The organism is Chryseobacterium arachidis (genome assembly GCF_900129245.1).
Taxonomy (GTDB): Bacteria; Bacteroidota; Bacteroidia; order Flavobacteriales; family Weeksellaceae; genus Chryseobacterium; species Chryseobacterium arachidis.
This window is the reverse complement of record NZ_FQUT01000003.1, coordinates 403,136-460,806: the sequence shown is the minus strand read 5'-3', so window position 1 is coordinate 460,806 and position 57,671 is coordinate 403,136. Positions and strand designations below refer to the sequence as shown.

Genomic DNA, 57,671 nt, shown 5'->3' with positions numbered 1-57,671 from the left:
ATTCCAGCAGAAGACCTTTGTAGCTTACAATTTTATTTTCAAGCTTATTGATCTCGGTTGGCGTCAGCAATCTTTCCAGAATGATCCTTTTGCAGGTATCATATTGGAAGTCTAAGTAAACGGCACCGATTAAAGCTTCAAATAAATTTCCGGAGATATTTTCACCTAAAGCCACAGAACTCTGCTTTTGCAAAAGATCAGTAAGTTTTAAGTCTTCTCCTAATTTATTAAGATTCTTCCTATTAACAATCTTAGATTTCATTTGTGTCAGATATCCTTCATTAGCCTGAGGATAGGTCTGGAACAAATGACAAGAAATAATTGTACCCAAAACAGAATCTCCTAAAAACTCCAGCCTTTCGTAATTGCTGTCTTTATTTTTAGAAGAATTTTTTAAAGAGAAAGCTTCACGGTAAAGGGCAACATTTTGTACCTCAGCACCAAGCATTTTGTTGAGTTCGGTACTGAGAAAATAATCTCTCTCCGTTAATTGTCTTTTTCTTTTTTTGAGAAGGAATTTAGAAAAGTATTTCTTTAACTCCATTCAGTAAATTTAGATTTTCTTAAATAGAACGCAAGCGTTATGCCCACCAAATCCAAAAGTATTACTCATGGCTACTTTTACATCTTTCTTCGCAGCTTCGTTGAACGTGAAGTTCAGTCTGCTGTCGATATTTTCATCATCAGTAAAATGGTTGATGGTAGGGGGAACGATACCATGAATAATAGTTCCCAACGCAGCAATAGCCTCAATAACTCCGGCAGCACCTAAAAGGTGACCTGTCATTGATTTTGTAGAATTAATCTGAATGTCGAAAGCGTGCTCTCCCAATAATTTTGAAATTGCGTTGGATTCTGCAATATCTCCTAATGGAGTAGACGTACCATGCATATTGATGTGATCTACTTCATCAGTAGTTAAGCCTGCATCTTCCAGACAGCTTTTCATTACCAGATAAGCTCCTAAACCTTCAGGATGAGGGGCAGTCATATGATGTGCATCTGCACTAAGACCTCCGCCTTTTAATTCTGCGTAAATTGTTGCACCACGTTTTACCGCATGCTCATATTCTTCAAGAATGATACATCCTGCGCCTTCACCTAATACAAAACCATCTCTGTCTTTGTCGAAAGGTCTTGAAGCTGTTTTCGGATCATCGTTTCTTGTAGAAAGTGCCATCATTGCATTGAATCCACCGACACCACTTGCTGTAACGGCTGCTTCAGAGCCACCGCACACAATGACGTCTGCTTTTCCTAGCTGGATCAGCATTTTGGAATCAATTATAGCATTTGCAGAAGACGCACATGCAGAAACTGTCGTATAATTTGGTCCGTGGAAGCCGTACTCGATAGAGATGTGCCCAGGAGTAATGTCCGCAATCATTTTAGGAATAAAGAAAGGGTTAAATCTCGGAATATCCGTATTTGCCCATCCTAAAACTTCAGTTTCGAAGGTCTCTAAACCTCCGATTCCCGAACCCCAAATTACGCCGACTCTGTTTTTGTCTACATTGTCTTCCATAATTCTTGAGTGTGCTACTGCTTCTCTGGCAGCAACCAACCCAAGCTGGGTATTTCTATCCATTTTTTTAGCCTCTTTCTTGTCGAAATGGTCTAAAGGATTGAAATTTTTAACTTCGCAAGCGAACTTAGTCTTGAAGTTTGTGGCATCAAAAAGAGTAATAGGAGCGGCACCGCTCTCACCTTTCACAAGATTTTCCCAGTATTCTTTTGCATTATTTCCAATCGGTGTTATTGCTCCAAAACCGGTTACAACTACTCTTTTTAATTCCATAAACTTTGTTTAATTTCTTTTTTTGTTGAAGAATATTATTTATTTACTACTTCTTCGATGTAAGCGATAGCGTGTCCTACAGTAGTAATTTTTTCAGCTTGATCATCAGGGATCTGAATATTGAATTCTTTTTCAAATTCCATGATAAGTTCAACTGTATCCAATGAATCTGCTCCTAAATCGTTAGTGAAGCTAGCCTCTGGAGTTACTTCTGTTTCTTCAACGTCAAGCTTATCAGCGATGATAGCTTTTACTCTTGATGCAATGTCTGACATAGTAAATTTTTTTTTAATTGTTAGATGGTGCAAATATATAAAATTCTTTACGATAAAACATTTTTTTAGTCTTTTTTGTGGCCTGTAGGTACGTATTTTGTTATACGGCTGTTTAGTGTTTTAGTTTTCAGGTGTTTAGATTTTAACATTTTACAGTCTTGTTTAAGTTTAGGTTAAAACAAAATTTTACTGCATTGTCATAAGGTAAATCTTATCATTCTGATGGCATATTTTTCAATAGTGTTCTTAATTCAAACGGCATTATCATTAGCTTTGCAAACTATTTTTTAAAACATCGTAAACTTCTAAATATTCTCATTAACTTTAATGAAAAAAATTATTTATATTCAGCTTCTTTTATTTTCAATAGTAGCTTTTTCACAAACAAGAGGAAAGGTTATTAAAGTGAAAGATGGCGACACAGTGGTTGTATTGTTATCAGACAAAACGCATGAAACCTTAAGGCTGGCGGAAGTTGACTGTCCGGAAAACGGCCAGGCTTTCGGTAAAAATGCAAAACAGTTTACAAGTTCGGCGGTATTTGGTAAAAAGGTAACATTTTACAGAACGGGAAAAGACCGGTACAGAAGAACAATTGCGAAGATCTTCTACGGGAAACAAAAATATTTGTCTGAAGAAATTATAAAAGCCGGCTTGGGATGGTGGTATTTTAAAGCTTCTAAAAATAAAGAACTGCAGAATGTCCAAGATAAAGCAAAAGAAAAAAAACTTGGTTTATGGTCGGACAAAAATGCCGTTTCTCCATGGGATTTCAGAGCTAATAAGAAGAAAAAGATATCGTAATAAGAAAGAGAATCGTTATCAGATTCTCTTTTTTACTAAAATTTATTTCCGCTGAACATTCCTGTGTCGGTATATTGTGCGTCTTTTTTTATCTGAAATAAAACCAAATCGACGTCTGTAATGGCTTCAAGAGATACATTTTCTTCTAAAATTACACTATCTCCTTTTGTAATGACCTCTTTACCGAGTCTACAATCTCCGTTAAAGCAATAAAGAAAATTAACAAGGTTTTCAGCCGTATTCGGAAGCTTAATGGATTTGTCTTGAAGTAACTTAATATCAAAAATATTCGTTTCAACTCTCAATTTTAACGGTGCTTTTTCCTGATACCCAGCAACTAAACGCCACTCATTTTCACTGTAAATATTTTCGAACTGATAGAATTGCACCTTTGGTGGCAGCTCATTTTCGGACGGACGCATGAAGATCTGAAGCATTTCCATATTTTCTTCTGCGCTTTCTTCATGCGAAATTCCGCTTCCTGCATTCATCAGCATCATATAGGAATTGTTAAGGTGTTCCTGATGCCCGGTACTGTCTTTATGGATCATTTTCCCTGAGCGGATATATGAAAGGATCTCGTCGTCGCGATGTGGATGCATGGGAACGATTCCCGGAGGTTTGAATAAGGCATGATCTATTCTTCCGATCGTAAAAAATCCGGTATCTGTTTTTCCGAGATTGGCCCCCGGATATAATATATTTACCCGAAATGTCTGATTGCCGTGGGTATGTTTTTCAGAAGCTCTTATAACTTTCATACTGTATTTTTTTTAGGGTAAAAACAAAAGAGACATCATATATAAAAATAACAATATCTCTTTTTTGTAAATAAACTTTTTAATGGTAATTTAAAATTCCGACCAATTTTTGCCCGTTCGGACTTGTCCAGTCAATGGCCAGCTCAGAAATAATCTGGTCAACTGTTGTAATGATGGCTCCTGCCTGTCTCATTCTTTCCAAAGCCAAATTGTCACCATATTGAGTGTAAGAAGCGGATGCATCGGCAGAAACCTGTACTTCATATCCTTCATCCAGCATTTGTAATACAGGGAAGGTTACACAAATTTCCGTTGTCACGCCCGCTACGAAAAGTTTTTTTCTGCCTAAAGCTTTTACTGCCTCATTAAAGCCTTCGTGGTGCATTGCATTAACGATTCCCGGACGTTTGATTCTGGCTTCATACGCTTCCGGTAATATTTCCTGTAATTCTGGGATGAGTGGACCTTGAACATGATCTTCCATACTTGATGTTAAAATAACAGGCAGGTTAAGTGCCTTTGCAATTTTTGCCAGTTTAATGGCGTTTTGTTTTACCAGATTGATGTCATGAGAATGAGTCCATGCCATAGTTCCTACTTGGTGATCGATAAGCAGCATCGCTGCGTTTTCTGGGTTGAATGCTTTTGTGTGCATAATAAAATGTTTTTGAGTTAATATTATTGTATTCTGATTTTAGCAGTATGACTGCTTATTGTCATGACAAAATTATGCTGATACGCATCCCGGAAACGATGATATTTGCTACAAAAAAACTGTGATAAATGTCAATGAAATTGTTTAATCCATTGATTTTTAAAGTAAAATTAATCTTGCGGAAAATTTTATTAAAGAGATAATAAATGAAGAAATCAACTGTGATTTGAATTCATTATTATCAAATATCAACAATTTCAGAAAGTCAGCGAACATACATTTGTATTGAACAATATTTAATTATTATCGCTATGAGAAAATCAGTTTCACAAGATGTTTTTAATCAGCTTTTTACCGATGCAAGATCATACCACCACTGGACAGATGAGCCTGTAAATGATGAGGATCTGAAAACACTGTATGATATTATAAAATATGGCCCTACGAGCGGCAATCTCCAGCCTGCCCGAATTGTCTTTGTACGCAGTGAGGAAGGTAAAGAGAAGCTTTATCCTGCTTTGGAAGGAATGGGAAGTAATCTGAACCAGGTAAAATCTGCCCCTGTTACGGCAATTATCGCGCAGGATGAGCTTTTTTGGAAACAGGCTCCCAAACTTTTTCCGCGGATGGATGTAAGGGAAATGTTTGAGAAGGATGAAGCCTTTGCGGAGTCTATAGCCTACAGAAGCAGTTCTTTAACGGGAGCGTATTTGATGATTGCAGCGCGCGGATTAGGGCTTGATGTCTGCCCAATGTCGGGTTTTCATAATGCAATTTTAGATGAAGCCTTTTTTAAAGGTACAACCTGGAAAACAAATTTTATTTGTACCATAGGGTATGGTGATGATTCCAAACTTTATCCGCGCGATCCTCGTCTTACCTTTGAGGAAGCATGTCGGTTTGAATAATTGATAGATGTTTTAAGATGCTTTTATAAGATTGAAAATGATATTACTTGGTGATGTCATTTTTTTTGCTAATTCCGGTAAGCATCTTTTTTTAATTTAAAATAAAGTTCCTGTTAAATTTTATTTTTGCTTTCGGATACGACTTAGGGTTTCTTTGGTAATGCCTAAATAAGATGCCAGCAGATGTTGAGGAAATCTTTGCAGAAATGCGGGGTAGGTCTTTAAAAGATTATTATAACGGTCAATAGCAGGAAGGCTGATCGCGTTGTTGACACGATTCTGCATCGCAATACCATGATTCATATCTAGTGTTTTCGTGAGCTCATTCAGAGCCGGAACGTTCCCCATTTTTTGAATATCATCTTTTGAGATCATTAGCACTTCAGTTTCTTCACAGGCCTCAATATTGTAAATCGTAGGTTTTGAAGTTAAAAGACTTTCTCTGTCTGCAACCCACCAGTTTTCCAGATAAAGATTAATGACATTTTCTTTTCCCATAGCATCAACATAGTATTGTTTCATGGAGCCCTTGATGATAAATGCGCAGTATTTACAAACTTCTCCCTGTTTTAGAAAGAGCTTTTTTCGACCGATTTTTTTATAGACGAACAGTTCTTTTATGAAAATTTTATCTTCATCAGTTAATGGAGAGGAACTGTGGGCTGATATATAATCGAAAAGTATTAAAAAACTGTTTTGGTTTATATTCATGTTGATCTTTGTAAATAAACGAATTTATAAAAATAATTCGGGAATAGATAAACTGTGGCTTTTGAAAAAACGATGAGTTATTTTAGAATTATTTATTATCAAATGTCAACAATTTCCTTTCTGTGTTGCCTATACATTTGCAATATAAATAACATTTAAACAAGATTACAATGGCAACACAATGGAACCTAGACCCGACACACAGTGAAATTACTTTCAAAGTAAGACACATGATGATTTCTAATGTTAAAGGCAACTTTACAGATTTTGATGTACAGCTTGAGGCAGAGGATGACAGCTTTGCAAATACCAGAACAAAGGCAATCATCCAGACAAATTCTATCTCTACTTATAATACGGATAGAGACAATCATCTTAAATCGGCAGATTTTTTTAATGTAGAGATTCATCCTGTGATTACTTTCGATTCCTCTGCATTAAGCAATGAAGTAACAGGAAACCTTACCATTAATGGTATTACGAAACCTATTACGCTTGATGTTGATTTCAATGGAATTAAAGCTGATCCTTACGGAAATACAAGAGCAGGTTTTTCTTTCGAAGGAAAAATCAATAGAAAAGAATTCGGCCTTACCTGGAATGCAGCTCTTGAAGCAGGCGGAGTAATGGTAAGCGATGATGTAAAGCTGGCCGGCGAATTACAATTCGTAAAGCAAATGTAAAGTACGGATAATTTATTTAAGATGATAAAGCCTTTGATGTTTCAAGGGCTTTTTTATTGGAATCTGTTTTTTTTAGAAGATTTAAAGGAAGAGTATTTAGAAATAAAGAAAAATTGCCAACTCTTCGGGAAATGATGCCTAACTGTTGCCTATCTCAAACCCGCAATTTTGTACTGTCAATAATGACAAACATTTTAACAATTTAAAAACAACAATATTATGGCACGCATTAAAGCATTAAATCCGGAAGAAGCTACCGGAAAAACAAAAGAACTTTTCGATACTGTACAATCTAAAATGGGAATGGTTCCCAATATGATGAGAACCCTAGGGAATTCACCGGCTGTACTGAATGCTTATCTGGGATTCAACGCTGGATTAAATTATTCTTCGCTCGGAGGAAAATTGGGAGAACTGATTGCGCTTACCGTAGCCAATGAAAACGGATGTAACTACTGTAATGCGGCTCACAGCTTTGTCGGCGGCAAAATGGGAATTGGGGAGCAAGATATCAATGATGCAAGAAATGCTCTTTCTTCAGATCCGAAAATAAACGCAGCACTGGTTTTTGCAAAAGAGATTCTGAATACAAAAGGATCGGTTTCTGATGAAGCATTGGAGAAAGTAAGAACAGCGGGATACAATGATGCTCAGATTCTTGAAATATTGGCACAGGTTTCTTTAAGCATCTTTACCAATTATGCGAATATATTATCAGATACGGATATCGATTTTCCGAAACTGGCACCTATCGTTAAAAACTAATCACTATTTAAACTTAAAATAAAAGAACAATGAAAACAACATTCAATACCATAGATATTAACGGAGTAGAAATTTTTTACAGAGAAGCGGGCGACAAAAACAAACCGACTTTAGTGCTCCTTCACGGTTATCCTACTTCATCACACATGTACAGAAATCTTATCAGGGATTTGTCGGATAAATACCATTTAATTGCTCCGGATTATCCGGGGTATGGGAGAAGCGAACAGCCAGCGATGAGCAGTTTTGAGTATACTTTCGACAATTTTGCAAAAATCGTTACAGAATTGTTGGCTAAACTTGATATTCAGAAATACAGTCTGTATTTAATGGACTACGGTGCGCCGATTGGCTTCCGTATTGCAACTGCAAGTCCTGAAAAGATCGATACGCTGATTGTACAGAACGGCTGTGCTTACGAAGAAGGATTGGAGGCATTCTGGGATCCTATTAAAGCATACTGGAAAGACAGAAATGATAAAGAAGCGGAAAATACGTTAAGAGGTTTCCATGATCTTAACGGTCTCAAATGGCAGTACACGCATAATGTTCCGGATCCAAGTGTCATTTCTCCTGATAACTGGGAAATTGATCTGAGACATTTGGAAAGACCTGAAAACGGAGCGATACAATTGGCCTTATTTTATGACTATCAGAATAATGTGACCTTATATCCTCAATGGCAGCAGTATTTCAGAGATCATCAGCCCGAAATGTTAATTGTGTACGGAAAAGACGATTATATTTTCCCGGGTTCCGGTGCTGAGGCCTTTAAAAAAGATGTTAAAAATCTTGAGTTTCATTTATTTGAAGCCGGACATTTTACTTTAGAAAGTCATGGTGATGAAATTGCAGCCATTATCAGTGATTTCCTGGAAAGAAAAGTAAAGTAGTTTATTTTTTTAAGATCGTCTTGAATAAATTTTCAGGGCGATTTTTTATGATTGTTATTTTAAAATTTTCAGATAATAAAAAAGAAGCGGAAATTTTTTAAATTTGATAGGTAGCGATTGTATGATTGCTTATAAATAATATTATCATGTACGAACCGCTTTTCGATTATATAGAACGTTACAGCAATTCGGTCCTTTCTTCAGAAGAAAAAGAAAAGATACAGTCGCTGCTGTTGCCGAAAAAATTAAGAAAAAAACAATATTTTCTTGAAGAGGGAAGTCATTGTTTATATACAGGTTTTATTCTGAAAGGAGCGACCCGGCAGTTCAGCGTGGACAGCCATGGGATTGAATATATTCTGCAGCTGGCGGTAGAAAACTGGTGGATTGTCGACCGGCAGAGTTTTATCAATCAAACCCCGTCGAAATATTATATTGAAGCATGGGAAAACACCGAGCTGCTTATTTTGCCCAGGCCTCATCTCGATCCTTTTCTGGAAATTCCGGCTATAAAAGAAATGTTCTGGAAAATGAGCGAAAACAATCATATTGCTTCCCAAAAACGTGTGGATGATGCAATAAGCCTCAGTGCTCTTCAGCGCTACGAAAGTTTTGTGGAACTTTATCCTGAAATGATTCAAAGGTTTCCTTTGCATCAGATTGCCTCGTATTTAGGAATTTCACGAGAAACATTAAGCCGAATCAGGAAGCAGAGTTTCCGATAATTGATTTTCTGACGATTGTGACAAATGTCAACGTTTTTAGCTTTTCCCGTAAGTAAATTTGTTTTCAATAAAACATAATAAAGAATGGATTCAGATATAAAAATAATAGGCAGAGAAGATGGGAAGAGGCTGGGAGTGGCCGGGGGCAATTACCGCATCCTTATTTCCGGTAAAGAAACAAATAACAGCTATTCCGTGATTGAAATGACTGTTCCTCCCGGTGGAGGTCCGCCGCCACATTCGCACCCGAAGATTCAGGAAACATTTTATGTTTTGGAAGGAGAAGTGGAATTCAAGACGGAACACGGGAAAGCAATGGTGTCCAAAGGTGGGTTCGTGACAATTCCTTTTGGGGGTGCTGTTCATTGTTTTAAGAATATTTCAAGTTCCGTTGCCAAGCTTCTGTGTACGGTGATGCCGGCAGGTTTAGAAGAAATTTTTGAAGCCGTCGGCGAGCCCGTGGCCGAAAATGAGTTTTTACCTATTCCTGAAATGACGAATGAACGCAGAAAGCTTTTACAATATTTGGATGAACTTTATGAACAGAAAACTTATCCTTCAACCTATTTGGATTGAATCTAACTGTTGTTGAACTATAATTTCCGCTTAGAAAAAGAAATACGATGATTTTTACCAACAATTCCCACGAAATTTTACAGCTTTATAATCTGGATTCATCAAATTTGAAGGTTGTTTTTGATGTTAAAAAAACAGATCTTACTTTTATTTGGAATACAGGAGAAAGTATGGAAATTACTATTGATAGAACTAAATTTCACCTCCTGAAAAATCAGATGATATTTTTAACCGAATTTCATAAGATCGATGAAATCAGGCTTGAGACTGCAAGGATGGTACGATTTAATCAGCCTTTTTACTGTATTATTAATCATGATAATGAAGTAGGAAGCAAGGGCTTGCTTTTCTTTGGGGCCTCGGACATCCCGATAGTGACGGTTGATGAAAATATGGTGAGAGAATTTGATATTTCATGGGAAATTTTCTGCTCCGAAATGCAGAAAGCAGACATTTTACAACAAGACATGCTTCAGTCTTTATTAAAAAGAATGCTGATTTTATCGGTAAGGATTTTAAGACAATCCAATAATTTTCACAAGCTTGAAAAAAATCAAAGCGATGTTATCCGTGAATTTAATTATCTGGTGGAAAGCCACTTTGCGGAACACCACGATGTCGCCTTCTATGCCTCAAAACTGAATAAATCACCCAAAACCTTATCTAATTTATTTTCTCTTGTTTCTGAACGAGCACCACTGAATATCATTCACGACAGAATCATGATGCATGCGAGAAGACAGATTAATTATTCAAATCTTTCTATAAAGGAAATCGCGTACGAGCTTGGCTACGATAATATCCAGACCTTTAGCAGGTTTTTTAAAAGTAAGGAAGGCGTTTCTCCGGTTCATTATCGTAAGAAGGTGGCGGAATTGGTATGAAATAATAAAAACCACTGATTTTTTTCAGTGGTTTTTTGTGGAGTTGGAGGTTTTTGAACCTGCTATATTTTAACATATCTCAAAATATGTAATATGTCTATTTGTCAGTATTTTAGCTATATTTGTATAAACTAATATACTTAGTCTTTATGTCTAAATATAGAAGAAGTAGCACCTAAACTGGCACCTGATGAACTACACTTTTAAACTTAAGCAACCCAATGGTACAAAGGAATCTTTGATTTATTTCCGTTCTTTTTTCAACAATGAAAATAAGAATTTCATCTATTCTACGGGCGAGAAAATAAAACCAAGCGAATGGGATTTTGAAGGTAGACAACCAAATGACCTAAACGGAAGAACAAAAAAGGCAGAAATTCATCGAAGCGTTAAGATGCAGTTAGATCGATACAGCAGTTTCTTTACAGAGATTGTTAATCGATATAAGAACATAAATGAAGAACTTACAGTCGATATTCTTAAACAAAGATTTGATGAAAAGTTCAAAAAAATTACTGTTAAAAGTGATTTCTTTAGAATTTATCAGGAGTTTTTAGATGAGAAGGAAAATGACTATACTGGGAATTCGATTTCAAACTCTACTTTAAAGCGTTACAAATGCAATAAGAATCTACTCGAAGATTTTGAAAGCAATTGTAAAGTTAAGATCACTCTGGGAAAATTTGATGATAAACTTTATAATAAGTTTTTAAAATATTGTATCGAAGAAAAAAAGCATTCTGCAAATACATTACACAGAAATGTCGGTCTGCTCAAAACTTTTCTTCTCTGGGCTCTCAATAAAAAATATACATATAATAACAATTTTATTACGTTCAAAAAACCTGCGAAATTCACAACTGATGAAATAGCTTTAAATTTTGAACAAGTTGAGCTCATTTACAATTATGACTTCAGTGATAACAAAAGATTGGAAAGGGTACGTGACCTTTTTGTTTTTGGATGCACTACAGGAATGAGATTTGGCAATTACAGCACGATTTCAAGAAGTGATGTTGATGGTAATTTCATACGAGTTATCGATTTAAAAAGTAAATCTAAAAACTTAGCAATTCCTTTAAACAGTATTTCTAAATCAATACTCGAAAAGTATGATTATAAATTGCCTAGTATTACAAATCAGAAGATGAATGACTATATTAAGGAGGTTTTTAAAAAGCTAGAATTTACTGATGAAATAAAGAAGACTATGAAGTATGGTGATGAGTTGGTAGACCAAAAAGCTGAGTTTTGGACAAGAATTTCCTCACATACTGCAAGGAGAAGTTTCATCACCATAATGAAAAACAAAAGAGTTCCGGATAAAGTTATTATGAGTTACACTGGTCATACTAGCTTGGAAGTCTTTAATGCTTATTACAGACCAAGTGAAGATGATAAGATCAACTATATGAATGAAGTTTTTAAATAAGTAGTAATTTAGATTGTGGTCTACTGAGCATTTATAAAACACTCCATATAGAAAGAATTAGTTTTATCGGTAAAGGTTAAAGATATTCTCTTGAAATTAATAATATAACTAAGTAGAGATAATATTATTAGCGAAATTTAACTTTGTGAAACAGTTTTTCTACCTACAAAAACTAACTAAGAAATAAAAAAAATTCTATTTTTATATAAAAAACAATGACCAAAAATTCAAAAATTAAACTTGACGAAACCTTATTTAAAGCCATTTTACAGATAGAAGATCATTCTAAATTACAACTATTCCTTAAAGAGAAAAAATTACCTGTTACGGTTAATTTTAATGTTATGAGTAATCTTGTTGAAGGAATATCTTTTGATGATAGATTTCTTTTTGATTTTAACGAGCTAGAGATTGAAAATTTAAAAGCTAACCTAGATATTCATAATGATGCATATTTTTACAACATAAAAATAATTGGGAATGATAGTAATATCTTAATTAGGTTAAAGGATGTAAAAGCGGAAAAAATTCTACTAGAGAATAATGAGAATTTAGACATAGAATTGATAGGGGGTAGATTTACGGAAATCACATATACAAAAAATTTTAATTCTCGAAGATTATGTTTACTTAATTCAGAAGTGGAAGAAGATCTAGAAATTAATGAATCAGACTTAGAATATTTGTATATAGAGAATTCTATCTGTGATGAATTAAAAATAAAAAACACCAAAATCTTACTCGAAGGAATTGTTTTAAAGAGTACAAAATTGGATAAGTTTTTGATATGGCAGCTATCTAGTATTTACAAAATAAATACCTCAGATAATACCACTATACATTCACTAGATATCAATAATTGTATTGTTAGGTACATAAATATTGATGAAACAGATATCAAATTTATTCAGTTTAGCTCTATAAAGAGATTAGATGAACTAACTTTCTATAAAAACTCAGAAATAGGAAGTTTAAATATTTATCTTAGTTCAATTAACAGACTCCTAATAAATGAAGATACTAAAATAAGTGAAATTGTTATACAAAAAGATTCATTCATAAATCTTTGTAGAGCAACTGATAATTGTAATATTAGTTGGATTACAATTAAAAAATCTAATATTTTATTCTTCGTATTCCATAGGGGTATTTCAATTAAATATTTTGAATCAGATGGGGAGTCTAATATTGGTGATTTTGATATTTTAGAATGTACAATTAAATCTCTTACTCTTACCAACCAAACTAATTCATATAATTTTCAAAACACAGACATAGGGCTATTAAAACTTGATGACTGTAAGATAAGCTATTTGAATATTTTAAATGGTTGCAAAATAGAAGCATATATATCTAATTGTGACATTGATAAAGTTGATTTTAAACAAATCATTATTTTAAAAGATACATTAATCTCCTTTTCTTCTTGTAGAATTTATTCTCTAATTATGGAAAATTTCTCTGTGATAGGGGGGTTATATTTTAGAGAGCTTATTCCACTTAAAACACCATTAAATGAAGAATGGTCGAATATTAATAAATATGCTTTCAATAATGTTTTTTTTGAGGATCAAATAAAACAAAAATATGAAAATATAAAATCAGTGGTACTTAAGTCTTTAAATGGTAAGGATAAGGGTTGGATAAATGAAAATACTAATAACAATTCTAATAATCTAATGGAATTGTTAATTAAACAAGACTATATATCTTCTAAAATAAGCAATGATAAAATAGAGTCTCTGATAAATAATTTAAAAAATGCTTATCTATCTTACAAGCAATGGTATGAAGAAAGACTTCTACGAATGATTGATGAACATACCTACCTTAATATTAAAGCATTAAGAAAATTAACTAATATAGATAGAGAAAATTTGGAGTTTAATAAAAACATATTGCAATTTATTTGGGAGGCAATAAGTAAAATGCACAGTTATAACCTTCTCTTTCAAAATATAAATAAACCTTTATTTAGAGTCTATCAATCATCATTAGGGAAAACTGAATTTTCAAATTGTAGCTTAAAAGATTTTGAATTTCAATACAATTCAACAAATTTCTACGATTGTTTATTCCTAGGAACTGACATTCCAGAAGACAATTTGAAAATATTAGATAGTAAAATAACAGTTTTTCCTATTGAAAATACTGAGATAAAGAGTAAAATTGAATTTCATAAGCAAAAGTCAGAATTCTTTAGCCAGTTTAAAAAGATTTTTGAAAAACAAGGGAATGTATTTCAAGCGGGACTTTTTAATTCCAAATGGGCAGAAAATCAAGAAAAGTTATTACTGCTTAATATTGGAAAAAATGAAAATTATCTGGATTCAAGTACAAGTCTCGGTAGTTTTTTGAAAAGCGTAATACTATTTTTTGAAGAATCAAATATTTCTAGCAAACAAGATGTATTTACATTTAATCTTAATAGAATTTCTAATAATCACGGGGAAAGTTGGCTGAGAAGTATTGGATTTATACTAGTACCACTGTCTATTCTATACTTTTTCTTTATTCTTTCTTTGTATTATGATTTTATTACTCCGTATGATGTTTGTGATAAAAAGGTAAAATTTGTATATGATAATAATTTATTCACTTTACTAAGATATCACTCAAAAGACTTTTTTTCGTTTTTAAATCCTGCAAGAAGATTAGAGCAGATAAAGCCGCTAAAAAATATAGGTCATCTTAACTTTGTTAGTAGTTTAATTGATTTTACAGCGAGAATAATTCTTGCTTTCGGAATTTATCAATTAATTGTTGCTTTTAGAAAAAATGCAAAAAAACAATAGTTTAGCAAATATAATGTAGGGTAAGTTAGAGTACGTTAAAATTTTTACTACAATTATAACAGACCAGGTGAGGATGATGAGATAACTATATGAATGAAGTTTTCAAATAATCATTACTTTGTATTATGGATCAAAAAAAACTTTATGGACGTTGGAATTTTTGGGAAGAATTTGTAGGCTATCCAATGATGATATATTTATGGATTAGAAGGCCAAAAATTCACGAACGTTTGCGAAGTAGAATTGAAAAAGCGCAACAAAAATCCTCTAAAATTATTCTCGATGAAAAGTTGAGAAATGAATTTTTGATTAGATATGAAAAGTTAGACAATTTCTTCAGTTTTCATTTCAAAGATATTGATGAATCAAGAAATCACAATTTTGAAGAAAAAATCCAATACTGTTTGGATCAATATAAAAAAGAATCAAACAGCCTGTTAAGTTCAAGTAACCTGATGAAATTGCAGGGCAATTTTTTAAACGGTGCCGAAACTACACTTTTTCTATATTTCGCCTTAAAACATAAAATAAATAGAGAAATTAGTTTATCTGATATTATGATTGGTGATAACAGTTCAAAAATTTTCCTCGCTTTTTTAAAAGACAAAAAATTCATCGATGAAAATCATAACCTGCTGGTAGATCAGAAATCTTCATTCATAAGAATACATCGATTCTTGAAGGACAATCATATCATCAACCCCGATTTTCAGGATACCACAATTATTGAGGCTATGGAAAATGAATATAATACTACTTTTGACAAAGGAACATTTTCAAGAGCAATTACTGTAAAACCAAATGAGTTTGAAGAAAATATCTACAAAGAATTATCGAAGTTACTTAATATAGAGTATTGACTGTATAGCTGTTAGAGTTAAATTAATTTTTAAATAAATAGCAGAAATTTTAAACCCGATATAAAAAATTGAATCCGTAACAATGAATCAAGTTGATTTTAATTTAGCAATGCAAAGTGTGATTAAAGATCATTTAAATGCTCCAACAGAAGAATTAATTATGAACGTAACTGCCTCTCGTTGGGAATATCACAACTGGGCAATTTCTGGATTTGAAAAAATTTTAGAAGGAAGAAAATTGTCTTTTGATATATATACTGAGAAATTCTTCAAAGAAAAAATTGTTGAGAAATTCTCTAGATCATATCCTGGCTGGGCAGATGATATTCGAAAAATGATGAATGAATTAATAGAAAACGGGTGGAATCTATCAATCCCTTTAACTGCTAAAAATTATCACGGAAGTTTTGAATGTTACATTGATACTAATGACATAATTTTACAGAAAATAATTGAATCGAATTGTGATTTGATAAATTTAAAATGCTCAAGATGTGGATTATCTGGTGACGAATATATTTCTGACGGAGTATGTGAAAAATGCAGATGAGAAATAAATAAAAATCCAGTATACAATATCCCTTCGTTTTAATTACAGAGACATTACTTCACGATATCAATTCTACAAAGGTTGGAAAATTTTTTTTGATCTTCAAATTACCGAGGAGCAATATGCCTACTCCAATAATTTATATATAACTAAATTTCAATTATCAAACTTTACGCAATTGAGTAGAATTGTATCATTAGTTATTCCAATCATACAATTTTGTCTGCAAATAAATATCAAAGATTATGCAGACAACAAATCCATTCCAAACCATTCTCGACGAACTAGGGGAAGTAAAAGACTTACTCTATTCTCTCAAAAAAGAACCTGAAATTGAGTTAAAAAAGAAACTATACTCTATCAAAGAGTGTTCAGAAATTCTTAAACTTGATTACCAGACCGTACGCTCACACATTTTAAAAGGTAACATCAAAGCGGAACAAATAGGAAGATTCTACAGGGTCAAACATTTTGATCTGATGGATGCTTTAAGCGAAGTCAAATCGCTTAAGTACAGAAGATAGATAAGACTTTATTTATCAAGCATTCTAATTCACCTTTCTGTACTTCTGTACAGAATCAAACCTTAAAAATATGACCGAAAAAATCCCATATCTCAGAGTAGGCACAACCTATTATAAAATTATCGAGAAACCATTGATCTCCGGAGACAAAATCTCAATTTTAGTGCGTTGGAACCGCGAAACTATCATTACTGACCACGGAAAAATCTACGTTTCAAAAGTTTCAAAGTATGATGGCTTCTGCTGTATTCCTTCTCATCTGGACTATAAGCAGATCATCGACGGATTCTACAATATGTACAATGAGATTCCCTATAAACCAATCAGTGAAAATATAAGCGCTGAAGCTTTAGAAAACAAAATTCCATTCTCACTAAAATTTATGGAACATATTTTCGGAGAGCAATTAGAGCTAGGTTTAGATTACATAAAGATATTGCTTGAACATCCAACACAGATACTTCCGATTCTCTGTTTGGTAAGTAAAGAAAGATCTACTGGAAAATCTACTTTTATTAAATGGCTGAAATCCATTTTTGGATTAAATATGACCTACATCAAAGGAGATTCATTCAGCAGTCAATTTAATTCAGATTGGACTTCGATGCTGATAGTGGCTATCGACGAAGTATTCTTTGACAAAAAAGAGATCACGGAACGCTTAAAATATCTTTCTACGACCGACAAAGATAAAAAGGAGGCAAAGGGAAAAGACCGCGAAGAAGTCGAATTCTTTGGCAAATTTATTCTCTGTTCAAATAATGAAGATAATTTTATTCAGATCGATGAAAATGAGATCAGATTTTGGATCATCAAAGTAAAATCGATCAAAAGCGAAAACACCGAATTTCTAAAAAATCTCAACAAAGAGATCCCGTATTTTCTTCGATACTTAATTCAAAGACCATTCCACAGTCGTAAGGAGACAAGGATGTGGTTCACAGAATCACAGATCAGAACAAAAGCTCTTCAGAAACTGGTTTGGAAAAATAATAACAAACTTGAATCGAAAATCATCGAGCTTTTATATGAGTTTTTTGAAAGTACAGAAGACAGCAAGCTCCATTGTATTCCTCAGGATATTTTCAATATGCTTGGTAAGATGTTCAGCAAGCAATATTGGACAGTTAATGATGTCCGGAAAATACTGAAAGAAAACTGGAAACTTGAACCTCAAAGTAATTCTTTGTCCTATATCAAATACGACCTCGATTATGGTTTAAGCTTTTTTCAACAGAACAAAACAGGACGATATTTTACAATAGAAAGGAATTTTATTCTTAAAAAATTTGATGAAATGATGAATTAATTGATAATAAAAATAAAATCAATTTGTTACGTGTCATCAAAATCCTCATCAAATTTTTAAACCCTGATTTTTGATGAGAGGATGATGAGAAGAATATTTCCACTTTGATGAGGTGATGAGAATTTGATGAGATTTTAAGGTGTTGTTATTCAGTTTTTTTATATGACTTTCTCATCAATTCATCAAAAATTAGTCAAAACTAAACTTGTCCGCCTGAACTGACAGGACACCTACTATTTACTGCTAAGAAACTTTAAAAATTACAAAAATGAACTGCAAACAATTCAACAGCATATCGTTGGAAGAAGTCCTCCTTTCTCTCGGACACCTTCCAACGAAACAAAATGAAAAAGAAGCTTGGTATCTCAACCCCTTTGCCAGCGAATCCCAAGCCTCTTTCAAATGGGATAAGAGAATTAATGCCTGGTATCTTCACTCAGAAGGTGTCGGCGGTAACAATACCGACTTTATGAAAAAATTTTTGAACGCTTCTGTTAATGAAGTTCTGAACTGGGCGCAAAAACAAAATTTTTCTTCTTTTCATCAGCAACCACAGATCAAAAAGTATGAACCAAATTACAGAATAGATGAAATAATGGATCTCCAAAATCCAAACCTGAAACAATATTTGTACGGACGAGGATTGACCTCAAAAATATACAACTACATAAAGGAAATACGATTTACAGTCGGAGAAAAGAAACTCTACGCAATTGGCTTTGAAAATTTATCCAGAGGCTTTGAGCTTCGTAATTCATTTTACAAAGGTTCATTGTTGAAAAAGGATATTTCAATAATTAATCTCAATAGTGGTTTACAGGACATATCAAATGTTGAAGTTAAAAATATCAAAGGTGTAGCAGTTTTTGAAGGCTTTATGGATGCCTTGTCTTTTATCGAAATGCAGAAATCTTTCGTAGGAGATATTCTCGTAATGAATTCCATTGCTCTTTTAAACAAATCCATAGAACATTTGAAAAACTATTCTAATATCAATCTTTTTCTGGATAACGATAATGCAGGAATTAAAAGTAAGTCTGTGATCATAAAACATTTTCCGGAAGCAAAAGATCATTCAGCAATATATTTCGATCACAAAGATCTCAACGAATTTTTGATACATCGAACAAAAAATGATGTCGCTCTTAAGGCAGGAAAGCAATCTGAAAAATTTCCTGAAGCAGATAAACAACAAATAAGAAATCAGGAGCCGGAAGTCAAAAATTTAAATGGTTTTAAAATGAAACGTTGATAAAGCTTGCTGTATGTTTTTACCAACTACCCGCAGAAGTTAGGAGCGCATTCGCAACTTTGAAGGTCGTTCCTCCCAACAAAGTTTCAAATACGCTCTGCGAGGCTTTCACTTGAGTAAGATAACATAAGATTGTCGGGAAACAACCTGTACAAAAATACGCAGGGCTATTAACAAAGGTGCGTAAAAAATGCACAGGTAAAATTAATTGCTGTATAATTTTTACACAACAGTTTTGATTGGCAACATATAGCACAAACTTTAAAGATGAAAACTAATGAAGACTTCAATTAATTTCAAAGCAGTTAAATTGGATTCTGAAACTCATAATTTCAGAAAAAAAACTTTTGATTATATCCGTAAAGATTTGACGCCAAAGAATGAATATTGGATGGAGCAGAAAATAGCTCAACGAATCCAAAATATCGAAGCATATTGCAAAGAAAAGTCCGGAAGGAAATTGCAGAAGAATGCAATGCCGGTTCGGGAAGCTGTTGTTGTTATCAAAGAAAACACAACGATGTTGGAACTTCAAAACTTAGCCAAGAGACTGGAAGAAGAATTGAAAATTCGTGTTTTTCAGATCGCCATTCATAAAGACGAAGGTCATACTGATAAAGATACGAAAGAATGGAAACCGAATTATCACGCTCATTTAGTAGCTGACTGGCAAGATTTGGATACCGGTAAAACACTCAAACACCAATCCTTCCATTATTCAAAGATGCAGGATCTCACAGCTGAATGCCTGAATATGGAACGAGGGATTTCTGGATCTAGAGGAAGATTGGATGCTATTGAGTTTAAGATTCAACAGAAAGAAGAAGATCTCAAAGTTTTGGAAGAAAGGTTTGACATAATGAAATCTGAGATAAGTTCAGAAAAATCCCAACAACTGATTGTAAAGGAAAATGATTTTCTAGGTTTTAAAAGGCTCAATACTGATAAAACAGTTGCGAATTATGAAAAAGCATTCCGAAGTTACAGAAGTATTATTGAAAGAAATAAAACAGAATTGGAATGTAAGTCCAAGCAAATTATAGAACTCAGAACAAAAGTTGAGAGCTTAAATAAAGAAGTTCAATCATTCAAAAATAAATATTCTGTGCTATTGACTGAGCCAAATGTTTTTGCTTCAGAAAGGAAAAAATATTTAGATTCTGTCACCAATATTCTTGAAAGAGATATCAAATTTGAAAGATATAGATATCCTAATATTGATAGGACAGAAAATCAAATACTAATATCAGAAATGGGGAAGATTGCACAAAAGGTATGTCAGGAAAATAATATTCCTTTTACTGCTGTCAATGAAATCTTTACAGATTCTGATAGAGGTGTAAGGCTATTCTCACTATTGAAGTTTGGAAGTAATAATAGCTATCAGGATATCGTTCCAGAAGAAAATCAAAAAAAGAGAAAGAGAAAAAAAAATCGTTGATAGTTTTATCTACAAATTTATGTCTAACAATTAGTTAAGCTAAAAATTTTTATTCAAATGTTTCTTAATGGCGTGGTTTAAAATATTTTTTCTTTTTCTAACCTGCTTCAAGAATGAGTTACTTTTATTTCTATTAAAAATTCGATCACATCTTTTCAAATAGGAAATATAATTTGACTGTTTTTTAATTGGCATTTTTACAGGTTCCAAATCGTATTCACCCAATTCGTTTTTAACAAACCGATATCTCATTCTGAATTTTTGCTTTAATTCTTTAGAGTCGCTATCAATGTTTTTTAGTGGAGCATTATATAACTTCTTTATTTGATGTTTATAAATCGCTTTTTTGCTTTCAGGAGTTATATTTTTGGACGCCCTTTTAGCTCTCCTCTTAACTATATATATAAGTCTTCTATAATATTTTGAAAGGTTTGTTGATTTTATACTTGTACTAAATCCTCTGTATTCAAATCCTAAATAAATAAGAGGTTTTGCAATTCTTCTTTGATTATTTTCAATTTTAACTGATGTAAGTCTTTTGTCAAAATTCTTATTATAAACTAGATTTTCAAACAAAAACTCCTCAGTTTTATGAGAGCTTATCTTCAAGCCATATTTTAGAATCTCAGTTAATACAAACTGTTTTATGTTATCAACATCGTCGGAAGAACAAATTATTAATAAATCATCAGAATATCTTCTATAATATCCTCTATATTTTCGAACAATCTCTTTAATAATATTCCTATCAAAATCTAGTAGATAAATATTGGCTAGTACAGCGCTCAATGGAAGACCTTGAGGTATGCCGATTTTAACAACTTTCCCATTATCAAGCTTCTTAGTAAATGGATTTTTATAAACTTTAAGATTACCGTTCTTTATTTCTTCCCTCAATTCTTTTACATCTTTAAAAAAACATTTGTATCCCTTTGCTTTTCTTATCAAATGAAGTTTTTTCTCATCAAATCCGGATCTCCTAGATCCAGGATAATATTCTTTTCGAAGGTTATCCCTTAGTATGTAACTGAAATTTGTACAAGCTCTAAATATCTTATAATGGTCGTCCGGAAGATTTTGCTCTTTGATTATTTCACACCATTTACTATATAGTATTTTGTGATCTAATCCAGAAAAAAAATTTTCAATATCAAATGTTAATGCAGCTACATTTTTTTGATGTGAACGACTTTCAATTTCATCAAATGCTTCCTTGGCAAAATGAATTGTACTTTTGCCCTTATTTTGATTTTCTAAATTAATTTTCCGATAAGCGATTATACTTTTATCAAGTTCAGGATCTTCTTTTATTACGTCTAAATATTTTGAATTTAAAATATTTCCATAATAACTATAAATGAGGGAATCAAAATGGCTAGCATAATGAATAGGCCGTGATTTAATCGTTTGTTTGCTTTTCCCTTTTCTTATCTTAAAACAATGTGTTCGACCTGATTTATTGGTGTTTAAATGTTTGCTATTATCATATTTTTTATATTTTCTCTCGCTAATAGAATCGTGCATCAAAGGAAAAAAGGCATATTTTTCAATATACTTTTTATTAGTAATTTTCTGTTCATAGACTCTCCAATCTTTTTCTACAGATAACGAGGGGGTAATATGGATATATCCTTTACTTTTTAGCCAGTCGGGCTTATTTTTGATCATAAAAAAACTTACTTCTGAAATTTACAATAGAGGATATGGCATTTACATACATAAATTTTCGGATAAGTACCCAATCCTGAGTCATTGTTTATTTTTCCTAAATACTTGTTTAACCTTTATAGTAAAATAACATCTAAATCAATAGATATGACAGAAATTAATCTGAAATCACTACCTTTATGGTTTGAAACAATTCTTCTATCGGCAGAACTGACAGGCTTGTTGCCTTGCCCCCTAACAGGGTTGATGCTGCTGATTAGTAAATTACAGTCCTGTACCGTCTTCTTACGGTAAGTAAAATTTTAATGATTAATTAAAATTCTTCTATCCTAGCTAGTTGTAAAAATCCTCCTTCGGAAGTAAGCATTACAAATATAATTATATATTTGTAATAAAATTAATAACTTGGAACAAAAATCAGCAAAATTAAATCAGCCCCTTTATCAATTGGGGGACTTAGTTACATATATAACAAACCCTTTTCTTAATTCTATTTCTGAATTGATTGTTAAAGCTAAATCTGAATATACGCCCCCAATCCTTGTCGTTTTCGAAATTAGTAATGCAAAGAATTTTAATGAACAAACTGGCAAAAAAGATGTTCAATATAACTGTATTTTTTTCAACACAAAAACGTGCTTATTTGAAAGAAAATGGTTTAAAGAGATTGAACTAAGACTTATTGAAGAAAACAGGCATAACGATTCTGAGGCTGATACAAAAGGTCTAACTGACGTTCAAAAATATATTAATAAGAAATATATTCTAACATCGGTAGATTTCGAACTTAAAAAATTAAAATCCAATTACGAAAAAACCGAGAATATTAAAACAAAAATCACGGCAAATCTAGATTTTGTACCACCTATTTTAACAGTCTTAGAAGTTTTGCCAAATGAAAACAAAAAGGTTTTTGACACTGTTACTGGCACAAAATTACGCTCACAAATCCTGTTGAAATGTAAGTGGTATAATTCTGCTAAGCAAGTGTTTTCAGAAGAGATTTTACCATTGAATGTACTAAAGAGTGTTGAAGAATATGATATTTCAAACAGCGAGTTTTCTTTTGATAAAGAAAATTTATATCTGTTTCCCGAAAGTACTATAAAAGACAAAGTTTATGAAGTACAAGATGTTGTTGAGCTATTATATATTTCTTTTAATACGTATTATTACGAGTTTGTGTATAGGAATGTTTTCACTCAAAAAATCAACAATTTGATATTAACAAAGGATAATATTTCAGCGATAAAAGAAGTACAGAACGAAGATGTGTTTTCAGGTGAACTTATTGGTATAAATCAACAAAGAGTTTTTAAACAGTTGATGCCATCTACATTTAAAAAGAATAATTTTTATAAGATTGTCTATAAAGACAAAATGAACAAAATAACTGATAGAATAATTTACGTTATTGATGTTATTGCTTTTAATAAATCTTTTACAAAAGTAACATTGACGACGGCTCAAAAATCTAAATCAGAAACCCTTAGTGATTTACACTGTTATATAGAAGCTTATTGTCTCTTAAGAAATGGTGAAAAACGTCATTTTGTTTTAAATCACGAAAATATTTTGTCAGTTAAAAAGTTTTTGATGTAGATGTCTAATAAATTTAAAGCATCTTGTTTTTTTGCTGATGGATTCTTCAGTTGCATATTATAATAAGAGCCCACGCCGTTGTATATACAGTAAGTATTTAGTGAGTGTTTCAAGACCTCACCCTGCGGGTGTACAAGCACCCTCTTATTTTTTCCTATCCAATGATTAATTCAATACCTGCTTTTTCAGCTTTGTATCTTATTTTGGTCTGCAACTCATAATAATTCCAGTTGCGAAGAACAAATTCATTTTCTTTTGCAATTCCTATCTTGTCTTCCTGATTTTTAAGGATAAGTGTGCCTGCCTTTTGCTGGATGCAGAAATCGATAAGCTTACGGCTGTACAAATGAAGACGATTGCTTACGTATCCGCTTTCCAAATTCTCTGTTTTATACAATGCCTTTTGTTTGCGTTTAGCTCCTTTTCCAGAACGGGCGTAGGCAATACTTTCTTGAGTCCTTTTTTGACTTGCCTGAATTGAAAGCCTGCGATACAAAAACTCTTCTTTTGAACCAATATTGATTCGCACATTGTTAGCTTTTGCCACTATGGGATGTTCCAGAGATAGTGAAGCTTCCGCAATAATTTCAGGTTTTAAAAAATGTTCTTCCTTTTCAAATTCAAAAACTGCAAGCCAGAATATTTTCCTGTCTTTCAGTTGGATTTGTGAGGTGCATAGCTTGATCTCTTTTTTTAGCAGGCGTTCCATAATCACTCGCTTATCGGTGTAGTCTTTTCCTAAGTATGTTTTGACAGGTATCGCAAACATATTGAAGCAAAAAGCTTTAATTTCTTCATCGTATCTCATTTTGCTGATGCACTTAACAGGAAGTGGGAGTGGAATGTCTTTTTTATAATTTCTCAATGATTTTGTTCCCTGCCAATAATCGGTTTTATTTTTTGAGAACGTTGATTGAATAGTATTGTTCAGGCTTCCCAAAATGTCTGTAGGGATTTCTCCTTTGAAACGGTCAAATACCATTCGTGCCGTAGTGCCAGTTTTCGAACGGTTAAACATTCCCATCTCATCTTTTTTTTCATCAGCTAACTTATACTGTATTTCTTCCGTAAGGTAAAAAAAATCCTTAATCATTTCCTGAACATACAAATGGGAAGCGATTAAGTTTGCCGCTCGGAAACAACGGTTTTGATAACGATAAAGTTTTTCCCACATTTCATTTTTTTGATCAGATGGAACATCGACCAACAACTGAATTTTTCGGGTAAGTGTCATCGTAGATTTTTCCATATCAAACAGGTATTTCAGAGTTGTTTCGATTCTGTAAATATTGATAGGCACAAAGAAACTCTTGATGCACTTCTTTTTCAGAAAGTTTGAGTTCTCTTGCAATTACAGCAAATGAAGATTTCTGTTCAAATCTTCTGTTTAAAATTTCAATTTGTTGACTGCTGAGTTCATCTTGATGAGCCTCATTTCTCTGCGATTTAATAGGTGGCTTGTCATTACCTTTTTCCTTTAGGATGTTTCTTAAATCATCTATTGCCCTACTTACCTCATTGCTGATATCTTTGACACTGCTTCCCATTGCTTCTGAAATAGGTTTGTATCTAAAGCCATACTGAAGGCATAGCTCAATCAGATGCTTTCTTTTGGGATTTATTACCTTTAAGACCTTATTGACTTCATCAAAATTTTTTTGATCGGATTCCTGCTGAAGTAGCTGTTCTTTGTCTTGTAGAGGATCATATCCGATAAGATAATCCTGATAATTTTCAAAACTTTCAAGTGAAGCTGTTAAGCGTGCGAATTTATTTTTTGGAGTATTGAAATAAGTTATGCAGTCTCTTTTCAGAACAAACCGTAAAAAGCCAAGAATATGATTTGGAGTTTCGATGGAATCACGGTGTAACCAGAGTTTAAGAAATGTATCCTGCACAAGTGTTTCCACGACAAAATCATCGTCAAGCATTTGTTTACCAATCCAGAAAAGGAGTCTTTTGTACCGGAAATGAATATATTCTAATGATTCAGGATTGCCTTTTTTCAGCAGTTCATATAGCTGATGCTCGTTAAGCATTCGGGGTAAGGAGTTTGTTCTTTTCATAAGCAGTGTATTTGAGCTGATTATCGCTTGAAGAACTGCTTCGATTAATAACATGAATTCGCTATAGCATTGAAAATTACTCACTCACTATATTTTCACCAAAAGAAAGGCGTGGAACTCATCTTACCGACCGGTGGTACTGGCATACCAAGCAACGATAAGTGAGCCCACGCCGAAGTCGTGGGCACATTTACTTATCCTCTCGTTGCTTTTTGAAAAGTGCCAGTTTTCCAGTCGAGAATCTAAGCAATAGCTTCTATATTTCTTTGAACTATCGCAAAATTACTTTTATAAATAATTTATTCCAAATATAATAAAAATAATTTAATTACGGTCGAACGACCGTAATATTTCAATGTCAAAATATTTCTTTTGTTATATGATTGACATAAACGAGAAAATCTGTTCGTATATAACTAAAAATTGGTTGATTCCTTGGCTTAAAGAAAATAAGTCACAGAACTCGTTTGCTAAAAGTCACGATATAGAAGAAAGTACCGTAAGAAAAATAAAGAGTGATAATACATATAGAATTCCTGTTGAAACACTGTATAGAATTTGCAAAGCAAGAAAAATTACCCTTGAACAATTTTTTAATCTCATAAATGAATAAAATAAGGCTGTCTCAAAAGGCAGTCTCTTTTTTTTGTGTTCGTTAGAAAATCAACTTTCATATGCAATCGTCTTAAGAGCGGATTAAAAAAAATCAAAAAAGCTGGCTGTTTCAGGCTGCTTTTTTGATTTTTTTCATGTTATGGGCAATAGCGAGTATGCCTATATCTACTTCGACTTTGTTTTTTCCCAGAAGCATGAAGCGTTTAAAATTTTTGTTGTGTTTCAGCTCTGCAAAAACAAGTTCCACATATTGACACTTCAGCCAAGGCTTACCTTTTTCATAAAAAAAAGCTGCCTCACTTTTGAGACAGCCCCGTTTTTGTTTTGTTAAAAATGAAAATTTTTTGGAATATAAATAATTTGGGACACTATAAAACCTATTTAGTAATACGATAATTAGCTCTTTTAAGTGTCCAAGAGTTTATTAGGAAAACAAATTACAGACTTTCGGTACTGCAAGGCCATTAGCGGATAAAAAAGCAAAAATAGCCATCGTTTTCTAATGGCTTTTCAGCTTTTTATTATTTTATTTGTAATGCTTTTAATTACTCAATATTTCCCCAAAATGCCCAACTGGTTCCGTTATAAAAACAAACCAGTTTTGCAACCGGGTCATAGCACATCATTCCTGCGCTTGGTGATTTTACGTTTGTTGCGGGGTCGATCACTTTCGGTAATATCATTGCCTTATCTTGAGATTCCAGAATCAAAACTCCTTTTTCTGCAGGAGAATCGGAAGCGCCGATAATTATTCCTTTAGATTGGCTATTTTCCCCCCCTGCAAGCAGTGTTCTTGAAGAACCCGCCTCTCCCGTAAGCTCTATCCATTCAGTACCGTTATAATATTTTACTTTTGAAGTCGCACCGTCAAAAACAAATGTTCCTTCAGCTACAGTTGTCATATTTGTATTGTTGCTTACTTGCGGAAGAATAATTCCTTTTGTAGTTCCGGAAGGAAAATCTACGAGACCGCTTCCGTCGACAGATGTTTTTTCAAATCCAACTTGGGCACTTGCAAAAGCCGATATGAAAAGAGATATAGCGAGTATTTTTATATTTAAGTTCATAATTAATTGCATGTTTGGTTAATACAGCTCCATTTTGTTCCATCATAGATTTTCAGGCAGACATCGTCTGTGTCGAAAACCATCATTCCGTCAACAGGATTGGTAATTGAAATTTCCGGATCCGATACTCTTGTGATTACTAATCCTTTATCATTAGATTCCAAGGCGATAAATCCGTTGTTAACATCTGCAGGGAAATTAATCGTGCTTTTGGAAGCTCTTGTTGAAATTCCGACTTTCGTAATTTCCGGAGTTCCTACAACCCCTGGTTTGTAACATGGGCAGGCATAAGATTTAACGACATTGGAATAAATAACACAACCTCCCGGTGGAGTTACCACTACATTGTATTCCGCTGCAGAATTATCAGTTATTGGGATAGAATAGTTACTGGTATTTGCTCCGGAAATGGCAACACCATCCTTATACCATTGGTAAGTACCTAAGCCGGGAGTTACGGATAATGACAAGGTTGAGCTTCCTGTTGTCCCCGTACAAGGTCTTGTAGTAGGGCTATTGGCTACATTAATGGTAACAATCGGTGCGGTTCCAAAACCTGAATAATATCCCCCAAACCCTGCGACTCCACTGGCTCCGATAAGTTCAGCCTGTATGGTTCCTGCTGAGCTTACCCTGATGTTCTTTACAGTTGCGGTTCCACCGGTAGCATTTGCAATATCATATCTATAGCTTCTCCAGTTGGGATTTCCCGGTACGGCTGTGCCATTGGCCACTAACGGGGCTTGAGATGTCCCGCTCACTGTTACCACCGGTATATTTGCTGTTCCTGTTGCTGCTAATACTGCAAGTTCTGTATTGTCGTATACGGTGGTCCCAATCTGTTTTGCATCTGGTATCATGTTTACTGCTGTCTGTCCGAAACATGTGAGAGGTGGTATAAACATAAAGCTGTTGGTTGCAAGGTTGCTGCTCCCAAAGATCTTATGGAAAACATAAACTGCTTTATTGGTTTTAATATACATATTTTTATTGGTAAAAAAAGTGGCGGGTACAATTACATAGTCCCCCGCATTGGCTAATGTATAACTTGGATTAACATTGGCATTCATAGTTATCGTTGTATTAGCTTGCGTGGCAATTACGATTACTCTTTCGTAGGTTCCTCCGTTCCCCTGCATTACTACATATTCGTTTCCAAGCTGTTCTACGGGTACTAGCTGATCGACGGCCATGTCACGGGAGTTTGAAACAGTTCCTGTTTCTATACTTCCTTGTTGCATTAATCCTCCTGTCGTAACGGCAATATCTTTAGTGGATGTTATTTTTGCTCCCAGCCAGCCTCTATCTTGTAAACTGAATGTATTCACTTTTACTTTAGCATAAAGAACAAAGGATTGTCCCTTTTGAAGCGTTCTTGTAATAGACGTTCCTGTGATCGGGGTCGCATTGGCTCCATTGATAAATTCTGTTCCGGCGTCAATATTATTAATAGTAACTACAGTATTGTCTTCTGTTGCCATTATAGAAGCCATATTTCCAATTTCAGGAACAATTGTGGTAAATTCAGTAGGTGTTCCGCCCCAGAAAAAATTTTTCCCTAATGCCACACGTCCTTTAGTGAGAACAGATCCTGCCTGAGAAGGGTCTGAACCCCTGTAATTGACAAAAAAGTCTGCTGCTGACTGAAATATCATCCCACCGACGTTGGCTGGAATAATAGTTCCTGCCGCAGTTGTAGGCCGTGTCATTGGTGAGGTTCCGGGTGTTAAAACAACATTTGAAGCATTTATAACTGCGATTCTTACAGGAGTTGTGTTACTGAATGTTATTACGCCATTGGTTACAATTGCTGTAGTACCAGCATTAATACTGTAGACGGAAAGTCTAGGTATTGTTGCTCCATCAGCCATTCGTACAGTTACATTGATATTATTTGTAGATGGGGTTGATAAATAAATGTACTCTTCCGTAATAGTTGCCGCTCCGGTACCGTAGGCTCCAAAAATTAGGGGTTGTAGATAATGTATATTATCAAGCTGTGAGTAAAATAATTGTGTGAAAAAGAGCACAATTAAAAAGTTAATTTTTTTCATTCTATGAATATGTAAGTTATGGTAATCAATTTTATTTTAATATCATCTACGTCCTTTAACCAATTATTAGTAAGTAATCCGACGTACATTAGGTTTTTGTCGCTCAGTATTGTAGCTGCAATACTTTTTTAATTATGAAAGGGCAGTTTTCGAGTAAGGCAAAAGCAATATACAAAAGAGGTTTTTTGCATATTGCGTTTTCATGTTTATTGTGTCATTAGAATCTGTATTACTCTGTTCCAGTTGTGCACCATATATATTAATAATATAAAAAATGCATGAACGTTGTTGAGTTCAACTTACTGAAATAGTTAATAAAAAATAAAGTAAAATTTTAAATTTCGTCAACTAGCTGCATTATTAATAAGTTGCAATAAATCTTTATATTAAATGTCATTTAAGGACTTCTTGAGAGTTTCGGTCTGACCTTTTTTAAAGTAATAAAATGGCAGCTTTGCAATGTTAAATATTTCATAGAGAAGGGAATTTATTCGATTGCACAACATAATCTAAGTTAGTTATCAAGTAAAAATAATAAAAATATTATTAAATCATAATAAAAATGTAATTATAAGTATTCTTAACTTGCATTTTCAACGGCTTACAAAAAATCTCCTATAATTTAATTCCTTAATTGCCAAAATCTGTTTCTTATATGCGGATATAAGTCAATCGAACTGAGAGTGAATTTGTATTTACTGCATTACTTCTTTATTTGTCTAAAGAAAGCGGAAGTATACATTCTAGAGGAAATGAGGAGGATTAAGCCAGAAAAACAATAATATTTTCTAAATCAGGATATATATAAACCCGGAAGGAAATTAGCACCTACAGTAGTACTCAAAAAATAAAAAACCTGTAAATCAATGATTTACAGGTTTTTTAGTGGAGTTGGAGGGATTCGAACCCTCGTCCAAACAAGCAATACATAAGCTTTCTACATGCTTATTCTACTATTGGTTTTCGACTGGAAGCAGAGAGCAGACACCCAACTTCCAGCTTATCTTCTGAGGTTTTCGATCTCGTCGCGAAGTGAAACGAGACTTATTTCCGCATTCCTATATCCCAGGATCAAATGCCGCAGAACAGAGCATTTGTGGAATATCTTGCTCCCTTACTAAAGTCTTCAGGGAAACGCTTGATCTACTATACTTCGATATTAAGCTGCAAGAGCGAACTCTTCGTTGCCAGTTAAAATTTTGTAGCAAGGGATTATAGAGATCGCGCTACGGTTCTCTGCATGCTTACTTATCCACTGACCTTGCTGTCGAAACCAGTCAACCCCGTGAATAAAGTGAATGCAAAGATACTACTTTTGTTTAAATTCTATTAATATTACCTGTAGCTTTTTTGATATTAAATTTTATCAGGAGCTTAATCCCGCTTTCCGTTGCAATTCCTCATTGCGCGGCTCCACTTCGTTCCGCCGCTCCATTGCGGGATTTTCACTGCAATCGGGGCTAAGGAAGCAGTCGGTTAATCAAATATGGACAAATATTCACAACATCTTCCAAACTTACAAATTCAGGAGATAGAATTTTCGTTAATTGAAGAAAAATTTAGAGCCGTTTTAAATTTTATTTAATAAATTTTTATAGCTCTTTTTTTTGTTAAAATTAAGAAATTCAGTTAATTAAGGTATTTTAGGTTAAGGAATCAATAATTGATTTTTATTAAGTTTTTTAGGCTAAATATTCTTAATTCCTTAATGTTAGAAGTAAATTATAAATTTAAATAAACCCTTAAAAAGTTTTAAGAAACCTAGTTGCAATTTGTAATTCATCCATACAACAATAAAGTGCCGAATTTCTCCGACACTTATCTGCACTAATCTTAGCCTCTCTCAATTTTACTAATCCCTGTTCTTCAAGAGAATCCATCCGGAAAGATGTATGGGCTTTTTATTTACTCTGTCTTCCCATTGTAATTTGTACCAATAAGTTCCTGTAGGGAGAGGGTTTCTCAAGTATTTTCCGTCCCAAATCGGAGTGTTTGTAGTAGGTTTGAATATCTCTTTTCCGTACCTGTCGAAAATACCGCCTTCAAAATTCCCGTATTTGCTGATTTCACTAAAATCAATGACGTCATTGATGCCGTCACTATTCGGTGTAATTACGTTAGCCATAAAGAAGGTGTAGTATTCTGCAGTTGTATAACAGGTTGCGCCTCTGTTTCTTACTTTTATTGAATATTTTGTATTTCGAAGAACGTTGAAAACATTGTAGACTTGCCAGGTCACCCCTCCGTCAATAGAATATTCCAAAGGAACATTCCCCTGGTTCTGAACGACAATGGTTAAAAGATTATCGTTGTAAATAATTTCTTTTATCTGAGGAGTAATAGTATAAGCCACTGTTGCAGTAAAGATCTTCGAACAGACTCCATTGTTTATGGTTACCGAATAGGTTCCTGGTGTATCTACATCAATGGTTTGTGTGGTTGCTCCGTTGCTCCATGAGTACGTGTAGTTGGGTCCGCTTCCGGCATTTAATGTGCCCTTATCGCCTTTGCAGATTTCAATATTTTGCAAGGTTGATATAATTTCCGAAACTACTGTAATGGTAATTGTTGCCGGAGTTGTTGCTGGACAGCCATTTGTGCCAATGCCTGTTACAGTATATGTTGTGGTTGAGGTGGGCGATACGGTCTGTGTGTTTCCGCTTCCTGTTAATCCCGTCCAAGTATAAGTGGATGCTCCTGTTGCTGTAAGCGTAATAGATTCTCCTTTACAGATTGATAATTTGGGAGCCGAAATACTAATGATGGGTGGCGTGATATTTTTAATAACGATTACTGAGCTTTGTGCTATACATCCGTTCGGAGTTGCGCTGGTGATCGTTAAAGTATACGTTCCTGAGTTATTGACAATCGGAGTTAATGTATTGGCTCCTGAAACAATATTTCCACCGCCGGTTGCAGTCCATAAAAATGTTGCCCCCGGCTGATAAATTGAAGCTGTAGCGTTCAGGGTTATTTGTGAAGTGGTACAGTTAATTTGTAATGGAGCTGCAATATTTACTGTAATGGGTGGATCCAGAGTTACTGTTACGGATTTTGTGTATTGGCAGTTTGCCGGAGTGGTCATTGTTACCGTGTAAGTTCCTGAAGCGGTAGCATTAATGGCAGCTGTTGTGGCTCCTGTTGACCAAGTGTAAGTATTTCCAGTTCCGTTGGAGGTGGCTGTTAATAAAGTGGAAGCTCCGCAGGCAGTTAAATTACCTGATATTTGAAGGTTAGGGTTACTTTCTGCTGTAATTGTAGCTGATACTGCTGCGCTTGTACAGGTTCCATTGGAATTAGTTAGAGAATAAGTTCCTGCGGAATTTACAGTGATTGATTGGGTGGTTGCACCGTTCGACCATGTGTTTCCGCTTGTGGCGCTTGATGTCAAAACTACGGTTCCTCCAAAACAAATGGTTGAGGATGAGCTTGTAATCGTTGGTGATGCCAGAAGAGTAACATTTAATTGTAATGAAACCACCTTTGCACAGGTTGCAGATTTTACTCTTACATAAATTGTTGTGTTTCCTGTGTTATAAGTTGTGGGAGTCGCAATGGTACTGGTATTTCCGGCAAGAGCATCTGCCTGGTTGACGTAGTAATCAAAGGTAACCCCTGAAGTTGTACTGATGTTTGGTTGAGCAGTTGTTAAATCAAAAGTGGCATTAGCGGTATTGGAGCAATTCGTTAATGATGCATTTTGAGCTGTCGGAATGTCACCCTGTATCACAGTTGCATATTGGGTGTATTGGCAATTCGCAGGAGTTTTCACGGTGACGGTATAAATTCCCGGAGTTGTAACAGTGATTGTGGCTGTGGTAGCTCCTGTAGACCATAAATAGGTATTTCCTGTTCCTGTAGAGGTTGCTGTTAGAATAGTGGAAGGAGAATCACATAATATAAGATTTCCTGAAATTTGAGGATTCGGATTTGTATCTTGGGTTATCGTCACAGAAGTCTGAGGGCTGGTACATATTCCGTTGGTGCTTGTTAAAGTATAAGTTCCGGGAGTTGTTACGGTAATGGATTGTGTTGTTGCACCTGTTGACCATGTATTTCCGGTTGCGTTACTTGAGGTTAATGTAATATTTCCATTCGGGCACAGTTTTGTGGACGAAGCATTGATGGTAGCGGTTAAGCTTTTATCTTTAAAAACAATTGCATTCGTCTGTTTACAGGAATTAATAGAATTATTCGGATTGTTCGGATCTTGATAGCTTATATTATAATAATAAGTGCTGCCTGTGTTTACTGCGATTGGTGCAGTGATAGGATTGCTTCCTGTGGCTGCGTTATTGGCACTGCTATAATAGGATACAGAGAAATTTGGGTTTCCGTTTAAAATCCCGGGCGATAAGGTGTTGAAATCAAAGGTAGATGAATTCGAGCAAATATTTATTTCCCTTGGAGAATTTGCAGATGGTCCCGGATTTCCCGGTGCAATAAACGGGTTAGGCGCAAGTGTGGAATTGGTAAAAGGTGATACAAAAGTGGCCGTTCCTCCCCAGGTCAGATTAAAGGTATATACTGTTGAAGACCAGTTGTCGATATATAAATAATAAGTCTCACCTGCCACAACATCCATATATTTACAGTAAGGATCTGTATTTCCTGCTCCGGATGAGGTATTGGTGTTGGTCATATTCATTCCGGTATTTACAAAGTAGCCAGATGCATTACATCGTACAGGAGTTCCTCTGTTGGCGCAGGTTACATTAGGTCCATAGATCGCCCAGTCATAATCTACAGGTCCCGTGGGAGCAAGATCGAAAGTAAGGGTTCCGCTTGTGGCAATAGTAAATTTATACCATACCGAATGGTTTTCATAAGAAAGGCAGCCTCCGAGGGTTTCGTTGGTGCTTCCGATTCCAACCGGAGTATAGTTAATATTGGAGTTTCCGCAAACTGTAATGGCAGAAGCACAGTCTTCCTGGGCAAAAGTGGAGATATAAAGAATCAGGAAAACGGGAAAAAGTAATTTTTTTAGCATAAGGGTAGGGGAGATTGCTTTAAAGATAATTAGGGTTAATCTTACTTTATCATGCAATATGATGATTGGTAATAACAGGAGTATTTATAGTTAGCTGTTTTTAACATTTTGAAATAAAATGCAAATCTAATTAAATTAATAATATAAGAGTAGATATTTTATTGTCTATTATTTTATAAATGTTTAAAAATTATTGTGAATAAACTCTTAAAAAGCATTTTTATTAAAGGTTCTTTTAATGGTAAGTAAGTTTTAAAGTAAGTATTTGTATGATAAAGTTTTGTAGTTTAATAAATAATGTTTACTTTTGCAGTCCAAAATGAGATGTAATATATGTTAATAATTCCAGTAAAAGACGGAGAGTCTATCGACAGAGCATTAAAGAAATATAAAAGAAAATTTGATAAAACGGGTACAGTTCGTCAGTTAAGAGCTAGACAACAGTTTATCAAGCCTTCAGTAACTTTAAGACAAGCTAGATTGAAAGCTGCTCACAAGCAAAGAAATCTTAGCAAAGAAGAACAGGCTTAAGAAATTTTCTTAAACACATACTAAATTCACTCTTTAAATAGTTATATTTGAAGAGTGAATTTTTGTTTTTATACCTAAATAGTATTTAGAACCATAATTTGCTACCATAATACAAAATGCTTCGGTCTTTGTTGATAAAAAAGCTTAGTGACTTTTTGGTAAAGACCGTCACAAGTAAAGCAATATTCAAAAAAATAACATGCTAAATAAATTTTTAGAATATTTAGAACTCGAAAAGAGGTATTCTCCTCACACCATTACAAGTTACAGAAAAGATCTTGAAGATTTTTCTCATTTCTATCTTAAAACTGAATCTTCAGAAGATATTTCCAAGGCAGACAAAAAAATCATCCGGAATTTTATCGTTGAACTGAGTGAAAATGATATTTCAAAACGAAGTATCAATCGCAAATTATCATCTCTTCGCAGCTTTTATCTCTTCCTTTTAAAAATCGGCGAAATTAAAGTTTCACCTACAGAAAATATTTCTTCATTAAAATTTTATCCGGAAAAGCAGATCCCGATGTCTGAAGAAGAAATGCAAAAGCTTAATGATGAGGTTTTTGCTCAGGTTCACGATGTGTTGGAGAAATGCATTATGGAAGTCCTTTACCAGACGGGAATTCGTAAAGCTGAGCTTTGTGGTATGACTTTTGAGAATGTAAACTTAAGCGGAAACCAACTCAAGATTATTGGGAAAGGTAACAAAGAAAGATATATTCCCATATCCGAAAATCTGGTACAGCTGCTTAAAAGTTATACAGAAATAAGAAAGCCACAAAAAGAATATGAAATCTATTTTTTTGTCAATAAGAAGGGGAAAAAACTGACTGAAAAATTTGTTTATGTGGTAGTTAATAAGTACCTTAGTCTTATAACAACAAAAGAAAAAAGAAGTCCTCACATCCTTCGGCATAGCTTTGCTACACACGTTTTGGATAATGGGGCAGAGATCTCAAAAGTAAAAAAAATATTAGGACATTCCAGTCTTGCCAGTACTCAAGTCTATACGAATGCCAATATCGAACAATTGAAAAAAGTGTTTAATCAGGCTCATCCAAGAGCATCTAAAAAAGAAGAATTATGAAGATCACAGTACAATCAATTGGTTTAACTCCACACGAACCACTAGAATCCCACATTGAAAAAAAAGTGAGCAAATTGGATACTTTCTATGACAAGATCCAAGAGTGTAAAATATTTTTAAAAGTAGAAAATAACTCGGATAAAGCTAACAAAACTGCCGAGCTAATTCTGGCGGTTCCGGGAGATGATATCGTAGTAAAGAAGACGACTACAAGTTTTGAAGAAAGTTTAGACCTATGCGTTGATACTGCTAAAAAGCTACTAATCAAGAAAAAAGAAATGGCGTAGAAAAAAAAGATAAAAAAAGTCATTAAAAAATTTGAGAATTCAAAAAAACCGTTCTATATTTGCACTCGCAAAAAGGGAACAGCGTTCTTTTGAATTCTTTTTTTTAAATGCTTCCATAGCTCAGTTGGCCAGAGCACGTGATTTGTAATCTCGGGGTCGTGGGTTCGAATCCCTCTGGAAGCTCATTTTAAGATAAAAAACCTGGGGAGATTCCAGAGTGGCTAAATGGGACTGACTGTAACTCAGTTGCTTCGGCTTCGTAGGTTCGAATCCTGCTCTCCCCACAGTTTTTTTATTAAAAAAAGACTTGCAGGTTTCAAGAATTCTTCTTAGATTTGCAAACCGTTACCAATGATTTTGGAAACAAAATTGCGGAAGTAGCTCAGTTGGTAGAGCGTCAGCCTTCCAAGCTGAATGTCGCGAGTTCGACCCTCGTCTTCCGCTCAATAAAATACTCAGTAGAGTATTTTTTTAACTACTGAAAAGCTCAGAGTAGAATTTTCTCAAAAGCTTTCAGCCTATAATATTAAAACGCTTCCATAGCTCAGTTGGCCAGAGCACGTGATTTGTAATCTCGGGGTCGTGGGTTCGAATCCCTCTGGAAGCTCATTAATATAAAATATCTGGGGAGATTCCAGAGTGGCTAAATGGGACTGACTGTAACTCAGTTGCTTCGGCTTCGTAGGTTCGAATCCTGCTCTCCCCACGTTTTATATTAGAAAAAAAAACTTGCAGGATTCAAGAAATTTTCTTAGTTTTGCAAAGCGTTTACCAATAATTTTGGAAACAAAATTGCGGAAGTAGCTCAGTTGGTAGAGCGTCAGCCTTCCAAGCTGAATGTCGCGAGTTCGACCCTCGTCTTCCGCTCAACAAAAATCACTCTATATTTAGTGTGATTTTTTTGTTTCAGGCCGACTTAGCTCAGCGGTAGAGTGCTTCCTTGGTAAGGAAGAGGTCACGGGTTCAAGTCCCGTAGTTGGCTCTCGTTTTAATCCCGATTTCTTCGGGATATTTTTTTGCTCAAACTTTTTTGTCTGAATTTTATTTGAACTATTAATATTTTTAGGATTGATCCGAAAAACTGACAGCCTGAGCTTTGAAAAAATATCCATTTTTAATAAAAATCTTCAACCTTAAAATTCAATTAAAACTGTTTCTCGGGTATTTCAAATCCTTTACCATCATAAAAAATTTCGTTACATTCGTATAAAATAATTTTCGATGAACATTCTTTTATTGGAAGATGATTTAATTCTTTCTGCAGAACTTTGTAAGTTTTTGGAGTCAAATAATTTTACGTGTGACAAAATATACGATGGGGAAACTTTTCTTCGTCAGATCAAGAACAATACTTACGATTTGTATCTGCTGGACATCAATGTTCCGAAAATTAATGGGCTTGACGTTTGTCAGACGATTCGCTCTTTCGATAAAAATACACCGATTATTATTATCTCTGCTTACGGCGATCTTTCGGATAAGAAGGATGCTTTCACAAGATTGGCGGATGATTATCTGGTGAAACCGTTTCAGTTTGAAGAATTGCTGCTGCGGATGAATTCTTTGTTGAGGAGAAAAGCACCTTCTGAAGCAACAGATCAGGAAATTATCAGGATTGATGATCTCATTGTTAATAAAACCGAGCAAAAAGTCTACCGTGGCGGAAATGAAATCAGCTTAACCTTAAAAGAATTCCAATTATTGGTTTATCTGGCGGAAGCGCAGGGAAGAACTGTTTCGAAGCAGCAGATTACAGAACATGTATGGGAGCATAATTTCAATACCAATACAAATACCGTAGAGGTTTATATCAATTTTTTAAGAAAGAAAATAGATAAAGATTTTAAAGTGAAACTTATTCATACCCGTTCAGGATTTGGATATTATTTAAGCCCGTTATAGATGTCTTTAAAAAGGAAGATAGCCCTCAATCTCAGTATTGCCTTTTCATTGCTTTTTGGTATTGTGATGGCAGTAATTTATATGTCTTTTAATGATTTCCGAAGAGAAGAATTTAAGGAAAGATTCAGGCAGAGATTAGAATTTACTTCACATTTTATTGCCAAGTCAAAAGATTTTGAAGAGGAAGCTCCTGTATTTTTTAATGAAAATTCGGATAATATTCTTTTAAATGAAACTATTTTAATTTTTAACGGTCAAAAAGAATTAATCTACAGCACCATCAAAGACAGAAATGTAACCTGGGATAATGGCTTGTTGAAAGAGCTTGATGTAAAGAAAGTTATTTATTCCGAAAAGACGGTTCCCGAAATCTATGCGGCACTGAAAACGATCAACGGAGAAAACTATTATATTCTGACAAGTGCTTTCGATACCAACGGAAATTCCAAGCTTTCTTACCTGAAATACCTTTTGATAACAGCCTATGTGATGAGTACGCTTCTTATCGGTTTTTTCAGTTATTATTTTATGGGACAGTTCCTGCGTCCTTTGGAAGATCTGAATAAGGAAATTTCGGAGGTTACGGCTCATAAATTAACAACACAGATTCCTGTAAGAGATTCTAATGATGAGATTGATGTTTTGGCTAAATCTTTCAACACGATGATTGCAAGGCTGGACGATGTTTTTCAGTCGCAGAAGGATTTTACGGCAAGCGCTTCTCATGAAATAAGGACACCGATTACCAGAATGGCTTTTCAGCTGGAAAATTTAATTAAACTTGAACAGCATTCTCCCGAAACTCTGTCTTCATTAAAACAAATACAGAGAGATGTGTATCAATTGTCTGATTTAACGAACTCCTTGTTGCTTTTAACGAAATTTGATAAAGAAAATATTCAGAGTATTTACGAAGAAGTAAGAATTGATGAAGTCATTTTTGAATCTTTTGAAGCAGTAGAAAAAAGTTATCCGAAACTGAAAATGGATTTCCTGATTTCTGAAGATACTTCCGAAGACGCTTTGCTGACGATAAAAGGGATCCAGTCACTGCTGGATATTGTTTTCATTAATTTGTTTAAGAATGCAGCCGTATATTCTGATGATACCGAAGTGAATGTTTTAATTACCGAAACCGATGAGAATCTTATTGTTGATATCATTTCTCACGGGAACACGATACCACAGGAGGAGCGAACAAAATTATTTGAGGCGTTTATGAGAGGGAATAATTCCCAGAATATTTCCGGTTCCGGTCTTGGGTTAAGGATTGTTAAAAGGATTCTTGAATATCATGGCGCCGAAATCCGATATACTTCTCCGGCAGATTTGCTAAATAAATTCAGTGTGACTTTTAATAAGTAATATCAAGAGTCTGTTAAATTTTATTAAAATGCTTTTATTGTATTGATTTCAACGGCTGCTAAGTTTGTTGAAACCTTATACCTTTTTAGACCCAATTTATACAGACTGTAAAACTCTACTAATGTTCTAAAATTTATTTTCTTCAGATAATTTCGGGCTCCATAGGAGCATCCTGTTAATAGAATGAAATGTGAGTTAAGATGAGTTCCGTAGGAACGAGCTGATAATTATTAGTTCACAGGGTCGCTATCAATAAAACTGATATCATCATCTGTGAAAATTGTGCAATCTGTGGGAAAAGAAATAAGCCCAATATTTTAACTTTTTAATCTCTCTCCAAGTTTATATTTAAACCATTAATTTTTCATCAACATTTCATTAAATCAGCATTTTATCCGCTATTTCTGACCAAATTTAATTTTTTTTTAAGGATTCTTTAAGAGCATTTTAATCACAGAAGGGCATTTTTGTCTCATGAAAATTGAGAAAATAAACAAAATTGCAGGGCTGTTTGTTGTCTTTTCCTCTCTGATGACAGCACAACAGCAGATGTCACTTTTGGATTGTGAAGAAGCTTTTCAAAAGAACAATCTCCAGCTGCTTGCCGAACAGTACAATATTAATATGGCTGATGCAGATATTTTGCAGGCTAAAATCTGGGAGCTTCCGCAGATGAGCGGATACATCAATGCGTACAATCCCGAAGGCAGAAAAGCTTTTGATGTAGGGCAGGCAAAAGGTGCCGAAATTAGTCAGCTCATCTACATGGGTGGAAAAAAGAAAAACGAAATTGCTTTTGCAAAATCTAACAAGGAGCTGGCTCAGCTTCAGTTTTCTCAACTTCTTGTTGATCTGAAATCTCAGCTGCGTACGGCTTATTTCAATCTTTACTACGAAAAATTAAAGCTGGACAATACCAAAAAGCAATTGGATTATATGAATGATCTTTTGGCGGCATATAAAATACAGTCTGCCAAAGGAAATGTTTCGTTGAAGGATGAAGTAAGGCTTCAGAGTATCGTCATCCAGTTGAATAATGATAAGCTTGGAATCAATAAAAATATTCTTGAATTCGAACAAAACCTGAAAGTCCTTACAGGTATTACAGAAGATATCGAACCACAGCTTTCCGAATCTGAGGCAAAAGATATTTTAGCGTTGCAACCTTTTGGCGATGCTGGCGAATTACAGAAAAAAGCATTGGAAAATAACGCTGATTATTTATATAATTTAAAATTGATTGATAACAGCAAGCTGTATGCACAATGGCAAAAATCTTTGAACGTTCCCGATCTTAATGTAGGAGCACAATGGGATCAGAACAGCGGAACTTTTAAAAATGAAATTAATCTGACCGTCGGAATTCCTCTGCCGTTATGGAAATCGAATAAAGGAAACGTTGAAAAAGCCAAGTACGCCATTCAGCAAAATCAAAAAAGTGCAGATTTCCAGAAATTAAATCTTGAAACAAAAGTTCAGTCGGCTTATAAAATCTGGAAAACTCAGTATGACCAGCTTCAGGAAATCAAAACCACAGATCTTGATAATATGGAACTGGTATACAACGGAATGCTGAAAAACTTTAGAAAAGGAAATATCAGCCTTATTGAATTTGCCGATTTTATGGACAGTTACAGAGAAACGGCACTTCAGATCTATGATATGAAAAACGAGATCATGGAATCCGCAGAACAATTGAATCAACTCATACAAACGAAAATCTTCTATTAAACAATGAAAAAGTATATAATCCCGGTAATGATAGCTTTGTCCGTTTTGTCTTGTTCCAAAAAAGAGGAGGAAGCAAAACCACAGGCAAAAAAAGGTTTTGAACTGAGCAATACGATGCTGCAGTCTATTTCTTTGGCGAAAGTTGAGAAAAAATATATAGAAGACGATTACAATTTCTACGGAAAAATTTCGGCAGATAAAAACAGTTATATTGATGTTTATCCGCTGGTCGGAGGAAATGTTTTAAGTGTAAATGTGGAGTTGGGAGATTATGTGAAGAAGGGGCAGGTTTTGGCAACCATAAGAAGTACGGAGCTGGCAGAAGTTCAGAAAGATGTAAGCGATGCAAGAACAGATTTAGTCGTTGCTCAAAATAATCTGCGTGTTGCAAAAGAAATGTATGAAGGAAAACTGAATACCGAAAGAGATGTCCTGGAAGCCAAAAGCCAGTTGCAGAAAGCACAAGACCAAATGCAGAGAGCCGGCGCGGTGAGTACCGTTTATAATGTGAAAAAAGGAAATATTTACAGTGTTGTGGCACCAATCAGCGGATACATCGTTCAGAAAAATATTAATAAAGACATGCAGCTGAGAAGCGACAGAAGCGAAAATATTTTCGATGTTGCCAATACAACCAATGTCTGGGCTATTATGAACGTGAATGAGTCTGACATTGACAAAATCAGTCTGGGAATGAAAGCTCAGGTTTCCACATTGTCTTATCCGGACAAGGTTTTTGATGGTAAAATCGATAAAATCTTTAAAATTATCGACCCAGAAACCAACGCCATGCAGGCAAGAGTTGTTTTGGATAATGCCAACGGATTATTAATTCCTGAAAGTAAGGCAACGATAAAAGTGACGAGTTCAGAGAATACGATGGCATTAACGCTTCCGTCGAAAGCCGTCATTTTTGATGACAACAGAAGTTTTGTGGTGATCTACAAATCCAGAACCGATATCAAAGTGAAAGAAATAAAAGTCTTAAAGCAGGTAGGAGAAACAACTTACGTTTCCGAAGGGCTATCAGAAGGAGAAGAGGTGATCACCAACAACCAATTGTTGATTTACCGCTCTTTGAATAGTTAAAATTATTTTTTCTAAATAATTTCTTAGCGCGCTTTGTTAAGTGAAACGCCTTTGCGAACTTAAAAACATATAGTTTGTCAAAAAAACTTTGCGCCCTTTGTGTTAAAAAACTGAAGAATAAAAAGTTTCTTTCAACGACTTTTTTAAGTCATCAAAAAATCTACAATGAATAAATTCATAAAAAATATAATTGCTTTTTCATTAAAAAATAAAGCATTTACCTTTATTTGGGTAGCTATTTTGGCGGTTGCAGGATTTATAAGTTTCAAAAATATGCCTATTGAAGCTTTTCCCGACGTTACCAATACCCAGATTGTTATCATTACCCAATGGAATGGGCGAAGCGCAGAAGAAGTAGAACGTTTTGTCACAACGCCCATCGAATTGGCAATGAGCCCGGTTCAGAAGAAAACCAGTGTAAGAAGTACCACGATGTTTGGGCTCTCTATCGTGAAAATTCTTTTTGATGATGGGGTGGATGATATGTTTGCCAGAAATCAGGTTAATAACCAATTAAGAACGGTCAGCCTTCCTGATGAGGTAGACCCAGAAGTTCAGCCACCCTACGGACCAACTGGAGAAATTTTCCGATATACCCTGGAAAGCAAAACCAAAGATTCCCGTGAGTTATTAACCTTACAAAACTGGGTAATCGACCGTGCTTTAAGAGGAGTCCCCGGAGTTGCAGATATCAACGTTTTCGGAGGACAGGACAAAGTTTTCGAATTAAGCATCGATCCGAGAGCCTTGGATAAATACAATTTGACACCGCTTCAGGTATATGATGCCGTTACGAAAAGCAATTTGAATGTCGGAGGTGATGTTATTGAAAAAAATGGCCAGGCGTATGTGGTAAGAGGAATCGGTTTGGTGAAATCGATCAGCGATATTCAGAATATTACGATTCATAATGATAATGGAAACCCGATTTTAGTAAAAAACGTTGCCGAAGTTCATGAAAGTGAAAGACCTAGAGTGGGGCAGGCAGGATTAAATAATCAGGATGACACCGTTGAAGGAATTGTGGTGATGAGAAAAGGGGAAAATCCTCGTGAAGTTTTGGTCAATGTAAAAGCTAAAATTAAAGAGCTTAACGAAAAGATTCTTCCTAAAGATGTAAAAATGGTCACTTTTTACGACCGTGATAATCTGATGGATTTCACCACAGAAACGGTAATGCATAATTTATTGGAAGGAATCGTTCTGGTAACGGTCATCGTTCTGATTTTCATGGCAGACTGGCGGACTACCTTAATTGTTTCCATCATCATCCCATTATCCTTATTATTTGCATTTTTATGTTTAAAAATGGCAGGAATGAGCGCCAATTTATTGTCGCTCGGAGCGGTTGACTTTGGTATTATAATCGACGGAGCCGTCGTCATGGTAGAAGGACTCTTCGTAATGCTCGATCACAAAGCCCATAAATATGGGGATGAAAAGTTTAATAAAATGGCAAAAGCCGGCTGGATTAAACAGACCGGAACAGGCTTAGGAAAAGCGATCTTCTTTTCAAAATTAATCATCATCACTTCATTAATCCCTATTTTCTCATTCCAGAAAGTAGAAGGGAAAATGTTTTCACCATTGGCCTTTACATTAGGTTTTGCTCTAATGGGAGCATTGATTTTTACTTTGACATTGGTTCCTGTTCTTTCACACATCCTTTTAAATAAAAATGTTAAAGAAAAGAACAATCCTTTTGTGAATTTCTGGGACAGAATTGTTTTGAAAGGTTTTCATTTTACATTTAAACATAAAAAATTAAGCTTAATAGTATCATTGTCTTTTCTTGCTGTTACATTATTTTCAGGAAAATTCTTAGGAACCGAATTTTTACCTCAATTAAATGAAGGTTCACTGTGGATCACTGCTGAAATGCCGATGAGCTCATCCTTAAAAGAATCATTAAAAACCGCAGATCTTCTAAAGAAAGACATTATGAGTTTTCCCGAAGTGACGGACGTTCTTGCACAAACGGGGAGAAGTAATGACGGAACCGACCCGAACGGATTCGGATTTGTACAGTTTGCCGTAAATCTTCAGCCTAAAGATGAGTGGAAAAGAAAGATAAGTTATGAAGATTTAATTGATGAGATTGATAAAAAACTGAGAAATTATCAGGGAATTACCTTCAATTATTCACAACCGATTTCCGACAATGTTGCGGAAGCTGTAGCAGGTTTCAAAGCAGAAAACGGAATTAAAATATATGGTGATAATCTTCAGACATTGGATAAACTTGCTGATGAGGTCTTAAAACAAATTAAAGACATTCAAGGGGTAAAAGATGCCGGAATCATTAAAAATATCGGGCAGCCCGAAGTGAATGTCGTCTGGGACCGGGATAAAATGGCGGCTTACGGCGTGATGCCTGAAGACGCTCAAACCGTTCTCGAAATGGCGTTTGGAGGAAAAACAGCTTCGGAAATGTTCGAAGGAGAAAGAAAATTCCCGATTCGTCTCCGTTATTCGCAGGAATACAGGAAAAATGAGAGTGATATTGCCTCATTGATGATTCCGACTCAGGATGGATCTCAGATTCCGTTGAAGGAAATCGGGACGATTGTAAAAGATAATGGAGCTGCATTTATTTACCGTGATGATATTAAAAGGTATATCGGGGTTAAATTCTCGATTCGTGACCGAGATTTGGGAGGAACCATTGCTGATGCCCAGAAAGCGGTTGCCAAAATTGATATTCCGGACGGATATTCTATAGGGTGGACCGGCCAGTTTGAAAACCAGCAGCGAGCCTCCAAAAGACTGGCGCAGGTTGTTCCGATCAGTATTTTAGGAATTTTCTTCCTGTTATTCATTCTTTTCGGTAATATGAAAGATTCTCTTTTGGTATTGGCTAATGTTCCTTTTGCTTTAATTGGTGGAATCATTGCACTGCATCTTACCCACATGAATTTCGGGATTTCCGCGGGAGTGGGGATGATCGCACTTCTCGGGATCTGTATTCAGAATGGGGTAATTCTAATCACGGAATTCCATCAGAATGTTAAAAACAGCCTGAATCTGGACGAAGCTATTTTAAATGGGGTAAAATCCAGGACACGTCCGGTAATCATGACGGCTTTGATGGCATCCATTGGGCTAATGCCGGCTGCATTGTCAACAGGTATCGGCTCGGAATCCCAAAAACCTTTAGCAATTGTAATTATTGGAGGCTTGATTACGGCGACAGTTTTAACATTGTTGATTTTCCCGATTATCTTCTGGATCTTCAACAGAACCAAAAAGTCTCAGCAGATTTAATCATTTCTTTCATTGATTATATTAATTAAAAGAGGCGCGGAAAACGAAGTTTTCCGCGCCTCTCACTATTGAAATAATTATTATGAGTTAGTTTAAAAACCTAATCCTACGGCAAAACCTCTCACAGCATTCGGGAAATCTGAAACTGACGTTGCGGCTCCTGTTGACGTATTTATGCTGTAGATTTTAGTTGCCGTACCTACGGTTGCCACCAGATAAGCTTTCTGACTCACGCTTCCGATGTCAAATCCATTTGCATTGGTAATATTAATGCCTAAAGAACCCGTTTCTACCAAAGTTCCGTTGTTCGGCGGATTTTGCTGGTACAGCTTATCTGTATTGTGATCCACAACAAATAAGGTAGTGGAGGTAGCCCCTGCAAAATTATTCGTGTAAGCTGCGGCACTTACCATGGCTCCGGCAGGATTCAAAGCAACATCCGTTGCGGTAATTCCGCCCGTTACTGGATCCAGACGAAGGTTTTGTCCTGTATTGCTTACCACTCTTATTTTATCAACTGTAGGATTAAAATCAAACCCAAAATCTGCTCCTGCCAGCAAAGTACTGAAAGGAGAAGATCCTACTGCGGTTGCAGCTCCTGTTCCTAAATTGATGGTGTATATTCTGCTTGAACTTCCCAAGGCATACAATTGTCCGTTTGCCGGTCTGAAATCAATCCCCAGAATATTTTCACCGCTTTGAAGTCCTGCTATTGATTTTGAAACAGGCATCGGACTGTTCGGATTAAAGATTTGCAGATTGTTGGAGTTATCCACAGCGTACGCCACAGGTTCTGTCGGGATTGCAAGATCAAGAATTTGCTGTTGAAGCATTCCGATATTGGTGGCTTTGCCTGTGTTGAGGTCCAATACATGAAGATTATTATTTAAAGCCAATAAAGCGGTACTGTTATCATATTTAATATCAAACGCGGCTTGTCCTGTAAAAGTGGTTCCTAAGCTTCCGACTTCTACCAAAGTTCCGTTATTCGGTGGATCTTGTTTAAATAATTTCCCTGAAGTAACATCAATATCATAAAGAATGGTGGAAGAGGCTCCTGCTTTACTGTTTGTATAAGCGACTCCGCTGATAGATGCAGTGCTGGCAATATTAATATCCGTACCTGCAACAGCTCCTGTCTCAGGATGTAATCTCAGATTTTGTCCTGTATTGCTTACCAAACGTATTCTGTCAACGGTTGGATTAAAATCTATCGAAGCAATAGTTCCTGAAAGGGCAGGGGAAAATGCTGTGGTACTCACCACTCTTGCTGAAGAATTGGAAGTGTTAATAATATACAGTTTACTTGCATTAGATAAAGCATACAGTTCTCCTGTAGCAGGTCTAAAGTCAATGCTTAATAGTTTTTCTCCGGAAACAATTCCTGAAACGGCTGTTTTGGAACTGAAATTCTTAGGATTTTTCGAATTGAAAGCTACCAGTTCGTTATTAGCTGTAATCCCATATACCATAAGGTCGGGCCCCTGTGCAGTCATATCCGGCGACATCATATCAATCATATCATTAGAATCGTCGCATGAAAATAAAATCGAAATGCTGAACAGCATGGTGCAGATGTGTAATAGTTTTCTCATAATATTATTTTTTTTAATGGTTCGTATTGGTATCTACGACAAAAAGTGAACGGCGGTTTTTCCTAAGAGTAAAAATTTAAAAACTAAATATTCTGCTGATTTTATATTATTAAGAATTAAAGAGATAGTTCATAATTTGTTCAAAAGGTTTGGCAATGATTTTTTCAATTGAGAAAAATGTGTAAATTTGCAGTCTCAATATGTTGAAATATAAGGTTTGTACTTCATTGAATGTAAATATTGAAACTTTTTTTAATAAAAAGGTTTTGGTATGTAAAAATTCATTATATTTGCACACCGAAAATTTGAAAAACAATAAATAAATAATTTTAAATCATGGCAAAGGAAACGTTTAATCGTAACAAACCACACTTGAACATTGGTACTATTGGTCACGTTGACCATGGTAAAACTACTCTTACAGCTGCTATTTCTGCTGTATTAGCTAGCAAAGGTCTTGCTGAGAAAAAAGACTTCTCTGCAATTGACTCTGCTCCAGAAGAAAAAGAAAGAGGTATCACTATCAATACTGCTCACATCGAATACGAAACTGAAAAAAGACACTATGCTCACGTTGACTGTCCAGGTCACGCCGACTATGTTAAGAACATGGTAACTGGTGCTGCTCAGATGGATGGAGCTATCGTAGTATGTGCTGCAACTGATGGACCAATGCCTCAAACAAGAGAACACATCCTACTTTGCCGTCAGGTAAACGTACCTAGAATTGTTGTTTTCATGAATAAAGTTGACATGGTGGATGATGCTGAGTTATTAGAGCTTGTTGAAATGGAGCTTAGAGACTTATTATCTACTTATGAATTCGACGGAGATAACTCTCCAGTAATCCAAGGTTCTGCTCTTGGTGCACTTACTGCTGCTACAGAAGGTAATTCTGATGACAAGTGGTTTAAAACTGTTGAGCAATTGATGGATGCTGTTGACGAGTGGATCGAAGAGCCAACAAGAGATACAGATAAGCCATTCTTGATGCCAATCGAAGACGTATTCTCTATTACAGGTAGAGGTACTGTAGCAACTGGTAGAATCGAAGCTGGTATCATCAACACTGGTGATCCTGTAGATATCGTAGGTATGGGTGATGAAAAATTAACTTCTACAATTACAGGGGTTGAGATGTTCAGAAAAATCCTAGACAGAGGTGAAGCTGGTGATAACGTAGGTCTATTGTTGAGAGGTATTGAAAAAACTGACATCAAGAGAGGTATGGTAATCGCTAAGAAAGATTCTGTGAAGCCACACAAAAAATTCAAAGCATCTGTATATATCCTTTCTAAAGAAGAAGGTGGACGTCACACTCCATTCCACAACAAATATCGTCCTCAGTTCTACGTAAGAACTACTGACGTTACAGGTGAGATCTTCTTACCAGAAGGTGTAGAAATGGTAATGCCTGGTGATAACTTAGAGATCACTGTAGAATTGTTACAACCAATCGCTCTTAACGAGGGTCTTAGATTCGCGATCAGAGAAGGTGGTAGAACAGTTGGTTCGGGTCAGGTAACTGAAATCTTAGACTAATCATCTTAAAATAAATAAGGCTTCCGAAAGGAAACTCTCGGAAGCTTTTTAATCTACGGGCATCGTCCAATGGTAGGATACCGGTCTCCAAAACCGTTGATCAGGGTTCGAATCCTTGTGCCCGTGCAAATAACAATTATGAGTTCATTTGTCGATTTTTTAAAAGGTTCTTATAACGAATTCAGACATAAAGTTGAATGGCCAAAATGGGCTGATCTGCAGTCTTCTACAATTGTAGTAACGGTTGCAACAGTGATCTTGGCACTATTTACTTTCGGCGTTGACGAATTGTTTTCTAAAGCAATCAGCAACATCATAGGAATGCTAATCAACTTGTTCAATTAATAATAAAAGTATTTTCCCAAAATGAGCGAATTGAAATGGTATGTGCTGAAAGCAATCAGCGGACAGGAAAATAAAGTGAAAAACTATATTGAGACAGAAATCAAACGTTTAGGGTTTGAGCAGTACGTTACTCAAGTGGTTATTCCTATGGAAAAGGTAATTCAGATTAGAAACGGAAAAAAAGTTCCTAAAGAAAGACCTTACTATCCTGGATACTTAATGATTGAAGCTGATTTGATGGGGGAGATTCCTCACGTTATCAAGAACATTCCCGGAGTTATTTCTTTCTTAAGCTTAACAAAAGGAGGAGATCCGGTTCCAATGAGAAAGTCTGAAGTCAACAGAATGCTAGGAAGAATGGATGAGCTTTCAGAATTTGCAAGCGATGTTGAAATTCCTTACGTAGTGGGTGAAAACGTTAAAGTAATTGACGGACCATTCAACGGATTCAACGGGACTGTAGAGAAAATTTTGGAAGATAAAAAGAAAATCGAAGTTTCTGTTTTGATCTTCGGTAGAAAAACTCCAATGGAATTGAGCTACATGCAGGTTGAAAAAGTATAAGATATTATTCTTAAATATATAAAGGTTACTTGAAAAAGTGACCTTTTTTCATTTGTAAAAATCAAGAGTGTGATATTATCTGCGAGAAAAAATAATAGTTTTCTATTGTATTGCGTTTTTTTAGCTGTACTCTTCCTGTACATCATTTTAAAATTATACGGAAAGGCAACATTGTCTGTTCATGAATGGACGATGTCTGACTGGCTGGTAAATTACGAAGATGGGGGTTTTAAACGTAGAGGAATTACTGGAACTGTTTTTTTTACGGTGCAAGATCTATTCGGTATATCGTTGCCTGTTCAAGTTTTTATTGTTCAGGTAATTTTTTATGGTCTGGTTTTCTATGCTTATTTTAAACTATTGCTTACAAAGAAAATAGATTGGAATATTTTGGTATTGCTGTGTTCTCCACTGTGTTTTATGTATTTTCCGATTAATTTATCATATTCAGGGAAAAGGGAAATTATTCTTTTTGCACTTGCAGCTTATTTTGCTTTAGGTAAAATGAGTATTCTTAAGGAAAGAGTTTTTTTAGTCTTATTCTGCGTTGGACTACTGATCCATGAAATGTTTTATTTCTTTCTGCCGTTTTTTATAGCTATACATACTCTTAAAACCGGGAAAAGGAAATACTCCTTCTGGATACTTCTTTTTGTTTTATCAAGTGTCGTAATGGGGATTTTATTTTTCTTCGGAAAAGATATTAACTGTGGTAAGAGTTTAGAAATTCTTGAAAAGAGGGGAGTCGTTTTTGGTAGAAACAACATTTTCCTGTTTAACTTTTCGGATGGTGTAGATCTGATGAAAAAAGAAATGGTTTCTTATCTTTTATTCATTTTAGAGCTTCTTATCGGTGTTTCCATGTTTTTATATTATGTGTATTTATTTTATAGAAACAAATTCTATGGTTTGCTAAAGTTTGTTATTGCAAGTTTTATTTGGGTAGCACCATTATATATTTTAGGGATAGACTGGTATCGTTGGGATCATATATATGCTATGCTTTTATTCATTATTGTAATGATGGTCTTGCCGGATAATGAAAATAGGAACAAGGTTTCATGGAATCGAAACCCTTTCCTAAAAAGGTTTTTTATCTTTAATATTATATTTTTTATCTTCTTTTTTATTCATATACAATATGACGCCAGAGGGCTTTCTCTACAGAAAGTACAGGAATATTATTTTTCTAAATTTTTTCATCATCATTAATGAGTTAATTATTCTGATAGGTTTGCTTAATCTTTACGTAAAAGATGAATGATAAAAATATTTTCAAATCTTTCTAAAAATCAATCATTTCGATTTGCTATTTCAAAAATATTTCATAATTTTGCAGTCCGAAAAGTAGGATTATCTAAGGTGAGAATAGATAACCTGCTGAATAATAAATGCTTCCAAACTCATTAATTATTCAAATTTAAAAAACAAACAATGGCTAAAAAAGTCTTTAAAATGGTAAAGCTTCAGGTGAAAGGTGGCGCTGCTAACCCTTCTCCACCAGTAGGTCCAGCATTGGGTTCTGCGGGTGTGAACATCATGGAGTTTTGTAAGCAATTTAACGGAAGAACTCAAGATAAGCCAGGACAAGTTTTACCTGTAGTAATTACAGTATACGAAGACAAATCTTTTGAATTCGTTATCAAAACTCCTCCTGCAGCAATCCAGTTGATGGATGCGGCTAAAATCAAGGGTGGTTCTGGGGAACCTAATAGAAACAAAGTAGGTGCTGTGTCTTGGGCTCAGGTTCAAAAGATCGCTGAAGACAAGATGACTGACCTTAACTGCTTTACATTAGATTCTGCTGTTTCTATGGTAGCAGGTACTGCTAGATCTATGGGATTAAGAGTAACAGGAACTAAACCAACTTTTAACGCTTAATACTTAAAGAAGAAATGGCAAAATTAACTAAAAAGCAAAAGGAAGCTTTAAGCAAAGTAGAAAAAGGAAGAATCTATAACCTTGAAGAAGGTTCAGCTCTTGTAAAAGAAGTGAACACTGCAAAGTTTGATGCTTCTGTAGATATCGCTGTAAGATTGGGTGTAGATCCAAGAAAAGCAAACCAAATGGTAAGAGGTGTTGTATCTCTTCCTCACGGAACTGGTAAAGATGTTAAAGTTTTGGCTTTAGTAACTCCGGATAAAGAAGCAGAAGCTAAAGAAGCTGGCGCTGACTATGTAGGTCTAGATGAATATTTACAAAAAATCAAAGACGGTTGGACAGATGTAGACGTTATCGTTACTATGCCGGCTGTTATGGGTAAATTAGGACCATTAGGTAGAGTATTAGGACCAAGAGGTCTTATGCCAAACCCTAAATCAGGTACTGTAACAATGGAAATTGGTAAAGCAGTAACTGAGGTAAAAGCGGGTAAAATTGACTTTAAAGTAGACAAATACGGTATTATCCACGCTGGTATTGGTAAAGTATCTTTCGATGCTGCTAAAATCAAGGAGAATGCTCAGGAATTGATCTCTACTTTGATCAAAATGAAGCCAACTGCTGCTAAAGGTACTTATGTGAAGTCTATCTATTTATCTTCTACAATGAGTCCTGGTATTGCAATCGATACTAAATCTGTTAACTAATAATAAATCCTAAGACAATGACAAAAGACCAAAAAGTTGTAGCAATACAAGAGATCAAAGATTTGCTTCAGGATGCAAAAGTAGTTTACGTAGCAGATCTAGAAGGTTTGAACGCTGGTAAAGCTTCTGATTTCAGAAGACAGGCTTTCAAGCAAAATATTAAAGTAAAAGTTGTAAAAAATACACTTTTACAAAAAGCAATGGAGCAAATCGAAGGAGTAGATTACTCTGAGATGTTCCAGTCTTTCAAAGGAAACTCAGCGATCATGATTTCTGAGACGGCTAACGCTCCTGCGAAATTAATCAAAGACTTCAGAAAGAAGGATGAGAAGCCGGCATTAAAGTCTGCTTTCGTTCAGGAAACTTTCTATGTTGGTGACGAAAACTTGGATACTTTAGTAAGCATCAAGTCTAGAGAAGAAATGATCGGTGAAATCATCGGATTGCTTCAGTCTCCAATCCAGAGAGTTGTTTCTGCTCTTCAAAACAAATCTGAAGCTGGAGAAGCTACAACTGAAGAAGTTGCTGCTCCTGCAGTAGAAGAAACTCCTGCTGAGGCTGCTCCAGAAGCTCCTGCTGCAGAAAGCACTGACGAAACGCCAGCTGCTGAATAATTTACACTCAAAAAATAATCAATAATCAACAAAAAAACATTACAACAATGTCAGATTTAAAAAATTTAGCTGAAACGCTAGTAAACCTAACAGTAAAAGACGTAAACGAATTAGCTGCTATCCTTAAGGATGAGTACGGAATTGAGCCAGCTGCTGCTGCTGTAGTAGTTGCTGCAGGTGGTGCAGGTGAAGCTGCTGAAGAAAAGACTGAATTCGACGTAATTCTTAAGTCTGCAGGTGCTTCTAAATTAGCTATCGTTAAATTGGTAAAAGATTTAACTGGTGCTGGTCTTAAAGAAGCTAAAGATATCGTAGACGGTGCTCCTGCTCCATTGAAGCAAGGTATCTCTAAAGACGAAGCTGAAGCTCTTAAGAAGCAATTAGAAGAAGCTGGTGCTGAAGTAGAATTGAAATAATTTTCAATTTTTAAATATAAGAAGCAACTACAGAGATGTAGTTGCTTTTTTTATGCAATGTATAGTAGTTCTCATCATAAATTGATTGTAACCGATTGCATTATTGTACTTTTGCATCCGAAAAATTCATTTCACAATCCCTAACTAATAATCCTCGAAACTTAAACCTTTTAGTTTTCTAATAGGTAAGAATGTTTCATACTTAATTTTAAGCTTTCAATATGTGTATAGGTAGGGATAGAATTATTTTTCAAATCTTAAACAAAAAAACACACTTTAGCTCTATGAAAGAGAAAACATTCGAACTGACTGCAAGAAGTATTGCCCTATTTCTTTTTTGTCTTTTAAGTAAAAATCATTATGCACAAACTGTATTTTTTGATGATTTCGGTGTAAGCCCGGCTCCAAGTGCGGGTAACGATTATGGAAGAAAAAAATCAGATTATGTGCCAATAGGTAATTTTGCCTTTGGAACTTCTAAAGCAAACACCACAAATTTCGAAGCGAGCAATATTGATAACTCATATTATGCAGTTATTGCCCCGGAATTTATCTATTCCGGAGTAATTCCCGGATATTATTTCTGGACGTTGCCTGATCCATCTACAACACCATTTGAAGGAGCAAACAGATATGCTGAAGATCATATATCCGGAGATATTCATGGTGCAGTTTTAGCCATTAATGCACAAACACCCAATACGGCTTTCTATGAAAGGAACTTCAGTTTTATACAAGATTCTTATTATGAAGTATCATTTTGGATGTATGTTGTAAATCCCACTACACAGGTGAAATTAGCCATTAAAGATCCGGTTTCAGGAGTAGAGCTTGGTGGGATTTCTACAGGATCAATAGGATCACAATCCACCAATTGGCAAGAATTTAAGCTGCATTTTAAAACACCGTCTTTAAGCTGCCAGAATACAGTTGCCAAATTATCTTTACAAAATATTTTTCAGGGGGGCGCAGGAAATGATTATTACATCGATGACATTAGTGTTACAAAATTATCTGCACAGCCGGGTATAACTGATTTTACGTTTACCTGCCCTGTCAACGAAGTTATTGTCGATACAGACGGCGATGGTATTACAAATGATATGGATCTGGATTCTGATAATGACGGTATTTTAGATTTAGATGAATGTGCGGATATTGTAGTTGATACAGATTTCAGTTCTACCAATGGCAATACAGTTACTTTCTCAGCTCCAGCAGCAGATTTAGGATTTGTTTTCGATGTTTATACGCTCGATAATTCTTTCAATCTTACAATTAACGGTGTCGACCTTGCAGTAAATGAAATTGAGTTCCAGCCGGATCAGACAGATAATGTAAGATTTAAAGACGGGTCTCGTTACGGAAATGGAGGAGTTCCGCAGATCTATCAGATGACAGGTAATGCAACTAATCCTTTGGTGAGAATAATTATCCATAAAAACGGGAGTGTGGAAATGTATGGAAGTAAGTCTTCAAACGGAAATTCGTATCCATTAGAACTTTATCAGGGAAATCATTTCAATACGGTTAATTGGAGCCATACAGGAAGCAATACTGTTGTGCTGAAACAGCATGTTGTTAATACAACCTATATTACAGGAAACGGAAAAGGGGTGAAACATGGTTTTTGTGATCCTGATGGTGATGGTATTTCTAATGAGCTAGATCTCGATTCTGATAATGACGGATGTCTGGATACCATGGAAGGAAATGAAAATGTTGCAACAAGTATGTTGGTAAATGCAGCAATGGGACTAAGTGTCGGTGCAGGTTCTTCCGCGGCTAATCAAAATCTTTGTGCTACAGCATCGTGTGTGAATGCTGGCGGGGTTCCTAATCAGGTAAATGCAGGAGGGTTGGCAGATACGTCAGGAACTCAGGGGCAGGGAATTGGTGATTCTCAAAATGCTTTAATATCTGCATGCTATTGTTACAAACCGGTAGTTACTACGCCGGCCGGGTCTGTTCTTAACACACCTCAAGGGATCACATCTTTAGGAAGAGCAGGCTCTCAGGCTGATAATTGGCCAACGGTAAGAAAAGGGGCGTGGACAGCCTTAGAATCTAAAACAAAAGGTTTTGTACTGAACAGATTAACAACGGCACAGAGAGATCTGATTCCGGCTGCAAACCTTGTGGAAGGAATGATGATCTACAATACAACATTAGACTGTATCCAGGTGAATACAACAGGGACTCCCGCGGGATGGGCTTGTTTTAATACCCAGACTTGTCCTACAAACTAATGATTAATAATTAAAAAAAATGGAAATGAAAAAGATAACAATCATCATATTTGCAGTTTTTTCAGGCAGTATATTTTCTCAGGTTGCAATAGGAAAGACCTCGGTCTCTTCAGCTTCGGTTTCTTTGGAGTTTGGAACGGCAAACAGGGGGATGATCCTGCCCTGGGTTACATCCGCAGCCAATGTCACCGGAGTTGTAAACGGAACTATGATTTATGATTTAGCAGATAAGAAAGTAAAAGTAAAATATGCTGCTTCGTGGAAGGATCTTTCTATCAATGCTGCCACAGGGACAACAGTAGACCCTGTAACATCTATCGACGGAGTTTTGATACAAAATTCAGAGAATGAAAATACCACTGCTAAGGTAGCTATTGGTGCTCTTACTTCTACACCGGGAATTCTTGTGCTTGAAGATGCCAATAAAGCTATGGTCTTACCCAAAGTAGCAAGCCCTCATCTTAATATCATCAACCCATCACCCGGGATGATGGTATATGATACTACCGATAAACAGCTTGCGGTGTTTAATGGGACTGCATGGACTTTCTGGAAACAATAAAAAATAAAATTTACTGTTGTAAATAATTAACCACTTCAAAATGAAGTGGTTTTTATTTGTAAATATGAATAATTAATTGTAAATTTGCAGTCTCTTTTGGCGCGAATAATTGTTTGTAAATCTATAAAATATTGAAAATGACCTCTTTCATGAGAATGAAAGGGCTTTCTTGTATATAGATATTGCGGCGACTCTGCCTCAAAAGTAATAAAAATATTTTGCATTACGCTGTGAAAAGATATACCAGTGTTGCAGTTAGGATTAAGGTTCTGAAAATCAATAGAAAAAAATAAAGACTATTTCTAATAGCGCCAAACATTATAAGGTTTTTATCTTTTCTTTATTTTCAAACTCTTGTTTCTGATATTTTTTAATGAATCAAAATATTTTTTAACCTTTCTTAAAAGTTTTATGAGTAAAACAACACCTACAATTAGGGGAAATCAGAGAGTAAACTTCTCTTCAGCGAAAGGAAAGATCATCACTCCGGACTTCTTGGATATCCAAATCGAGTCTTTCAGTGAGTTTTTTCAATTAGATACTCTTCCTGAAGACAGAACTGACGAAGGTTTGTACAAAACCTTCCAGGAAAATTTCCCGATTACCGATTCTAGAAACCAGTTCGTATTGGAATTCTTAGATTATTTGGTAGATTCTCCACGTTATTCAATCGATGAGTGTGTGGAAAGAGGATTGACATATTCAGTGCCTCTTAAAGCAAGACTTAAATTGTATTGTACAGACCCTGAGCACGAGGATTTCCAAACGGTAGTTCAGGATGTATATTTAGGGCCGGTTCCTTACATGACGCCAAGTGGATCTTTCATCATCAATGGTGCAGAGAGAGTTATCGTTACGCAGTTACACCGTTCACCTGGTGTATTCTTCGGACAGACTTACCACGCAAACGGAACCAAATTGTATTATTCAAGAATTATCCCTTTCAAAGGATCTTGGATGGAATTTACGACAGATATCAACAGCGTAATGTACGCGTATATCGACCGTAAGAAAAAGTTACCATTAACAACTTTATTAAGAGCGATCGGTTATGAGTCTGATAAGGATATCCTTCAGATCTTCGACCTTGCTGAAGAAGTGAAAGTTTCTAAAGCTGCCCTTAAAAAAGTAGAAGGAAGAACATTGGCTGCGAGAGTATTGAACACTTGGTTCGAGGATTTCGTAGACGAAGATACCGGTGAGGTTGTTTCTATCGAAAGAAACGAAATCATCTTGGATAGAGAAACGATTCTTGAAAAAGAACATTTAGATCTTAT

The 57,671-nt window shown here is 35.1% G+C and carries 51 protein-coding genes, 8 tRNA genes and 1 other RNA gene (2 of these 60 running past the window's edge); 45 read left to right on the top strand and 15 right to left on the bottom strand.

The features are described from left to right. The 3 genes in view from rnc to BUA89_RS08330 are tightly spaced (at most 35 nt apart) and all read right to left on the bottom strand, a layout consistent with a single transcriptional unit that may run on beyond the window. A protein-coding gene (gene rnc / locus BUA89_RS08340; RefSeq protein WP_072955614.1) for a ribonuclease III crosses the window boundary here: on the bottom strand, positions 1-544 show its 5' portion. 218 nt of this gene lie to the left of the window's left edge; 544 of the gene's 762 nt are visible here — the first part of the coding sequence; it begins with the start codon at positions 542-544; its stop codon lies off the left edge, out of view. Positions 545-553: 9 nt separating this feature from the next. Then, positions 554-1,798: a beta-ketoacyl-ACP synthase II gene (gene fabF / locus BUA89_RS08335; protein ID WP_072955612.1), complete on the bottom strand. Its 1,245-nt coding sequence runs from the start codon at positions 1,796-1,798 to the stop codon at positions 554-556. Between the two features lie 35 nt (positions 1,799-1,833). Next, positions 1,834-2,073, bottom strand: a complete 240-nt coding sequence (locus BUA89_RS08330) for an acyl carrier protein (RefSeq protein ID WP_002976354.1) — start codon at positions 2,071-2,073, stop codon at positions 1,834-1,836. 327 nt (positions 2,074-2,400) lie between these two features. Here BUA89_RS08330 and BUA89_RS08325 point away from each other — a divergent pair, with 327 nt between their 5' ends. Next, the gene (locus BUA89_RS08325) at positions 2,401-2,877 is read left to right on the top strand and encodes a thermonuclease family protein (protein WP_072955609.1); all 477 of its coding nucleotides are present in this window, start codon (positions 2,401-2,403) and stop codon (positions 2,875-2,877) included. A gap of 35 nt (positions 2,878-2,912) precedes the next feature. Here BUA89_RS08325 and BUA89_RS08320 read toward each other — a convergent pair whose 3' ends face one another. Together BUA89_RS08320 and BUA89_RS08315 are read right to left on the bottom strand one after the other, a co-directional pair. After that, complete coding sequence (locus BUA89_RS08320) at positions 2,913-3,638, bottom strand: pirin family protein (RefSeq protein ID WP_072955602.1); 726 nt, start codon at positions 3,636-3,638, stop codon at positions 2,913-2,915. Positions 3,639-3,717: 79 nt separating this feature from the next. Further along, positions 3,718-4,293, bottom strand: coding sequence for an isochorismatase family protein (locus BUA89_RS08315; protein WP_072955599.1), 576 nt, complete (start codon positions 4,291-4,293; stop codon positions 3,718-3,720). A gap of 311 nt (positions 4,294-4,604) precedes the next feature. Between BUA89_RS08315 and BUA89_RS08310 the strand changes: the two genes are divergently transcribed. Beyond that, entirely contained in the window at positions 4,605-5,201 is a 597-nt protein-coding gene (locus tag BUA89_RS08310; RefSeq protein WP_072955595.1) for a malonic semialdehyde reductase, read from the top strand. 120 nt (positions 5,202-5,321) lie between these two features. On the opposite strand, the gene BUA89_RS08305 is transcribed toward BUA89_RS08310, so the two are convergent. After that, a complete protein-coding gene (locus BUA89_RS08305) occupies positions 5,322-5,912 on the bottom strand; it encodes a Crp/Fnr family transcriptional regulator (protein ID WP_072955592.1) in 591 nt (196 codons plus the stop codon). A gap of 170 nt (positions 5,913-6,082) precedes the next feature. On the opposite strand from BUA89_RS08305, the gene BUA89_RS08300 reads away from it, so the two are divergent. The 14 genes from BUA89_RS08300 to BUA89_RS08235 all read left to right on the top strand — a co-directional run bounded on the left by BUA89_RS08300 (position 6,083) and on the right by BUA89_RS08235 (position 20,601). Further along, positions 6,083-6,595 (top strand): YceI family protein, encoded by a 513-nt coding sequence (locus BUA89_RS08300; RefSeq protein WP_072955589.1) that lies wholly within the window; start codon positions 6,083-6,085, stop codon positions 6,593-6,595. Between the two features lie 219 nt (positions 6,596-6,814). Further along, on the top strand, positions 6,815-7,360 hold the full coding sequence (locus BUA89_RS08295; RefSeq protein ID WP_072955586.1) for a carboxymuconolactone decarboxylase family protein: 546 nt from the start codon (positions 6,815-6,817) through the stop codon (positions 7,358-7,360). A gap of 29 nt (positions 7,361-7,389) precedes the next feature. Then, complete coding sequence (locus tag BUA89_RS08290; RefSeq protein ID WP_072955583.1) at positions 7,390-8,253, top strand: alpha/beta fold hydrolase; 864 nt, start codon at positions 7,390-7,392, stop codon at positions 8,251-8,253. Between the two features lie 146 nt (positions 8,254-8,399). Continuing rightward, complete coding sequence (locus BUA89_RS08285; protein ID WP_072955580.1) at positions 8,400-8,978, top strand: Crp/Fnr family transcriptional regulator; 579 nt, start codon at positions 8,400-8,402, stop codon at positions 8,976-8,978. Positions 8,979-9,062: 84 nt separating this feature from the next. Beyond that, positions 9,063-9,554, top strand: a complete 492-nt coding sequence (locus tag BUA89_RS08280; protein WP_072955577.1) for a cupin domain-containing protein — start codon at positions 9,063-9,065, stop codon at positions 9,552-9,554. A gap of 47 nt (positions 9,555-9,601) precedes the next feature. After that, positions 9,602-10,438 (top strand): AraC family transcriptional regulator, encoded by an 837-nt coding sequence (locus BUA89_RS08275; protein WP_072955573.1) that lies wholly within the window; start codon positions 9,602-9,604, stop codon positions 10,436-10,438. 190 nt (positions 10,439-10,628) lie between these two features. Beyond that, a complete protein-coding gene (locus tag BUA89_RS08270) occupies positions 10,629-11,870 on the top strand; it encodes a tyrosine-type recombinase/integrase (RefSeq protein ID WP_072955569.1) in 1,242 nt (413 codons plus the stop codon). Between the two features lie 215 nt (positions 11,871-12,085). Then, positions 12,086-14,665, top strand: a complete 2,580-nt coding sequence (locus BUA89_RS08265; protein ID WP_072955566.1) for a hypothetical protein — start codon at positions 12,086-12,088, stop codon at positions 14,663-14,665. Between the two features lie 125 nt (positions 14,666-14,790). Next, positions 14,791-15,525: a hypothetical protein gene (locus BUA89_RS08260; RefSeq protein ID WP_072955563.1), complete on the top strand. Its 735-nt coding sequence runs from the start codon at positions 14,791-14,793 to the stop codon at positions 15,523-15,525. Positions 15,526-15,607: 82 nt separating this feature from the next. Further along, positions 15,608-16,075 (top strand): hypothetical protein, encoded by a 468-nt coding sequence (locus BUA89_RS08255; RefSeq protein ID WP_072955560.1) that lies wholly within the window; start codon positions 15,608-15,610, stop codon positions 16,073-16,075. A gap of 245 nt (positions 16,076-16,320) precedes the next feature. After that, positions 16,321-16,599 carry a helix-turn-helix domain-containing protein gene (locus BUA89_RS08250; RefSeq protein WP_072955557.1) on the top strand — a complete coding sequence of 93 codons (279 nt, stop codon included), beginning with the start codon at positions 16,321-16,323 and terminating at the stop codon, positions 16,597-16,599. A gap of 70 nt (positions 16,600-16,669) precedes the next feature. Then, entirely contained in the window at positions 16,670-17,908 is a 1,239-nt protein-coding gene (locus tag BUA89_RS08245) for a primase-helicase family protein (protein ID WP_072955554.1), read from the top strand. Positions 17,909-18,176: 268 nt separating this feature from the next. Beyond that, entirely contained in the window at positions 18,177-19,160 is a 984-nt protein-coding gene (locus tag BUA89_RS08240; RefSeq protein ID WP_072955551.1) for a toprim domain-containing protein, read from the top strand. A 277-nt stretch (positions 19,161-19,437) separates the two neighbouring features. Continuing rightward, positions 19,438-20,601 (top strand): hypothetical protein, encoded by a 1,164-nt coding sequence (locus BUA89_RS08235; RefSeq protein WP_072955547.1) that lies wholly within the window; start codon positions 19,438-19,440, stop codon positions 20,599-20,601. Positions 20,602-20,640: 39 nt separating this feature from the next. On the opposite strand, the gene BUA89_RS08230 is transcribed toward BUA89_RS08235, so the two are convergent. Continuing rightward, positions 20,641-22,269 carry a reverse transcriptase domain-containing protein gene (locus BUA89_RS08230; RefSeq protein ID WP_072955544.1) on the bottom strand — a complete coding sequence of 543 codons (1,629 nt, stop codon included), beginning with the start codon at positions 22,267-22,269 and terminating at the stop codon, positions 20,641-20,643. A gap of 405 nt (positions 22,270-22,674) precedes the next feature. On the opposite strand from BUA89_RS08230, the gene BUA89_RS08225 reads away from it, so the two are divergent. Continuing rightward, positions 22,675-23,871 (top strand): hypothetical protein, encoded by a 1,197-nt coding sequence (locus BUA89_RS08225; protein WP_072955541.1) that lies wholly within the window; start codon positions 22,675-22,677, stop codon positions 23,869-23,871. Positions 23,872-24,025: 154 nt separating this feature from the next. Here the strand turns inward: BUA89_RS08225 and BUA89_RS08220 are convergent, their stop codons facing one another. Further along, on the bottom strand, positions 24,026-25,120 hold the full coding sequence (locus BUA89_RS08220; RefSeq protein WP_072955538.1) for a transposase: 1,095 nt from the start codon (positions 25,118-25,120) through the stop codon (positions 24,026-24,028). 1 nt (position 25,121) lies between these two features. Beyond that, positions 25,122-25,937 carry an RNA polymerase sigma factor gene (locus tag BUA89_RS08215; protein ID WP_083531641.1) on the bottom strand — a complete coding sequence of 272 codons (816 nt, stop codon included), beginning with the start codon at positions 25,935-25,937 and terminating at the stop codon, positions 25,122-25,124. 355 nt (positions 25,938-26,292) lie between these two features. Between BUA89_RS08215 and BUA89_RS08210 the strand changes: the two genes are divergently transcribed. Continuing rightward, on the top strand, positions 26,293-26,550 hold the full coding sequence (locus BUA89_RS08210; RefSeq protein ID WP_317043385.1) for a helix-turn-helix domain-containing protein: 258 nt from the start codon (positions 26,293-26,295) through the stop codon (positions 26,548-26,550). Positions 26,551-26,661: 111 nt separating this feature from the next. On the opposite strand, the gene BUA89_RS23105 is transcribed toward BUA89_RS08210, so the two are convergent. From BUA89_RS23105 to BUA89_RS08185, 5 genes are all read right to left on the bottom strand, one after another. Next, a complete protein-coding gene (locus BUA89_RS23105) occupies positions 26,662-26,814 on the bottom strand; it encodes a transposase (RefSeq protein ID WP_378128080.1) in 153 nt (50 codons plus the stop codon). A gap of 283 nt (positions 26,815-27,097) precedes the next feature. Continuing rightward, the gene (locus tag BUA89_RS08200) at positions 27,098-27,619 is read right to left on the bottom strand and encodes a hypothetical protein (protein WP_143152290.1); all 522 of its coding nucleotides are present in this window, start codon (positions 27,617-27,619) and stop codon (positions 27,098-27,100) included. Between the two features lie 2 nt (positions 27,620-27,621). Continuing rightward, complete coding sequence (locus tag BUA89_RS08195) at positions 27,622-29,673, bottom strand: IgGFc-binding protein (protein ID WP_072955528.1); 2,052 nt, start codon at positions 29,671-29,673, stop codon at positions 27,622-27,624. An 883-nt stretch (positions 29,674-30,556) separates the two neighbouring features. Beyond that, positions 30,557-30,958, bottom strand: a transfer-messenger RNA (tmRNA) gene (gene ssrA / locus BUA89_RS08190). A gap of 567 nt (positions 30,959-31,525) precedes the next feature. Next, positions 31,526-34,663, bottom strand: a complete 3,138-nt coding sequence (locus BUA89_RS08185) for a T9SS type B sorting domain-containing protein (protein ID WP_072955525.1) — start codon at positions 34,661-34,663, stop codon at positions 31,526-31,528. Positions 34,664-34,996: 333 nt separating this feature from the next. Between BUA89_RS08185 and rpsU the strand changes: the two genes are divergently transcribed. From rpsU to BUA89_RS08110, 15 genes are all read left to right on the top strand, one after another. Then, positions 34,997-35,194 (top strand): 30S ribosomal protein S21, encoded by a 198-nt coding sequence (gene rpsU, locus BUA89_RS08180; protein ID WP_062697349.1) that lies wholly within the window; start codon positions 34,997-34,999, stop codon positions 35,192-35,194. Positions 35,195-35,393: 199 nt separating this feature from the next. Next, the gene (locus BUA89_RS08175) at positions 35,394-36,281 is read left to right on the top strand and encodes a tyrosine-type recombinase/integrase (RefSeq protein ID WP_072955522.1); all 888 of its coding nucleotides are present in this window, start codon (positions 35,394-35,396) and stop codon (positions 36,279-36,281) included. Next, positions 36,278-36,568: an HPF/RaiA family ribosome-associated protein gene (locus tag BUA89_RS08170; RefSeq protein WP_072955519.1), complete on the top strand. Its 291-nt coding sequence runs from the start codon at positions 36,278-36,280 to the stop codon at positions 36,566-36,568. Before BUA89_RS08175 ends, BUA89_RS08170 begins: the two co-directional genes overlap by 4 nt. A gap of 109 nt (positions 36,569-36,677) precedes the next feature. Next, positions 36,678-36,751, top strand: a tRNA-Thr gene (locus tag BUA89_RS08165). A 20-nt stretch (positions 36,752-36,771) separates the two neighbouring features. Next, a tRNA-Tyr gene (locus BUA89_RS08160) sits at positions 36,772-36,852 on the top strand. Between the two features lie 87 nt (positions 36,853-36,939). Beyond that, a tRNA-Gly gene (locus tag BUA89_RS08155) sits at positions 36,940-37,012 on the top strand. Positions 37,013-37,101: 89 nt separating this feature from the next. Continuing rightward, positions 37,102-37,175, top strand: a tRNA-Thr gene (locus tag BUA89_RS08150). Between the two features lie 18 nt (positions 37,176-37,193). Next, positions 37,194-37,274: transfer RNA gene (locus tag BUA89_RS08145), tRNA-Tyr, on the top strand. An 88-nt stretch (positions 37,275-37,362) separates the two neighbouring features. Then, positions 37,363-37,435: transfer RNA gene (locus tag BUA89_RS08140), tRNA-Gly, on the top strand. A 43-nt stretch (positions 37,436-37,478) separates the two neighbouring features. Further along, positions 37,479-37,550, top strand: a tRNA-Thr gene (locus BUA89_RS08135). Between the two features lie 239 nt (positions 37,551-37,789). Continuing rightward, a complete protein-coding gene (locus BUA89_RS08130) occupies positions 37,790-38,470 on the top strand; it encodes a response regulator transcription factor (RefSeq protein ID WP_072955516.1) in 681 nt (226 codons plus the stop codon). Then, on the top strand, positions 38,471-39,835 hold the full coding sequence (locus tag BUA89_RS08125) for an ATP-binding protein (protein ID WP_072955512.1): 1,365 nt from the start codon (positions 38,471-38,473) through the stop codon (positions 39,833-39,835). 474 nt (positions 39,836-40,309) lie between these two features. Beyond that, positions 40,310-41,566, top strand: a complete 1,257-nt coding sequence (locus tag BUA89_RS08120; RefSeq protein ID WP_228420538.1) for a TolC family protein — start codon at positions 40,310-40,312, stop codon at positions 41,564-41,566. Positions 41,567-41,569: 3 nt separating this feature from the next. Continuing rightward, the gene (locus tag BUA89_RS08115) at positions 41,570-42,655 is read left to right on the top strand and encodes an efflux RND transporter periplasmic adaptor subunit (RefSeq protein WP_072955509.1); all 1,086 of its coding nucleotides are present in this window, start codon (positions 41,570-41,572) and stop codon (positions 42,653-42,655) included. Positions 42,656-42,820: 165 nt separating this feature from the next. Beyond that, positions 42,821-45,919, top strand: coding sequence for an efflux RND transporter permease subunit (locus BUA89_RS08110; protein WP_072955505.1), 3,099 nt, complete (start codon positions 42,821-42,823; stop codon positions 45,917-45,919). Between the two features lie 92 nt (positions 45,920-46,011). Here BUA89_RS08110 and BUA89_RS08105 read toward each other — a convergent pair whose 3' ends face one another. Continuing rightward, positions 46,012-47,514, bottom strand: a complete 1,503-nt coding sequence (locus BUA89_RS08105) for a DUF4394 domain-containing protein (protein WP_072955502.1) — start codon at positions 47,512-47,514, stop codon at positions 46,012-46,014. A gap of 336 nt (positions 47,515-47,850) precedes the next feature. On the opposite strand from BUA89_RS08105, the gene tuf reads away from it, so the two are divergent. The 12 genes from tuf to rpoB form a co-directional block, all read left to right on the top strand. Next, positions 47,851-49,056: an elongation factor Tu gene (gene tuf, locus BUA89_RS08100; RefSeq protein ID WP_072955499.1), complete on the top strand. Its 1,206-nt coding sequence runs from the start codon at positions 47,851-47,853 to the stop codon at positions 49,054-49,056. 55 nt (positions 49,057-49,111) lie between these two features. Beyond that, positions 49,112-49,182, top strand: a tRNA-Trp gene (locus BUA89_RS08095). A 12-nt stretch (positions 49,183-49,194) separates the two neighbouring features. Next, complete coding sequence (secE, locus tag BUA89_RS08090; RefSeq protein ID WP_072955496.1) at positions 49,195-49,401, top strand: preprotein translocase subunit SecE; 207 nt, start codon at positions 49,195-49,197, stop codon at positions 49,399-49,401. A gap of 21 nt (positions 49,402-49,422) precedes the next feature. Continuing rightward, entirely contained in the window at positions 49,423-49,965 is a 543-nt protein-coding gene (gene nusG, locus BUA89_RS08085; protein WP_002976412.1) for a transcription termination/antitermination protein NusG, read from the top strand. A 69-nt stretch (positions 49,966-50,034) separates the two neighbouring features. Continuing rightward, positions 50,035-51,177, top strand: coding sequence for a hypothetical protein (locus BUA89_RS08080; protein WP_143152289.1), 1,143 nt, complete (start codon positions 50,035-50,037; stop codon positions 51,175-51,177). 222 nt (positions 51,178-51,399) lie between these two features. Continuing rightward, a complete protein-coding gene (gene rplK / locus BUA89_RS08075) occupies positions 51,400-51,846 on the top strand; it encodes a 50S ribosomal protein L11 (protein WP_072955489.1) in 447 nt (148 codons plus the stop codon). 14 nt (positions 51,847-51,860) lie between these two features. After that, entirely contained in the window at positions 51,861-52,553 is a 693-nt protein-coding gene (gene rplA, locus BUA89_RS08070; RefSeq protein ID WP_027380917.1) for a 50S ribosomal protein L1, read from the top strand. Positions 52,554-52,570: 17 nt separating this feature from the next. Further along, positions 52,571-53,167 carry a 50S ribosomal protein L10 gene (gene rplJ, locus BUA89_RS08065; RefSeq protein ID WP_039369556.1) on the top strand — a complete coding sequence of 199 codons (597 nt, stop codon included), beginning with the start codon at positions 52,571-52,573 and terminating at the stop codon, positions 53,165-53,167. 47 nt (positions 53,168-53,214) lie between these two features. Then, complete coding sequence (rplL, locus tag BUA89_RS08060; RefSeq protein ID WP_072955486.1) at positions 53,215-53,583, top strand: 50S ribosomal protein L7/L12; 369 nt, start codon at positions 53,215-53,217, stop codon at positions 53,581-53,583. 284 nt (positions 53,584-53,867) lie between these two features. Then, positions 53,868-55,832, top strand: coding sequence for a hypothetical protein (locus BUA89_RS08055; protein ID WP_072955483.1), 1,965 nt, complete (start codon positions 53,868-53,870; stop codon positions 55,830-55,832). A 25-nt stretch (positions 55,833-55,857) separates the two neighbouring features. Continuing rightward, positions 55,858-56,394, top strand: coding sequence for a hypothetical protein (locus BUA89_RS08050; protein ID WP_072955797.1), 537 nt, complete (start codon positions 55,858-55,860; stop codon positions 56,392-56,394). A 411-nt stretch (positions 56,395-56,805) separates the two neighbouring features. Then, positions 56,806-57,671, top strand: partial view of a DNA-directed RNA polymerase subunit beta gene (gene rpoB, locus BUA89_RS08045; protein ID WP_072955481.1) — the 5' portion only. The gene runs 2,956 nt beyond the window's last position; 866 of the gene's 3,822 nt are visible here — the first part of the coding sequence; its start codon is at positions 56,806-56,808; the stop codon falls past the right edge of the window.

Bases quoted from the DNA above. Each gene is read 5' to 3' on its own strand.
- fabF (WP_072955612.1), bottom strand. From the start codon at position 1,798: ATGGAATTAAAAAGAGTAGTTGTAACCGGTTTTGGAGCAATAACACCG.
- BUA89_RS08330 (WP_002976354.1), bottom strand. From the start codon at position 2,073: ATGTCAGACATTGCATCAAGAGTAAAAGCTATCATCGCTGATAAGCTT.
- BUA89_RS08325 (WP_072955609.1), top strand. From the start codon at position 2,401: ATGAAAAAAATTATTTATATTCAGCTTCTTTTATTTTCAATAGTAGCT.
- BUA89_RS08320 (WP_072955602.1), bottom strand. From the start codon at position 3,638: ATGAAAGTTATAAGAGCTTCTGAAAAACATACCCACGGCAATCAGACA.
- BUA89_RS08315 (WP_072955599.1), bottom strand. From the start codon at position 4,293: ATGCACACAAAAGCATTCAACCCAGAAAACGCAGCGATGCTGCTTATC.
- BUA89_RS08310 (WP_072955595.1), top strand. From the start codon at position 4,605: ATGAGAAAATCAGTTTCACAAGATGTTTTTAATCAGCTTTTTACCGAT.
- BUA89_RS08305 (WP_072955592.1), bottom strand. From the start codon at position 5,912: ATGAATATAAACCAAAACAGTTTTTTAATACTTTTCGATTATATATCA.
- BUA89_RS08300 (WP_072955589.1), top strand. From the start codon at position 6,083: ATGGCAACACAATGGAACCTAGACCCGACACACAGTGAAATTACTTTC.
- BUA89_RS08295 (WP_072955586.1), top strand. From the start codon at position 6,815: ATGGCACGCATTAAAGCATTAAATCCGGAAGAAGCTACCGGAAAAACA.
- BUA89_RS08290 (WP_072955583.1), top strand. From the start codon at position 7,390: ATGAAAACAACATTCAATACCATAGATATTAACGGAGTAGAAATTTTT.
- BUA89_RS08285 (WP_072955580.1), top strand. From the start codon at position 8,400: ATGTACGAACCGCTTTTCGATTATATAGAACGTTACAGCAATTCGGTC.
- BUA89_RS08280 (WP_072955577.1), top strand. From the start codon at position 9,063: ATGGATTCAGATATAAAAATAATAGGCAGAGAAGATGGGAAGAGGCTG.
- BUA89_RS08275 (WP_072955573.1), top strand. From the start codon at position 9,602: ATGATTTTTACCAACAATTCCCACGAAATTTTACAGCTTTATAATCTG.
- BUA89_RS08270 (WP_072955569.1), top strand. From the start codon at position 10,629: ATGAACTACACTTTTAAACTTAAGCAACCCAATGGTACAAAGGAATCT.
- BUA89_RS08265 (WP_072955566.1), top strand. From the start codon at position 12,086: ATGACCAAAAATTCAAAAATTAAACTTGACGAAACCTTATTTAAAGCC.
- BUA89_RS08260 (WP_072955563.1), top strand. From the start codon at position 14,791: ATGGATCAAAAAAAACTTTATGGACGTTGGAATTTTTGGGAAGAATTT.
- BUA89_RS08255 (WP_072955560.1), top strand. From the start codon at position 15,608: ATGAATCAAGTTGATTTTAATTTAGCAATGCAAAGTGTGATTAAAGAT.
- BUA89_RS08250 (WP_072955557.1), top strand. From the start codon at position 16,321: ATGCAGACAACAAATCCATTCCAAACCATTCTCGACGAACTAGGGGAA.
- BUA89_RS08245 (WP_072955554.1), top strand. From the start codon at position 16,670: ATGACCGAAAAAATCCCATATCTCAGAGTAGGCACAACCTATTATAAA.
- BUA89_RS08240 (WP_072955551.1), top strand. From the start codon at position 18,177: ATGAACTGCAAACAATTCAACAGCATATCGTTGGAAGAAGTCCTCCTT.
- BUA89_RS08235 (WP_072955547.1), top strand. From the start codon at position 19,438: ATGAAGACTTCAATTAATTTCAAAGCAGTTAAATTGGATTCTGAAACT.
- BUA89_RS08230 (WP_072955544.1), bottom strand. From the start codon at position 22,269: ATGATCAAAAATAAGCCCGACTGGCTAAAAAGTAAAGGATATATCCAT.
- BUA89_RS08220 (WP_072955538.1), bottom strand. From the start codon at position 25,120: ATGGAAAAATCTACGATGACACTTACCCGAAAAATTCAGTTGTTGGTC.
- BUA89_RS08215 (WP_083531641.1), bottom strand. From the start codon at position 25,937: ATGAAAAGAACAAACTCCTTACCCCGAATGCTTAACGAGCATCAGCTA.
- BUA89_RS08210 (WP_317043385.1), top strand. From the start codon at position 26,293: ATGTCAAAATATTTCTTTTGTTATATGATTGACATAAACGAGAAAATC.
- BUA89_RS08200 (WP_143152290.1), bottom strand. From the start codon at position 27,619: ATGAACTTAAATATAAAAATACTCGCTATATCTCTTTTCATATCGGCT.
- BUA89_RS08195 (WP_072955528.1), bottom strand. From the start codon at position 29,673: ATGAAAAAAATTAACTTTTTAATTGTGCTCTTTTTCACACAATTATTT.
- BUA89_RS08185 (WP_072955525.1), bottom strand. From the start codon at position 34,663: ATGCTAAAAAAATTACTTTTTCCCGTTTTCCTGATTCTTTATATCTCC.
- rpsU (WP_062697349.1), top strand. From the start codon at position 34,997: ATGTTAATAATTCCAGTAAAAGACGGAGAGTCTATCGACAGAGCATTA.
- BUA89_RS08175 (WP_072955522.1), top strand. From the start codon at position 35,394: ATGCTAAATAAATTTTTAGAATATTTAGAACTCGAAAAGAGGTATTCT.
- BUA89_RS08170 (WP_072955519.1), top strand. From the start codon at position 36,278: ATGAAGATCACAGTACAATCAATTGGTTTAACTCCACACGAACCACTA.
- BUA89_RS08130 (WP_072955516.1), top strand. From the start codon at position 37,790: ATGAACATTCTTTTATTGGAAGATGATTTAATTCTTTCTGCAGAACTT.
- BUA89_RS08125 (WP_072955512.1), top strand. From the start codon at position 38,471: ATGTCTTTAAAAAGGAAGATAGCCCTCAATCTCAGTATTGCCTTTTCA.
- BUA89_RS08120 (WP_228420538.1), top strand. From the start codon at position 40,310: ATGAAAATTGAGAAAATAAACAAAATTGCAGGGCTGTTTGTTGTCTTT.
- BUA89_RS08115 (WP_072955509.1), top strand. From the start codon at position 41,570: ATGAAAAAGTATATAATCCCGGTAATGATAGCTTTGTCCGTTTTGTCT.
- BUA89_RS08110 (WP_072955505.1), top strand. From the start codon at position 42,821: ATGAATAAATTCATAAAAAATATAATTGCTTTTTCATTAAAAAATAAA.
- BUA89_RS08105 (WP_072955502.1), bottom strand. From the start codon at position 47,514: ATGAGAAAACTATTACACATCTGCACCATGCTGTTCAGCATTTCGATT.
- tuf (WP_072955499.1), top strand. From the start codon at position 47,851: ATGGCAAAGGAAACGTTTAATCGTAACAAACCACACTTGAACATTGGT.
- secE (WP_072955496.1), top strand. From the start codon at position 49,195: ATGAGTTCATTTGTCGATTTTTTAAAAGGTTCTTATAACGAATTCAGA.
- nusG (WP_002976412.1), top strand. From the start codon at position 49,423: ATGAGCGAATTGAAATGGTATGTGCTGAAAGCAATCAGCGGACAGGAA.
- rplK (WP_072955489.1), top strand. From the start codon at position 51,400: ATGGCTAAAAAAGTCTTTAAAATGGTAAAGCTTCAGGTGAAAGGTGGC.
- rplA (WP_027380917.1), top strand. From the start codon at position 51,861: ATGGCAAAATTAACTAAAAAGCAAAAGGAAGCTTTAAGCAAAGTAGAA.
- rplJ (WP_039369556.1), top strand. From the start codon at position 52,571: ATGACAAAAGACCAAAAAGTTGTAGCAATACAAGAGATCAAAGATTTG.
- rplL (WP_072955486.1), top strand. From the start codon at position 53,215: ATGTCAGATTTAAAAAATTTAGCTGAAACGCTAGTAAACCTAACAGTA.
- BUA89_RS08055 (WP_072955483.1), top strand. From the start codon at position 53,868: ATGAAAGAGAAAACATTCGAACTGACTGCAAGAAGTATTGCCCTATTT.
- BUA89_RS08050 (WP_072955797.1), top strand. From the start codon at position 55,858: ATGAAAAAGATAACAATCATCATATTTGCAGTTTTTTCAGGCAGTATA.